Source organism: Aliarcobacter vitoriensis (genome assembly GCF_048320235.1).
GTDB lineage: Bacteria > Campylobacterota > Campylobacteria > Campylobacterales > Arcobacteraceae > Aliarcobacter > Aliarcobacter vitoriensis.
The window spans coordinates 922,746-980,416 of sequence record NZ_CP182882.1; the positions used below are offsets into that span (position 1 = coordinate 922,746).

General features: G+C 27.8%; 58 protein-coding genes (2 of these 58 cut by a window edge). 8 read left to right on the top strand and 50 right to left on the bottom strand.

All coding sequences use genetic code 11. The features are described 5' to 3' along the window. The 3 genes in view from gpmI to ACNSOS_RS04670 are tightly spaced (at most 2 nt apart) and all read left to right on the top strand, a layout consistent with a single transcriptional unit that may run on beyond the window. Positions 1 to 374, top strand: the 3' end of a protein-coding gene (gene gpmI, locus ACNSOS_RS04660; protein ID WP_418186121.1) for a 2,3-bisphosphoglycerate-independent phosphoglycerate mutase. Its footprint begins 1,099 nt before the window's first position; 374 of the gene's 1,473 nt are visible here — the last part of the coding sequence; the start codon falls outside the window, past its left edge; it ends in the stop codon at positions 372 to 374. Next, positions 374 to 1,063: an ATP-binding cassette domain-containing protein gene (locus tag ACNSOS_RS04665; protein WP_418186122.1), complete on the top strand. Its 690-nt coding sequence runs from the start codon at positions 374 to 376 to the stop codon at positions 1,061 to 1,063. Before gpmI ends, ACNSOS_RS04665 begins: the two co-directional genes overlap by 1 nt. Before the next feature lie 2 nt (positions 1,064 to 1,065). Then, positions 1,066 to 3,057 (top strand): penicillin-binding protein 1A, encoded by a 1,992-nt coding sequence (locus ACNSOS_RS04670; RefSeq protein ID WP_418186123.1) that lies wholly within the window; start codon positions 1,066 to 1,068, stop codon positions 3,055 to 3,057. Between the two features lie 152 nt (positions 3,058 to 3,209). Here ACNSOS_RS04670 and ACNSOS_RS04675 read toward each other — a convergent pair whose 3' ends face one another. Next, positions 3,210 to 5,117 (bottom strand): TonB-dependent receptor domain-containing protein, encoded by a 1,908-nt coding sequence (locus tag ACNSOS_RS04675; protein WP_418186309.1) that lies wholly within the window; start codon positions 5,115 to 5,117, stop codon positions 3,210 to 3,212. 494 nt (positions 5,118 to 5,611) lie between these two features. On the opposite strand from ACNSOS_RS04675, the gene ACNSOS_RS04680 reads away from it, so the two are divergent. Continuing rightward, on the top strand, positions 5,612 to 6,937 hold the full coding sequence (locus ACNSOS_RS04680) for a sulfite oxidase (protein ID WP_418186124.1): 1,326 nt from the start codon (positions 5,612 to 5,614) through the stop codon (positions 6,935 to 6,937). 11 nt (positions 6,938 to 6,948) lie between these two features. Further along, the gene (locus tag ACNSOS_RS04685) at positions 6,949 to 7,293 is read left to right on the top strand and encodes a cytochrome C (RefSeq protein ID WP_418186125.1); all 345 of its coding nucleotides are present in this window, start codon (positions 6,949 to 6,951) and stop codon (positions 7,291 to 7,293) included. Positions 7,294 to 7,306: 13 nt separating this feature from the next. On the opposite strand, the gene ACNSOS_RS04690 is transcribed toward ACNSOS_RS04685, so the two are convergent. The 32 genes from ACNSOS_RS04690 to ACNSOS_RS04845 form a co-directional block, all read right to left on the bottom strand. Continuing rightward, entirely contained in the window at positions 7,307 to 7,870 is a 564-nt protein-coding gene (locus tag ACNSOS_RS04690) for a flavin reductase family protein (protein WP_418186126.1), read from the bottom strand. A gap of 127 nt (positions 7,871 to 7,997) precedes the next feature. Next, positions 7,998 to 9,182, bottom strand: a complete 1,185-nt coding sequence (locus ACNSOS_RS04695; RefSeq protein WP_418186127.1) for an MFS transporter — start codon at positions 9,180 to 9,182, stop codon at positions 7,998 to 8,000. A gap of 37 nt (positions 9,183 to 9,219) precedes the next feature. After that, positions 9,220 to 11,331, bottom strand: a complete 2,112-nt coding sequence (gene flhA / locus ACNSOS_RS04700) for a flagellar biosynthesis protein FlhA (RefSeq protein ID WP_418186128.1) — start codon at positions 11,329 to 11,331, stop codon at positions 9,220 to 9,222. Between the two features lie 21 nt (positions 11,332 to 11,352). Continuing rightward, the gene (locus ACNSOS_RS04705) at positions 11,353 to 12,507 is read right to left on the bottom strand and encodes a flagellar hook-associated protein 3 (RefSeq protein WP_418186129.1); all 1,155 of its coding nucleotides are present in this window, start codon (positions 12,505 to 12,507) and stop codon (positions 11,353 to 11,355) included. Beyond that, the gene (fliI, locus tag ACNSOS_RS04710; RefSeq protein WP_418186130.1) at positions 12,504 to 13,808 is read right to left on the bottom strand and encodes a flagellar protein export ATPase FliI; all 1,305 of its coding nucleotides are present in this window, start codon (positions 13,806 to 13,808) and stop codon (positions 12,504 to 12,506) included. Before fliI ends, ACNSOS_RS04705 begins: the two co-directional genes overlap by 4 nt. Continuing rightward, the gene (locus ACNSOS_RS04715) at positions 13,805 to 15,805 is read right to left on the bottom strand and encodes a tetratricopeptide repeat protein (protein ID WP_418186131.1); all 2,001 of its coding nucleotides are present in this window, start codon (positions 15,803 to 15,805) and stop codon (positions 13,805 to 13,807) included. The genes fliI and ACNSOS_RS04715 overlap by 4 nt, the downstream gene beginning before the upstream one ends. Positions 15,806 to 15,808: 3 nt before the next feature. Then, complete coding sequence (gene flhB, locus ACNSOS_RS04720; protein WP_418186132.1) at positions 15,809 to 16,858, bottom strand: flagellar biosynthesis protein FlhB; 1,050 nt, start codon at positions 16,856 to 16,858, stop codon at positions 15,809 to 15,811. Positions 16,859 to 16,867: 9 nt separating this feature from the next. Next, a complete protein-coding gene (locus ACNSOS_RS04725; RefSeq protein WP_418186133.1) occupies positions 16,868 to 17,617 on the bottom strand; it encodes a flagellar biosynthetic protein FliR in 750 nt (249 codons plus the stop codon). After that, the gene (locus tag ACNSOS_RS04730; protein WP_418186134.1) at positions 17,617 to 19,557 is read right to left on the bottom strand and encodes a flagellar hook-length control protein FliK; all 1,941 of its coding nucleotides are present in this window, start codon (positions 19,555 to 19,557) and stop codon (positions 17,617 to 17,619) included. The genes ACNSOS_RS04725 and ACNSOS_RS04730 overlap by 1 nt, the downstream gene beginning before the upstream one ends. A gap of 7 nt (positions 19,558 to 19,564) precedes the next feature. Then, a complete protein-coding gene (flgC, locus tag ACNSOS_RS04735; RefSeq protein ID WP_113892947.1) occupies positions 19,565 to 20,032 on the bottom strand; it encodes a flagellar basal body rod protein FlgC in 468 nt (155 codons plus the stop codon). A 15-nt stretch (positions 20,033 to 20,047) separates the two neighbouring features. Next, positions 20,048 to 20,371 (bottom strand): flagellar hook-basal body complex protein FliE, encoded by a 324-nt coding sequence (fliE, locus tag ACNSOS_RS04740; RefSeq protein WP_113892945.1) that lies wholly within the window; start codon positions 20,369 to 20,371, stop codon positions 20,048 to 20,050. A gap of 13 nt (positions 20,372 to 20,384) precedes the next feature. Continuing rightward, complete coding sequence (locus tag ACNSOS_RS04745) at positions 20,385 to 20,756, bottom strand: hypothetical protein (RefSeq protein WP_418186135.1); 372 nt, start codon at positions 20,754 to 20,756, stop codon at positions 20,385 to 20,387. 18 nt (positions 20,757 to 20,774) lie between these two features. Next, the gene (locus ACNSOS_RS04750) at positions 20,775 to 21,593 is read right to left on the bottom strand and encodes a P-loop NTPase (RefSeq protein WP_418186136.1); all 819 of its coding nucleotides are present in this window, start codon (positions 21,591 to 21,593) and stop codon (positions 20,775 to 20,777) included. Then, positions 21,593 to 22,747, bottom strand: coding sequence for a flagellar biosynthesis protein FlhF (flhF, locus tag ACNSOS_RS04755; RefSeq protein ID WP_418186137.1), 1,155 nt, complete (start codon positions 22,745 to 22,747; stop codon positions 21,593 to 21,595). Before flhF ends, ACNSOS_RS04750 begins: the two co-directional genes overlap by 1 nt. Beyond that, positions 22,744 to 23,139: a hypothetical protein gene (locus ACNSOS_RS04760; RefSeq protein WP_113909578.1), complete on the bottom strand. Its 396-nt coding sequence runs from the start codon at positions 23,137 to 23,139 to the stop codon at positions 22,744 to 22,746. The genes flhF and ACNSOS_RS04760 overlap by 4 nt, the downstream gene beginning before the upstream one ends. Further along, positions 23,123 to 23,500 carry a hypothetical protein gene (locus ACNSOS_RS04765; RefSeq protein ID WP_418186138.1) on the bottom strand — a complete coding sequence of 126 codons (378 nt, stop codon included), beginning with the start codon at positions 23,498 to 23,500 and terminating at the stop codon, positions 23,123 to 23,125. Before ACNSOS_RS04765 ends, ACNSOS_RS04760 begins: the two co-directional genes overlap by 17 nt. Before the next feature lie 11 nt (positions 23,501 to 23,511). After that, entirely contained in the window at positions 23,512 to 23,820 is a 309-nt protein-coding gene (locus tag ACNSOS_RS04770) for a rod-binding protein (RefSeq protein WP_113909580.1), read from the bottom strand. Positions 23,821 to 23,822: 2 nt separating this feature from the next. Beyond that, entirely contained in the window at positions 23,823 to 24,695 is an 873-nt protein-coding gene (locus tag ACNSOS_RS04775; RefSeq protein ID WP_418186139.1) for a FliM/FliN family flagellar motor switch protein, read from the bottom strand. A 15-nt stretch (positions 24,696 to 24,710) separates the two neighbouring features. Next, positions 24,711 to 25,025, bottom strand: coding sequence for a flagellin (locus ACNSOS_RS04780; RefSeq protein WP_113892929.1), 315 nt, complete (start codon positions 25,023 to 25,025; stop codon positions 24,711 to 24,713). A 54-nt stretch (positions 25,026 to 25,079) separates the two neighbouring features. Beyond that, a complete protein-coding gene (locus tag ACNSOS_RS04785; protein ID WP_418186140.1) occupies positions 25,080 to 27,110 on the bottom strand; it encodes a tetratricopeptide repeat protein in 2,031 nt (676 codons plus the stop codon). Positions 27,111 to 27,117: 7 nt separating this feature from the next. Next, complete coding sequence (locus ACNSOS_RS04790) at positions 27,118 to 27,444, bottom strand: hypothetical protein (protein WP_113892925.1); 327 nt, start codon at positions 27,442 to 27,444, stop codon at positions 27,118 to 27,120. Between the two features lie 53 nt (positions 27,445 to 27,497). Further along, a complete protein-coding gene (locus ACNSOS_RS04795) occupies positions 27,498 to 29,720 on the bottom strand; it encodes a flagellar hook-basal body complex protein (RefSeq protein WP_418186141.1) in 2,223 nt (740 codons plus the stop codon). 87 nt (positions 29,721 to 29,807) lie between these two features. Then, positions 29,808 to 31,490: a flagellar hook-basal body complex protein gene (locus tag ACNSOS_RS04800; protein WP_418186142.1), complete on the bottom strand. Its 1,683-nt coding sequence runs from the start codon at positions 31,488 to 31,490 to the stop codon at positions 29,808 to 29,810. Positions 31,491 to 31,502: 12 nt separating this feature from the next. After that, positions 31,503 to 32,189: a flagellar hook assembly protein FlgD gene (locus tag ACNSOS_RS04805; protein ID WP_113892919.1), complete on the bottom strand. Its 687-nt coding sequence runs from the start codon at positions 32,187 to 32,189 to the stop codon at positions 31,503 to 31,505. 10 nt (positions 32,190 to 32,199) lie between these two features. Continuing rightward, positions 32,200 to 32,487: a FliM/FliN family flagellar motor switch protein gene (locus ACNSOS_RS04810; RefSeq protein ID WP_113892917.1), complete on the bottom strand. Its 288-nt coding sequence runs from the start codon at positions 32,485 to 32,487 to the stop codon at positions 32,200 to 32,202. Positions 32,488 to 32,536: 49 nt separating this feature from the next. Next, a complete protein-coding gene (locus tag ACNSOS_RS04815) occupies positions 32,537 to 33,280 on the bottom strand; it encodes a FliH/SctL family protein (protein WP_418186143.1) in 744 nt (247 codons plus the stop codon). Beyond that, positions 33,280 to 34,290 (bottom strand): flagellar motor switch protein FliG, encoded by a 1,011-nt coding sequence (gene fliG / locus ACNSOS_RS04820; RefSeq protein WP_113892914.1) that lies wholly within the window; start codon positions 34,288 to 34,290, stop codon positions 33,280 to 33,282. Before fliG ends, ACNSOS_RS04815 begins: the two co-directional genes overlap by 1 nt. 9 nt (positions 34,291 to 34,299) lie before the next feature. After that, positions 34,300 to 36,015, bottom strand: coding sequence for a flagellar basal-body MS-ring/collar protein FliF (fliF, locus tag ACNSOS_RS04825; protein WP_113909586.1), 1,716 nt, complete (start codon positions 36,013 to 36,015; stop codon positions 34,300 to 34,302). Positions 36,016 to 36,027: 12 nt separating this feature from the next. Next, positions 36,028 to 36,423, bottom strand: a complete 396-nt coding sequence (gene flgB, locus ACNSOS_RS04830; RefSeq protein WP_113909587.1) for a flagellar basal body rod protein FlgB — start codon at positions 36,421 to 36,423, stop codon at positions 36,028 to 36,030. Beyond that, positions 36,423 to 37,142, bottom strand: a complete 720-nt coding sequence (locus ACNSOS_RS04835; protein ID WP_113892908.1) for a flagellar hook-basal body protein — start codon at positions 37,140 to 37,142, stop codon at positions 36,423 to 36,425. Before ACNSOS_RS04835 ends, flgB begins: the two co-directional genes overlap by 1 nt. A gap of 11 nt (positions 37,143 to 37,153) precedes the next feature. Beyond that, complete coding sequence (locus tag ACNSOS_RS04840; RefSeq protein ID WP_418186144.1) at positions 37,154 to 38,026, bottom strand: hypothetical protein; 873 nt, start codon at positions 38,024 to 38,026, stop codon at positions 37,154 to 37,156. A gap of 14 nt (positions 38,027 to 38,040) precedes the next feature. Next, the gene (locus ACNSOS_RS04845; RefSeq protein WP_026803956.1) at positions 38,041 to 38,412 is read right to left on the bottom strand and encodes a response regulator; all 372 of its coding nucleotides are present in this window, start codon (positions 38,410 to 38,412) and stop codon (positions 38,041 to 38,043) included. A gap of 162 nt (positions 38,413 to 38,574) precedes the next feature. Between ACNSOS_RS04845 and flgG the strand changes: the two genes are divergently transcribed. The 3 genes from flgG to ACNSOS_RS04860 are packed head-to-tail and all read left to right on the top strand — an operon-like array spanning position 38,575 to position 40,594. Beyond that, positions 38,575 to 39,363 (top strand): flagellar basal-body rod protein FlgG, encoded by a 789-nt coding sequence (gene flgG / locus ACNSOS_RS04850; RefSeq protein ID WP_113909588.1) that lies wholly within the window; start codon positions 38,575 to 38,577, stop codon positions 39,361 to 39,363. A gap of 12 nt (positions 39,364 to 39,375) precedes the next feature. Further along, positions 39,376 to 39,762 carry a hypothetical protein gene (locus ACNSOS_RS04855; RefSeq protein WP_418186145.1) on the top strand — a complete coding sequence of 129 codons (387 nt, stop codon included), beginning with the start codon at positions 39,376 to 39,378 and terminating at the stop codon, positions 39,760 to 39,762. Continuing rightward, entirely contained in the window at positions 39,749 to 40,594 is an 846-nt protein-coding gene (locus ACNSOS_RS04860) for a hypothetical protein (protein ID WP_418186146.1), read from the top strand. The genes ACNSOS_RS04855 and ACNSOS_RS04860 overlap by 14 nt, the downstream gene beginning before the upstream one ends. 3 nt (positions 40,595 to 40,597) lie before the next feature. Here the strand turns inward: ACNSOS_RS04860 and rimM are convergent, their stop codons facing one another. From rimM to fusA, 17 genes are all read right to left on the bottom strand, one after another. Further along, positions 40,598 to 41,128: a ribosome maturation factor RimM gene (gene rimM, locus ACNSOS_RS04865; RefSeq protein ID WP_418186147.1), complete on the bottom strand. Its 531-nt coding sequence runs from the start codon at positions 41,126 to 41,128 to the stop codon at positions 40,598 to 40,600. 3 nt (positions 41,129 to 41,131) lie between these two features. Next, positions 41,132 to 41,371 (bottom strand): KH domain-containing protein, encoded by a 240-nt coding sequence (locus tag ACNSOS_RS04870; RefSeq protein WP_113892895.1) that lies wholly within the window; start codon positions 41,369 to 41,371, stop codon positions 41,132 to 41,134. Between the two features lie 15 nt (positions 41,372 to 41,386). Further along, positions 41,387 to 41,614 (bottom strand): 30S ribosomal protein S16, encoded by a 228-nt coding sequence (gene rpsP, locus ACNSOS_RS04875; RefSeq protein WP_004511333.1) that lies wholly within the window; start codon positions 41,612 to 41,614, stop codon positions 41,387 to 41,389. 77 nt (positions 41,615 to 41,691) lie between these two features. Then, positions 41,692 to 43,044: a signal recognition particle protein gene (gene ffh / locus ACNSOS_RS04880; RefSeq protein ID WP_418186148.1), complete on the bottom strand. Its 1,353-nt coding sequence runs from the start codon at positions 43,042 to 43,044 to the stop codon at positions 41,692 to 41,694. 151 nt (positions 43,045 to 43,195) lie between these two features. Then, on the bottom strand, positions 43,196 to 43,948 hold the full coding sequence (locus ACNSOS_RS04885) for a pseudouridine synthase family protein (RefSeq protein WP_418186149.1): 753 nt from the start codon (positions 43,946 to 43,948) through the stop codon (positions 43,196 to 43,198). Further along, the gene (gene waaA, locus ACNSOS_RS04890; RefSeq protein WP_418186150.1) at positions 43,939 to 45,087 is read right to left on the bottom strand and encodes a lipid IV(A) 3-deoxy-D-manno-octulosonic acid transferase; all 1,149 of its coding nucleotides are present in this window, start codon (positions 45,085 to 45,087) and stop codon (positions 43,939 to 43,941) included. Before waaA ends, ACNSOS_RS04885 begins: the two co-directional genes overlap by 10 nt. A gap of 1 nt (position 45,088) precedes the next feature. Then, entirely contained in the window at positions 45,089 to 45,817 is a 729-nt protein-coding gene (locus ACNSOS_RS04895; RefSeq protein ID WP_113892887.1) for a zinc ribbon domain-containing protein, read from the bottom strand. Then, entirely contained in the window at positions 45,810 to 46,565 is a 756-nt protein-coding gene (locus ACNSOS_RS04900) for a Nif3-like dinuclear metal center hexameric protein (protein WP_418186151.1), read from the bottom strand. The genes ACNSOS_RS04895 and ACNSOS_RS04900 overlap by 8 nt, the downstream gene beginning before the upstream one ends. Beyond that, on the bottom strand, positions 46,565 to 47,446 hold the full coding sequence (glyQ, locus tag ACNSOS_RS04905) for a glycine--tRNA ligase subunit alpha (protein ID WP_418186152.1): 882 nt from the start codon (positions 47,444 to 47,446) through the stop codon (positions 46,565 to 46,567). Before glyQ ends, ACNSOS_RS04900 begins: the two co-directional genes overlap by 1 nt. Further along, positions 47,447 to 47,677, bottom strand: a complete 231-nt coding sequence (locus ACNSOS_RS04910) for a glutaredoxin family protein (RefSeq protein WP_113909596.1) — start codon at positions 47,675 to 47,677, stop codon at positions 47,447 to 47,449. Continuing rightward, a complete protein-coding gene (gene purE, locus ACNSOS_RS04915; protein WP_113892879.1) occupies positions 47,677 to 48,171 on the bottom strand; it encodes a 5-(carboxyamino)imidazole ribonucleotide mutase in 495 nt (164 codons plus the stop codon). The genes ACNSOS_RS04910 and purE overlap by 1 nt, the downstream gene beginning before the upstream one ends. A 38-nt stretch (positions 48,172 to 48,209) precedes the next feature. After that, a complete protein-coding gene (locus ACNSOS_RS04920) occupies positions 48,210 to 49,466 on the bottom strand; it encodes a hypothetical protein (protein ID WP_418186153.1) in 1,257 nt (418 codons plus the stop codon). Positions 49,467 to 49,478: 12 nt separating this feature from the next. Then, complete coding sequence (locus ACNSOS_RS04925; RefSeq protein ID WP_418186154.1) at positions 49,479 to 50,768, bottom strand: peptidase U32 family protein; 1,290 nt, start codon at positions 50,766 to 50,768, stop codon at positions 49,479 to 49,481. Positions 50,769 to 50,876: 108 nt separating this feature from the next. Continuing rightward, a complete protein-coding gene (locus ACNSOS_RS04930; RefSeq protein WP_418186155.1) occupies positions 50,877 to 53,744 on the bottom strand; it encodes a cache domain-containing protein in 2,868 nt (955 codons plus the stop codon). Positions 53,745 to 53,809: 65 nt separating this feature from the next. Beyond that, complete coding sequence (locus ACNSOS_RS04935) at positions 53,810 to 55,339, bottom strand: AAA family ATPase (protein ID WP_418186156.1); 1,530 nt, start codon at positions 55,337 to 55,339, stop codon at positions 53,810 to 53,812. Between the two features lies 1 nt (position 55,340). Next, positions 55,341 to 56,207, bottom strand: coding sequence for an NAD(+)/NADH kinase (locus tag ACNSOS_RS04940; protein WP_418186157.1), 867 nt, complete (start codon positions 56,205 to 56,207; stop codon positions 55,341 to 55,343). 122 nt (positions 56,208 to 56,329) lie between these two features. Beyond that, positions 56,330 to 57,671 carry the 3' portion of an elongation factor G gene (gene fusA / locus ACNSOS_RS04945; protein ID WP_418186158.1) on the bottom strand. The gene runs 767 nt beyond the window's last position, so only the last 1,342 of its 2,109 coding nucleotides appear in the window; its start codon lies off the right edge, out of view — the gene reads right to left on this strand; it ends in the stop codon at positions 56,330 to 56,332.

Consider the following 57,671-nt stretch of genomic DNA (forward strand, 5'->3'; position numbering starts at 1 on the left):
GAACTGCTATGAAAAATCATACTGATTTTATAGTTGTAAATTTTGCAAATGGAGATATGGTAGGACATACAGGTGTTTTTGAAGCAGCAGTTAAAGCTGTTGAAGCAGTAGATAAAGAACTAGGTCTTATAGTAGATATCGCAAAAAAAGAAGATTATAACATCATCTTAACATCTGACCATGGAAATTGTGAAATGATGAAAGATGATGAAGGTAATATTTTAACAAATCATACAGTTGGAGATGTTTACTGTTTTGTTATGGCAAAAGATGTAACAAAAGTAAAAGAAGGTAGCTTAAATAATATCGCTCCAACAGTTTTAAAACTTATGAATTTAGAAATACCAAAAGAGATGGATGAACCACTAATCTAATGATAAACATAAAAAAACTAAAAATAAGTGCAAATGATAAAGAGTTAGTAGATATAAGTTTTAAAATATCTACTTCTACTGCACTTATTGGAGAGAGTGGAAGTGGAAAATCTTTGACTTTAAAAGCTTTACTAAATCTACTTCCAAACTCTTTAAAGTATCAAAATGAGATAGATTGTAGTTTTGAACTTAACTACAATACAATAGGATTTATCCCACAAAATCCTTTTACTTCACTTTCACAAATGACAAAAATCAAAAATCAAATTTTTTGTAGTGATGAAAAAAAAGAGGAAGTTTTTAAACTGTTAAATCTATCTTTGGATATATTAAATAAATATCCATCTCAAATTAGTGGTGGACAAATACAAAGAGTTGTTATTGCAATTGCACTTAGTCGTGATATAAAACTTCTTTTACTTGATGAACCAACAACTGCATTGGATTTAGAAAATAAAACAAATATTATAAATATTATTCAAGATTTACAAAAACAACTTGATTTAAAAATACTATTTGTAACTCACGATATTGAATCTATAAAAGATATTTGTAATGATATTGTGATTTTGAAAAAAGGTAAAATTATAGAGTTTGGAAAAACTATTGAAGTTTTAGAAAACCCAACAAATGACTATACAAAAGAGCTTATAAACTCAACTTTTAAAAACAAAGAATTTAGGAAATAAAGATGTTAAAATTTTTAACAAAAGCAATTTTTTTCATTTCAATTATTGTAGGGGCTGTTATTGTAGTCTTACTATATGATTTATATGAAGAGATAAAAGATGATATTGATAGTGTAGTAAACTACGAGCCAAAACAAAGTACACAATTTTTTGATAAAAATGGAAGACTATTAGCAAATACTTTCAAAGATGAAAATAGAGAGTATGTAAACTATGACGATATTCCTGCTCGTGTTATAGAAGGTCTTGTTGCAATAGAAGATACACAATTTTTTGAACACTTTGGTATAAATCCAGATGCAATAAGTAGAGCTGTTATAAAGAATATTCAATCTGGTGGATATAGCGAAGGGGCGAGTACTCTAACTCAACAATTAATCAAAGTTTTAGTTTTAACTAGAGAAAAAAAGCTTATGAGAAAAGTAAAAGAAGCTTTACTTGCTATAAGACTTGAAACTCTTTTAACAAAAGAAGAAATTTTAGAAAGATACTTAAACCATGTATATTTTGGTCATGGATATTATGGTATAAAAACTGCTGCAAAAGGGTATTTCAAAAAAGATTTATATGAACTTACTTTAAAAGAGATTGCTATTTTAGTTGGGCTTCCAAGAGCTCCTAGTTTTTATGACCCAACAAAAAATCTTCAAGTTTCATTAACAAGAGCAAATCAAGTAGTAACAAGAATGAATAGTTTAGGTTGGATAAGCAATGAACAATTTGAAGAATCAATCAATGAAATTCCGACAATTTATAATCAAACTTTAACTCAAAACATAGCTCCATGGGCTGTTGATTATGCAGTAAGCGAGTTGATAAATGATATTCCAGATATTTTGTATGGTGGATATAAAGTTTATTTAACAATAGACTTACAAACTCAAGAAATAGCACAAGAAGCTTTGAAAAAGTCTTATGATGAAGCTATGAAAAGAGATGAGAATATAAGAGCAAATTCAAAAAATCCTGACAATGATGCTTTTACAAAAGAGTTGAATGGAGCTATGATAACTTTGGAAAGTGGTACTGGTAAAATATTGGCTATGGTTGGTGGGATTGATTACTCTCAATCGGTATTTAATAGAGCATTTCAGTCAAAAAGACAAGCTGGAAGTGCTATCAAACCATTCTTATATCAAACTGCATTAAATGAAGGATACAATCCAGCTTCGCAACTATTTGATATCTCACGAACTTATACTTTTACAGTTGGTGGTGTTCAGAAAAAATGGCAACCGAAAAACTATGGTGGAAATTTTCAAGGAATTGTAAGTTTTAGAGATTCTTTAGTTCAATCAAGAAATTTATCAACTTTAAACTTAGTTACTGATGTTGGAATTGATATTACAACAAATGATTTACAAAGATATGGATTTAAAGATATTGTAAACAATCTTTCTATCACTCTTGGTTCTATGAGTGTATCTTTGGTTGAGTTTAGCCAAGCTTATACTATTTTTTCAAATAATGGAGTTAAAGTCAAACCATATATTGTAGAACAAATTTCAAATAAAGATGGAAAAAGTGTAACTTTTGAACCTATAAAAACTGAACTAAACTCTCCTGAACAATCATACTTAATAACTTCTATTTTAAAAGATGTAGTTACAAAAGGGACAGGAAGAAGAGCAGCAGTTGATGGAATAGAACTTGCAGGAAAAACTGGAACGACAAATGACAATATTGATGCTTGGTTTTGTGGCTACTCACCATCTATTCAGACCATAGTTTGGTATGGAAATGACAATAATAAACCTATGAGAAGAAGTGAAACTGGAAGTACACTAGCAGCTCCAGCATTTTCATATTTTTTCAAAAAATATCTTGAGCTTTATCCAGAAATACCAAGAACATTTACAAAACCTGAAAATGTATATCTAGGAAATTTTAATGGGAAAGATGAGTATTATACAGATTTATCTCCATTACCAGATATTGATTCACAAATCATAATAGAACAATCAAATTCAAATGAAGAGGTTTTAGAGTTTTAAATCTTTTTTAGTACTTAAATAAAGGTATGGTAGGTTTCTCCTAAAAAACCTACCATAAAAAAGGAAAGTTTCCGAAAATATATCGGAAATGAAAATAAAATGGCGTTTAATCTACTTCCCAAATGTCGCCAATACTTGGGAATGAATATTTTTTAGAATTTTACATTCATAGCAATATTATATCTTCTACCATCAAGGGTAATTCCATAATCTGCATTTGTAATTTGTTTATTTGCAACATTATAAACACCAGCTTTAAAACTTAAATCTTTTGTAGCTTTATATACAACTCCTAAATCTGATGTATGATATGCTGGAGTTTCAGGTTGTTGATCTGTACTATGATCAAAACTCAAATATTCTGCTGATTTACCTCTGTAATTAAATTGTCCCCATAGATTCCATTTTGAAGTTGGTTGATAATCTAAAGTAAGATTAAACATATGTTCTGGTGTTTTATTTAAAGTTTTTCCTGAAAGGTCTATTTCAGTTGACATACCTTTATTAAATACTCCATCTTTAACTTCAGATTTTGTAAATGTATAACTAGCTCCTGCTTGTAAGTTTTCTAAGATATCATAATTAGTTGCTAACTCTATACCTTTCATTGTAGCATCTGCAACATTTTCATATTTATTTACAAATCCATTTGTATTAGTTGCACCATATTGTTCGCAACCTGTATAACTACCATTAGAACCAGTAGGCTGACAAACTCTATTTGGCACAATTTTATTTTTATAATCTGTTTGGAATAAAACAACACTACTAGTTAATCCTAAATCTTTATCTTCATAGTGAAGCCCAGCCTCATAATTTACACTTTCTTCTGGATCTAAATTAGAATTTCCAAGCCATAGTCCCCTTCCATAACCTTGAGTCCAACCATCAGTAGCAGCTGAAATTGTAGGTTGAGAGTATCCAGTTGTAACTCCACCTTTTAATGTCCAATTATCAGTTAAGTGATAAACCCCATAAACTCTAGGAGATAAATTTCCACCATATTTTTCATCATCATTGTATCTAAGTCCAGTTGTAACTGCTAAATCATCAAGGATACCCCACTCTGCTTCAGCAAAAATAGCACCAAGCCATCTATCTATTTTTTTTAATTTTTGAGCTGGATCTTTAAACTCTTCTTCTTTATATTGTCCACCAAAAGTTAAAATATGCTCACCTAAAGCATAAGTTGATTGATGATTGAAAACATTATTTGTTTCAATCACATCAAGATTAGATGTTGAACCTTCTTTTTTTGTCTCTTCTGCTTGATAGTATGTACTCATTATAAGATTTCCATATCTTCCATCATGAGTAAGAGTGTATATATCTTTTATATAAGGGCTTGTATTTGCAACCGTTTCAGCAACACCTTCTGCTAATACTGTTTTTTTCTCTGAATACTTATACTCTGCACTAATATCATTTTCATCATTTGGTGTAAGTATAAGTTTTCCACCAACTCCTTTAGCCTCACTACCATTTACAACTGATGTTGCATCAGGGTTTGTAGCAGTTGGATTTGGTCTAACTCCACCACCATCTTTTTTAGTATGTGAAGCATTTAGTTGTAAAGCTAAAAGATTGTCTATTAAAGGTCCTTGAGTAAATACATTTGTAGCTAATTTATTATCACCTATTTTATTGCTTGAATCTGGAGTTAGATATTCAACATTAAAACTTCCAGTCCACTCTTTTGTGGCTTTTTTTGTGATGATATTTATAACTCCACCTAAAGCATTTCCACCATAAAGTGAAGAAGCTGGACCTCTAACTATCTCTATTTTTTCAATCATAGAAATTGGTGGTAACATATTATTTAAACCATTAGCTTGTCCCGCAGTTCCTGCAGCTCTTCCGAAATTCCTTCCATTTGTTAATGGTTTTCCATCTACTAAGTATAGTGTTTCTGTCACTGCCATACCACGAATAGAAATTCCTTCTGATTCAGTACTACTTCCATATTCGTTATTAACATATACTCCTGGTACATTTTTAATAGCATCAACAACACTAGTATATGATTTTTCATTTAATTTTTCAGCAGTTAAAACTGTGATTGAAGCTGAAGCATCTTTTAAAAGTTGCTCGTGTCCTGCAGCTGTTGTAACTTTAATTTCATCTAAAGTTGTAGTTTCATTAGCACTTAATAGGTTACCCCCCGAAAACTAATAAAGCAGTTGCTACTGTCTTAGCAATTCGTATATTCATACTTGTCCTTTTTGTTAAATTTTGGATTAAAATTTCGATAAATCTTTTAGGAAAATTTATCTTTATTTTCTACATTTTAAATAATCAATATAACAATTATCAAAAAAGTAAATGAAATATTAATCATTTAAACTTAAAATAATATAAAAGTAATAACAATTATTAAATAAATTTGTAAATTTATATCGTTATGTAAAATTTTATATAAAGTTTATGTTACATTTTTTATACATTTCTATTAATTAAAACTTAAAATATTAATATTTAATAGTTTTAAATTGTTTTTAATATAAGATTTACTTGTAAGAGTTCTTACACTTAACAATCATAAAAGGAGAGAGTTATGAGTGAAAAAACAAAAAAAACTGTTGGAATACATGAAGCTTATGCAAACGACCCTGTAAAAGCTGATTTGGAGATTTTTGGAAGAGAAGTTGAACCTACTACAAGAAGAGGATTTTTGAAAAAAAGTTCACTTTTAGCAATGGCTGCTGTTGTTGGTTCAAATATTCCATTTGCTAACAATATGCCTTCTGGATTAATCCCTGCACTCTTAGCAAATTCAGATAAACCATTTTCTGTTGAAGGTAAAGATGGTCTTATTTACTTAAATGATAGACCAATCAATGCTGAAACACCTGCACATTTGTTGAATGATGAATTTACACCAGATAAACACTTTTTTATAAGAAACAATGGTGTTCCACCTGAACTTAATAGCATAGATTTGAAAACTTGGACTTTAGAGATAACTGGAGAGAGTTGTCAAAATCCAAAAACATTTACTATTGATGAACTAAAGAAAAAATTTAAACATTACACTTATGCTATGACTTTAGAGTGTGGTGGAAATGGAAGACATGAGTTCAATCCTCCTACAAAAGGAAACCAATGGGAAGTTGGAGCTGTTGGTTGTGGAAGATGGACTGGTGTTAGACTTAAAGATGTTTTAAAAGATTGTGGTATTAAAGAAGATGCTGTTTACATAGGATATTATGGAAAAGATACACATTTGAGTGGTGATCCTACAAAAGTGGTAATAAGTCGTGGTGTACCTATAAGTAAAGCTTTAGAAGATGAAATATTAATTGCTTGGGCTTATGAAGGCGAAGATATACCTTATCACAATGGTTATCCATTAAGATTGGCTATTGGTGGTTGGCCAGCTTCTGTTTCTGGAAAATGGCTAAGCAAAATTGTAATAAGAAACAAAATCCATGATGGTGAAAAGATGATGGGGCAATCATATAGAATGCCTTGTGAACCAGTTGTTCCAGGTTCAAAAGTAGAAAATGATAATATGTGTATTATAGAATCTATGCCTGTAAAATCATTGATTACTTTTCCTAAATCAGGAATTAATCACAATATAAATGATAAATTAAAACTAAATGGTAAAGCTTGGGCTGGAGATTTAAAAGTTGATGAAATGTATGTTTCAATAGACTTTGGAATAACTTGGCAAAAAGCAAAAGTAAATAAACCACTAAACAAAACTGCTTGGCAAACTTGGGAAACAAGTGTAACATTCCCTAAAAAAGGATATTACGAAGTTTGGGCAAGAGCAACAGATAGCAAAGGTAATATGCAACCTATGATTTTACCAGGATGGAATCCGAATGGGTATTTAAATAATGCTTGTCATAGAATAGCTGTTCAAGTAGTATAAAAGGAGATTTTATGAAAACTTTTATAAAACTTACAATTCTAGCTTTCTTGATTTCACCTTTTTATCTTCAAGCAAAAGAGTTTGATAGTGAAACAGGCTTGATTATAGACAAAGGGTTTGAAACAGTAAAAGCAAATTGTACTGTTTGCCATAGTGCAAAGTTTATCACTTTACAAAAAGGTGATAGAGATATGTGGAAAGCTATGATAGTTTGGATGCAAAGAACTCAAGGTTTATGGGAATTTGAACCAGCTATTGAAGATGAGATATTAACTTATCTTGAAAAAAACTATCCACCAACTGAAACATCAAGAAGACCAAATTTAAAAGCAAAAGATCTTCCAAATATAAACTAGAGTTTTCTCTAGTTTATAAATCAACCATAGCTTTAAAAGTAACTCCAACTCTTCCAATACTCTCTATATTTGTATGATTTCTTTCATTGATTCTTCCATCTTCGATATATTGATAATTTATTTTTAAGATAACTGGTGTTGTATCTCCATCTACTTTATAAGTATCATAATACTCACAAAAAAGTGCTGTTTGAGTTGAAGTAATCATAGGTGGATAATCTTCTAACTCTTTTCTTACATCTATTTCAAATTTTTCTATTTCGCTTTCATCTTTTGACAGTTGCATAGCACATTTTTGAACTTGTTCAATATTGTCTTTATTTGGAAAACAAATTGTTGCTTTTTTTGTTTTTAAAATATTTGCCAAACTATCTTTTGGACTTCCATCATCTTTTTTACCAATGGCTACAATTACTAAAGCTGGACTTGTAGAAATTGGAATAAAATAAGAAAAAGGAGCAGCATTTAAAACTCCATTATCTTCAGTAACTATCCAAGCTATTGGTCTTGGAACTATACTTCCAGACATTATCTTGTATCTATTTAACTCATTTACATTTTCATAATCTAATATCATTTTTTATCCTTTTAAATGGTTCCCATTTAAAAGGAAACCTAATATTTATTAAATACTTTTTAACGAAACTTATAAAAAGTTTTTAAAAGTAGCAAAACTCTAAAGGGCTTTTAGAAAAAAGCCTTTCTCAAATTAGTTTCAAAATTTTTGTATAGTAATATGCAAAAAACAAAAAAGCAACTCCTAAACAAATAGTTATAACCGTAGTTGTAGTAATATGTGCCATAGTTCCTATAAACAAAGTTGTAGATACATTTGCTAACATAAAAACCATATCATTATACGATATTACTCTTCCAATGTATTTATTATCACAATGATTTTGTAGCATTGAATATGTATAAGACCATAAAAATGCTGTGCTAAATCCTACGAAAAACAATGATATCAAAGATATATAAAAATTATCTTGAGTTAATGCCCATAAAATAATAGTTATCCCTTGAAAAGTTAGCAAATAATGTAAATTTTCTTTTTTTATAATTTTATTTAAAATTAATGGACCTATCATAAGAGCAACTGCTCTAACAGCATTTGATAAACCAATAGCAAGTGGCACAGCAATGAGTTCTTTATACTGATTTTTTGCCAAAATCGTAATAAGTGCGTCATAAGAACTTAATCCTACACTTGCATGTAAAAATATCAAATGTAAAATAATTTTATTATTTTTAATATATAAAAATCCATCTTTCATCAACTCAAATATCTTTTGCGTAACTTGTTTATGTTCAATATTTAATTTTATTTGAATAAATACAATTAAAGCTAAAACAAAAATACAAACATCAATTATAATCGCAGTTTTTACACCATATAAATTTACTATAAATCCACTTGCCGCCATACCAACAGCATAAGTAAAAGACCAAATAATTGAATTTATTTCATTTGCTGTTTGAAGTTTCTTACCTTCTAAAAGCTTAGCTAAAAGTGACATTTCAGTAGAAAAATACATAGAAGCTGCACTCATTCTAATAAATATAAAAATCAATAAAATCCAGAGGTGACTTAAATCATTTATCGTTAAAAACATTATTGTCATAAGTAATTCAACACAAAGTAGTGAAATCATAAGAGGTTTTATTTTTACTCTATCAATTATTGCTCCACTTATTGGTGCAATTATAATTGCAGGTATAAAGTGCATAGCAGTTACTATTGCTATTGCTAATTCAGATGAACCTAATTCTACAATCATTGTATATATCGCAACAGTTGAGAACCAAGCTCCAAAAGATGAGATAAAATTAACTAAAGACAAATCTCTAATAATTTTATGCTCTTTTAAAAAGCTTATATAATATTTCAATTTTTTTCCTTAAAGAAATTAAAAAAGTGTTTTAATTTTAGAACTCTAAAGTTCCTTCAATAGCAAAGTTTGCTTTTGAATCTAGTTCTGCGTGAGATAAAACAGGTAAAGATAGTCCAAACTTTTCGTAAATTTCTGAAATTCTTTTTCTTAAAACTGGATCTACAACCATAGCAACTTTAGAGAAACCTTTTTTCTCAACATCATCTAAGAGTTGTTTTGTTTTTGTTACAAGGTTATTTATTTCAGCAATTGAAAGCATTAGCTGTGAAGCACCATGATGATCTTGAAGCTTACTTATAAACTGCTGTTCTAATTCAGGTTTTATTGTAACTATATGTAAAATACCATCTGTATCTTTGTATTTTTGAGTAATAAGCCTATAAAGTTTTGCTCGTACATGCTCTAATAATATCTCTGGAGCTTTTGTAAACTCTGCAATATCTGCAATTGCTTCAATAATTGTTAGCATATCAACTATTGGTATTTTTTCATGAAGTAAATCTTTGCAAACTTTCAATAAACTTCCATAAGATGCAACTTTCATAGCTTCTTCAACAACAATAGGGAAATCTTTTTTTATTCTATCAATAATATCAACTATATCTTGTCTAGTGATGATATCTTCTGCATGTCTTCTAATAATTTCTGATATATGTGTTGATATAATTGTTGGAGCATCAACAACTGTAAAACCTTTCATCAAAGCATCATCTTTTAAATCTTTCGATATCCAAATTGCATCAAGATTAAAAACTGGTTCCTTTACTTTTATTCCATCTAAAGTTTCATTTCCTAAGCCACCCATTGCAAGAAATTTATCAACTTCTATTCGTCCTTTTACAATAGGAATCCTTTTAAGATAAAATTGGTACTCATTTTGAGCTAAATTTGTATCATCTGAAATTCTTATTTGTGGTATTACAAAACCCAATTCACCAGCTATGTTTTTTCTAATAGCTTTAATTTTATCAAGAAGTTCAGAATTCCCTTGAACAAGTTGTAAAAGTCTAACTCCAAGTTTTAACTCTAAAACTTCAAGCTTCATAACAGTTTCTATACTTTGGCTTTCATCTGGAATAGCTGCTGCCCTTTTTTTCTCTTTCAAATCACTTGGCTTTTCAATTTTTTTGGCAACTTGTGGTTTAAAAAATCTGGTTACAATATTATCATCACCTTTTTCTATCATTATGATTATATATCCCATTGCTATTAATAAAAGCCCCATCATCATCAAAATACCAGTTGGGAAACCTGGAACTAAGGCAAAAAGCATCAATCCAATACCAACTAAAATTAGAGATTTAGTATCTTTAATAAGTTGATTTACGGCCCTTGAAGCAAATCTCTCTTCATCTGTATTTGATCTTGTAATAATAATTGCAGTTGCAGTAGATAAAATAAGTGCTGGAATTTGTGTAACAAGTCCATCACCAATAGTTAAAATTGTATATATATTTGCTGCTTCACTTGCATCTAAACCATGCTGAAAAATACCAACTAATAATCCACCAATAATATTTACAATAGTAATGATAATACCAGCAATTGCATCACCTTTAACAAACTTTGAAGACCCATCCATAGCACCATAAAAGTTTGCTTCTGTTATCAAAGCTTTTCTTCTTTCTTGTGCTTCTTTGTCATCTATGAATCCAGCATTTAAATCTGCATCAATAGCCATTTGTTTACCAGGCATAGAATCTAGTGTAAATCTAGCAGTAACTTCTGCAACCCTTGTAGCACCTTTTGTAACAACCATGAAGTTTATAAGTACAAGAATAATAAATATGATTACACCAATAACCATATTTCCACCAACAACAAATTCTCCAAATGCTGTAATAATACTACTTACAGCTTCTGGTCCATTATGTCCTTCAGCCAATATGGATCTAGTTGTAGCAATACTAAGAGCTAATCTAAAAATAACTAAGATTAAAAGAAGGGTTGGGAAAGTCGTTAAATCTGCTGGTTTTTGAATATATAACGATATTAAAAGAATTAAAAATGAAATAGCCAAAGATAGCGATATAAAAAAATCTATAGCAACTTGATTTAAAGGAACTATAATAATAGCAAGCATTGAAAGAAACAATGCTACTGCTATTAAATCCCTAGAAAAAAGATTTTTAAAACTAAACTTCATATATACAAAAAATAGTCAATTTTATCTCATAAAATTAACTAAAGATAATTCAAATGTTCTATTTACAGTAGAATAAACTGAAGCATAAGATAACTCCAATGCTTTTAATTTTATAGCAATATCAGCTTCATTTGCCTTACCTAACTCAGTTTTTAAAATACCTAATTGAGTATTTTTTGAGTTAAGTCTTTCCAAAGAGACTTGAAAAGTCTTATTCTTTGCTCCTAAATCTGAATGAGAAATAGTTAAAGAGTCATGAACTTTACTTATTTCATCAACAGCTTTTGAAATTCCAGCTCTTCTAAATTCATAGTTTGCTGCATCATCTGTTGGAGATACAGGATTTCCTAATTCATCGAGTCCTCTTAAACTTCTAACAGCTTCATCTAGCATATCAAAAACACTTCTTCTTGCTTCAAATTTAGTTCCATCAGCTGTTGGTAAACTAGCCTGATATTCCCCAGTTACTGGATCTTGGCTTACTGGTGTAATAACTTCAGTTGAACCGTCCCAATTTGTTTTTGTTAAAGTATCATTTGTAGGAGAGTTTAATTTCCACTCATTTCCATCTTGATCAACAATTCTATCACCTTCTTTAAAAGTTAAAGTTTCACCTTTTAAACCAGAATCTGTAGTATAATAAAAAGCATCAAGACCATTTACTCCTGCATCTCTATATGAACCATCATCAATAGCCACTTTTCTCAAGCTATCATTACCTTGGTATGTAACTTTTCCATTTGCATCCATAACGAATGGCTTAACAGAAGCATCACTTCCTGAAAAAACATATTGACCTTCAGTACTTGTATTTGCTAGATTAAAAATACTCTCTTTCATACCTGCAAGATTTTGTGCAATAGCTTCTAATCCTTCAATTCCAGTTGTTGATGTATTCGCTTTAATTAACTCTGATTTGATATATTCAACATTTTTCTTAGCATCATTTAAAGATGTATCTGACGTTTTATTTAAAACATCTACTCTATTTATTTGATCTCGAAGTCCATTATTTGTTTGTATCGAGTTATCAACATGAACAAGTCTGCTATATAAAACAGAATCATCACTTCCATATTGAAGTTTATCCCCACTAGCTAATTGGTTATTTAATTTAGTTTGAGTCTGGTCCAAAAGACCTATTCTATAAATTGTAGAATTTATACTTGATATCATAATAACACCTTTTTTAAGTTTATAACAATCTCATCAAAAGAGTAATTTTGTAAAGTTCCTTGAGTAAGGAACTCTCTTATTTTATCTTTTCTTGATATAGCATTGTCAAGTTCTGGATCCATACCTTTTTTGTATGCACCAACTCTAATTAAAACTTCATTCTCTTTTATTAGTGATAATACTCTTTTTAACTTTAAAAAGTCATTATAATGTTCTTGTGAGACTACCTTGTCTATAACTCTTGAAGCTGATTTTAGTAAATTTATTGGTGGATAAAATCCTTGTTCTGTTAAATCTCTTGTTAATACTATATGTCCATCTAAAATCGAACGACTTTGATCTGCTATTGGATCATTCATATCATCTCCATCAACTAAAACGGTAAAAAATGCTGTAATAGATCCTAATTTACTATTTCCAGCTCTCTCCATAAGTTGTGGTAAAAGTGCAAAAACAGATGGTGGATAACCACGACTAACAGGTGGCTCACCTGTACTTAAGCCTATTTCTCTTTGAGCCATAGCAAATCTTGTGACACTATCCATCATCAATAAAACATCATGTCCTTTGTCCCTAAAATATTCAGCTATTGCCATAGCAGTAAATGCTCCATATTTTCTCATCAAAGCAGATTCATCTGAAGTTGCAGTTACTATAACAGTATTTTCTAAATCATCATTTAAGTTATAATGTATAAATTCTGGTATTTCTCTTCCCCTTTCTCCTACCAATGCAATAACTTTAATAGTTGCTTCACAACCTTTTACAATCATTCCCATTAAAGTAGATTTTCCAACTCCACTTCCAGCAAAAATACCAACTTTTTGACCTTTTCCACAAGTTAGCATAGAATCTATCGCTTTTACACCTGTTGAAAACTTTTGATCAATTATTCCTCTATCAAGTGGTGACATACTCTCTTTATTGATAGCACAATTTGCATCTATATCTCTTATTTTACCTTTGTTATCTATTGGTTCTCCCAAAGCATTTACAACCCTTCCTAAAAGGCCATTTCCACACTTTATTGTGAGTCCATCTCTTTGTAAAAAAACTTTATCATTTATTCTAAAACCTTCAATAAATGAAAAAGGAACAATAATAAATGAATTGTCATTTAAAACTGTAACCATTCCTAAAACAGAATAAAGTCTTTGTTCTGATTCTATTCTTACAATATCTCCAACTGCAACTTCAAGTCCAGTAGCACTCAAAGTAATTGCTGAAATATTCGTCAATCTTCCAAAGGCAACATTAAGATTTGATGAATCTATTTGGTTTAAAATATCATCTATATTCATTGACCCAAACTCAAACACATTTTTTTGTAAAGATTATCTTCAATTTTTACATCTTTGCACTTTTGTAAATATTCATCTTTTTTTTCTTTATTATCCAAAGTATCATATAACATTACAATATCATAATATATTTTAACCTCATCCTCTACTTTTAAATTTCTTACATTTTGACTTGCTTCAACTAAATAATTTACCGCTTCTTCAAATTTTTGTTCATTTTTTGCTATTTTAGATAATTCACTCTCAACAAATGGAGAATAAACATTTATTTTAAAATCTTTTTGTTTATCATATAAATCTTTTAAAATTTTTGTAGCTTCTAGTTGATTATTCTCTTTTAACAAATATAAGTAAAAATCGTAATAAAAATCTACAATTACAGGTTCTTGAGTATTTGAATCTATTAAATTTTTATTTTGCAAAGTATTTGCAAAAAATTTATCAAATTTTATAGAATCATTTTTTATCTTTAAAACTTGATATTTATACAAAAACTCTTTTTCTAATATATCTTTGTCATTTGCTTTTTCTATTTTTGATGAAAAGTATAGAGCATCTTCTATTTCATCAACACTTAAAGCCATAGTTTCTAACATAAAATATATATCCAAATTCTGAACATCTTTAAAAATATTTTTTAGTTGTGTATAATTTTCAAGAGATGGTACTTCACTAATACATTTTATCAATCCATTTTTTATAGTATTATCATCTAATAAGTCTTTAAATATTTCATATTTAACATCTTTTAAAATAGTACTTAGTTTTGAACAATCATCATTTTCCAAATACTCTTTTATCAAACCAATATATGAAATATCTAAAAGTTCATCAATATTATTAAAACCAAATCTTTGTAAAATATCTTTTGGAATATCTCTATAAACTTTATCAATTTTAACTGTTTGTTCAAATTTCTTATCTATGTTGTTATTTATTAATTCTTGTAACAAAGCTTTATTCTGCATAGCTTCATTTTGATTATATTTGTCTGCTATAGTGTTAGGAGAAATTAATCTTTGTCTCATTTTTATTTCATCAAAATATATTTGTGAAGCTTCAAAATATTCACTTTTTGGGTAGCTATCTACAATATTTTTATAAAGTTTTTTTGCTAAATTCAAATATAAATCTGTTTTATCATAAAGCTTCATATAAATATTTGCCAATTTAAACTCTGCTTTTTCTAAAATATCTTGTTTTTTTGAAGTTTTGATTAAATCTTTTAATATATCAACAGCCAATAATGTCATATCAAGTTTCAAAAGTAAATCTACTCTTTGATTTGCTAATATAAAATCATTTGAAAAGAAAGATGGATTTGTTACTAAAAGTTGTTTCATTAACTCTTTTGCTTCATCTTTTTTACCTTCAAGTAAATATACATCAAAAAGTTCATTCCCAATTATTGAGGCTATATTTTTATCTTTTGTATTTCTTAAAATATCAAATAAAGTTTTAGATGCCTTTGGATAATCTTTTTGATACTTAAAAATCTTTCCAAGTGCAATTTTACCTTTTGCTTTTGCCTCTTCATCATCAAAAACATCTATCACAGTTTGAGCATAATATCTTGCATCTTCTACCCTATTTACACTAAGTTTTAAATCTATTAAAAGTAGATATGCCTTTAATAAATCTTCTTGGTTTATAACCGAAGAGTTTATAGCATTTTCAAGTTCATTTGATGTATCCAATAAAAGTTTTTTTGACTGATTTTTGAGAACCAATTCTGAATATAGTATTAAAATATCAGAGTTTAACAAAGATATTTTATTATTGTCTTTTAAATCAACTAATCTTTTAAAAGCTTCATTTATCTTTCCATCAAGTGCAATCTCTTTAATATTTTCTAACTCATTTAAAGTATTTATAATACTCTCTTTAGTTTTTGAAGATATTTGTTTTCCATTTGAATCAATAAAACTATAGTAAAACTCTTTATCTTTAGCATTTAGTAGTGTAAATAATATAAAAAAAATAGCTAAAAACTTCACTTATTACCTTTTTTTCTTCAATTCATAAATATAAGAGAAAATTTCTGCAATAGCTTTATAAAATTGACTTGGAACTTCTCTTTCTAATTCTATTTGATCATACAAAGCACGAGCAAGTGCTGGATTTTCTATGATTGTAATATTATTTTCCTTTGCAATATCTTTTATTTTCAATGCAAGGAAATCTATCCCTTTTGCTACTAAAACAGGAGCTTGATTTACACTATTATCATACTTTAAAGCAACAGCATAATGTGTAGGATTTGTAATAACAACATCAGCTTCAGGAACACTACTCATCATACGTTTTTGTGCCATTTGCATCTGAATTCTTCTAATTCTACCTTTTACTTGAGGATCTCCCTCCATATTTTTATATTCATCTTTAATCTCTTGTTTACTCATCTTTAAAGATTTCATATAATAATATCTTGTAAAATAAAAATCTATTATAGCAAAAATAATGATAATAAAAAGAATGGTAAAAATAAATACTATTGTTAAATCAAGCATAGCTTGTATTGTTGAGTTTATCTCTTTATTCATCATATATAAAAATTCTTTATATGTTATTGAAAAAAGTAAAAACATAACTCCTACAATAATTGACAATTTTAAAGTTAATTTTAAAGCTTCAAGTAATTTCTTTAAGCTAAAAACATTTTGTAAGCCTTTTATTGGGTCTAATTTTTGTAAATCAAATTTTAATGGTGTTGCTATAAATCCAAACTGCATCCAGTTACCAGCTAGCGATAAAACTAAAACTAAAATAAATAGTGGCGCCAATGCTATTAATAGTGTATTTACAATAGTAAAGGTAAGAGAATAGTATAAGGCATCATTTACTTCTTGCCCAATAAAACTATAAATATATAAAATAACCTTTTTTATCTCTAAAAATGTAAATCCAGAAAGAAATATCAAATAAACTGAACCCAATGTTAAAATTACAGCTCCTGCAACCTCCATTGATTTGGCAACATTTCCTTCTTGCCTAGCATCTTCAATCTTTTTGGATGTGGGTTCTTCTGTTTTTTCTTCATCATCAGCCATATAGAGTCCTTATTCAAACTTACTTATAAAATATTCTGTAAATGCCTCATTAAAAATCTCTAAGCCTAGTATTAAAAATATAAATATTAAAGCAAACTTTAACTGAAAAGTAATAATAAATGGAGAAAAAGCAGGCATAGATTTTGTACCATATCCATAATAAACATCTAAAATAAACCCTATAAAAAATAGTGGTAAAGCAAAAGTAAAAGCAAAAGCAAACATTCTATTTATCTCATCTATTGCTAATCTTATTCCATCAACAGTAAATATATCAAAAGTTCCAAGATGTATCATAGAAAAACTTTTTGCTAAAATAACCAAAGTCATCTCATACATTCCTGTTTGGAAAAATAAAATTATTGCTATCCAAAAAAGAAGCTTTGATATTAAACCTTCTTGAGAACCAGTTGCTGGATCGAACATCATAGCCATAGATAAAGCTGTCGAATACCCTATAAATTCACCTATTATTTTAACACTAGAAAATACAATATTTACTAGCATTGATGCAACTAAACCTAAAGTTATCTCTGATACTAAAGCTAGTATAAAATTACTCTCATTTATATAAGTTACACTACCAACAAAAGGAAATAGGAATATAGTAAGATAAAATGCAAAAGCAACTCTAATACTAACGCTTATTGCAGTATGACCAAAAATAGGCATAAATGCTATGAAAGAAAGAACTCTAGCAAGTAAAAGTAAAAATTGGAAAAGTACATCTTGATTTAAAAGTGAAAAAAAAGCTTCCATTACATATAGTCTGTAGTTTTCTCTTCTAAATCTCTATTTTCCTCTTTTAATTTTAGTATGGCTTGGGTATCTAAATCTTCTCTTGATTGTTGATTTTTACCATTTGAATTTGATGATGAATTTTGATGATTATTCTGAGATGAGCTAAAATCTAAGTTAAAATTAGAACTATCATTAAAAGTTTTAACTAAAGAATTTCTTAACATATTTTGATTATCCATCAATAACTCTAATGTTGCTAAACTAGAAATACTCATAGTAATATTTAATCCTGTGGTTTTATCTTGTTTCATTAAAACTGAAATTGAACCCAAATCAACTGGATTCAAAGTCATTCTAAATACAGTAACTGGTGGTTTATAGTTTTCATACATCTGTCTTGCAATATCTGACATCATAGAAGATAATTGCTGTTTTGCACCAATAATTCTTGATTCTATTGAGTTTACTAAAGTTGGCTGAATTTCAACGACTTTATCATCTTGTATAGTCAAAGTATTTTCAAGTAGTGCTTTTGATGCTTCGATAGAATTAGTTATAAGATTTCTTATATCCACACTTCTAACATCTTTTTCATTTAATATAGTATTTAAAATATTTTTTCTATCTTGTAGTTCTTTATCATTTATTTTTAATTTTTCTAAATCTTCTTTTACAATATCTTGCTCAACTTGAAGCCCACTAGCTTCCAAATCCAAAATATTTGCACTTTTTTGAATATCGTCTAATGAAGAAGCATTCTCTAAAATCTTTACTGCCTCATTTTTATTAAATAAAATCTGATTATTTAGTATATTTTTCTGGTCTGCTAAAAATATATTAGATGCTACATCTTTTGAAACTTTTACATCAATTGATTTATCAACATTTATATTTATATCTTTTAAATTACTCTCTTTTATCAATTGGTCCATCAAACTTAACTTTGGTTCAACATTTTTTTCATTAATTTGTATATTTTGAGATTCTTTTAAAATTTTTTCTATATTTTGTTCATTTACAATAGATTCATCTCTTAATTCTGTATTGATAACTTCTTTATTACTATTGGCTTGTATTAGCTGATCCATTAAACTCAATTTTGGTTCAATTATTTTTTGAGTATTGTTACTATCTTTTAAAAAATTTTCAGAATCTAAAATATCTAATGGAACATTAATCTCTTTCGTTTCGACTTCCAAAGATTCTATTTTAATACTATTTGTAGTTAAATTTGTTATTAAACTCTCTTTTTGAACTAACTCAATAATTTTATTATCTTGATTTTTAACTGATTTTTTATCTATAACTATTTCTTCTTTTAAGATATTTTTTGAATTATTTAGTTCATCAATTTTTTCATCTAAAGAGTTTAAAAAATTTGTATTATTTCCTTCTAAATCTGAAATATTTTTTAAATCTTTTGTATCTTCTAAAATATGTTCTGTTATGTCTAGTTTTTCTGCATTGTTACTTTTTACTTCCAAAATCAACCTATCTAATAATGAATTTTTATTACCTGTATTAGCAGTATTCGTCTCTTTTTTTATTTCCTGTTCAACTATTTTTTGTTCTTTTTTTGGTTCTAAAGATTTATTTTCACCATCTATATTATCATCAAATAAATAAGATTTTTGTTCTAAATTTTTTGTATCTAAATCTATATTCTCTATTTTATTTGTATCCATAACCATATTTTGTTCTATTTGAATAATTGATGTATTTTCAATATTTTGACCATTATTTTGTAAGGCTTGAGAATTTTGTGTTATAGGAGTTGAAGTTGTAATATTTTTTGTTTGAGAAACATCTTTATTTACTTCGATACTTTCAATGCTAGATTTCAATAAAGAATCAAATAAAGATGGTTTATCCTTTGGCAAATCTCCTGTAGTATTCAAAAGTATAGTATCAGAATTTGTACTATTTGTTTGAGTAAAAATATCTACTAAATTTGCCATTTTGAACCTAGTTTCCTGCTATAATGTCTAATGTTTTAGTATCTATCCCTCTGTGGGTATTAAATGCTGTAACATTAGCTTCATAAGATCTCATAGCTTCAATTAAATCAACCATTTCAACAACAGGATTAATATCTGGGTAAGCTACATAACCCTTCTCATTTGCATCAGGATGTGTTGGATCATATCTTAATACAGGTTTTGCATCAGTTTGTATTATTTTTTTTACACCAACTCCTCTTAAAGATAATTCTGATAAAGGAGAATTTGTTACCTCAATATCATTTGAATTTGTTCTCTTTTTTGAATTTGCCACTAAAACATCTTCAAAAACAACTTGTTGTTTTTTATATGGTCCACCCTCTGCTGTGTGAGTAGTTTTTGCATTTGCAATATTTGCACTTACGACATTTATTCTTGTTCTTTGAGCACTCATCCCTGAAGTTGCTACATTGTATCCATCAAAAAATCCCATAACAGCTCCTTACAACTAAATTTGCATTCTCATAATTTCTCTATAAGCATTTATAGCTTTATTTTTAACTTCTAGTCCAAGTTTTAAGCTAAGTTCAGCTTCTTCTATTCTTTGAACAGCTTCTTGTAGATTTGTAACTTTACCTGTTGCAATATCTGTCATTGCATTATAACCTTGTATTTGAGTCTCATTTACTTCATTCACAGCATTGTCAAGTAATTCTTTAAAAGATTTATTAGCATATTTACTGTCACTTAAATCTTCAGTTTGATTTACTACTTCACTGCTATCAATTGATTGTAAAGAATTTAAATAATTAATAGAACCTATAACATTCATAATATTTTACTCCTTATTCAGTAGCTTCTTTTTTTTCTGGATCTTGCACTTGAGCTATTTTGTCATTGTTATTTTCATTTATATCATTAATATCTTTTGTAACTAATTGATTAAGCAGAAGATCTATTTTATCTTCATTATATCTAAAATCAAAATCTTGTTTTTTCTGTTCTAAACTAAAATTATTTACTATAAAAGATAACATTAAATTACTCAAACCTTTTAGTGCAACAGTAACCAAAACTGCACCAAATAGCATTTGAAGAGGTGTAAATAACTCAGTATTAAAAATAAAGAATATTAAAGTTGCAAAAAAACCTATTGCTATATAAACTTTAAAAATTCCTGTATTGATTAGATTTTGAGAAAATCTTTCTACTACCACTTATAAAAACTCCAAATTTTAGATATTTTTCAATAAATTATCAACAACGTTATTCAATCTAACAGCAACCTCATCAAAAGGAAACTCATTTACAAATATTTTTCTTGTCCTAGCAATAGAAGATATTTTTTCACTACTAGGAACACTTCCTATATATTTTATCATAAAATCATCTTTAAGTCTATTTTTTTTACCTAAATTTATTAAAGAGTTTGAAATTGCTATTCCAATATTATCACTTTTTGTATGATTAAAACATAGCATTAAACCATTTTTTTCTATTGATAACATCTTTATTAAAGAGTAAACATCAGTTAAAGCACTTGGATCTGTTGAAGTTATTGCTAAAATATTTGTTGAAACTTTCAAAAATTCTTTAACATAATCATTTAAACCCGCTCCTGTATCAACAATCAAAATATCATAAATATTTAAAGCCAAAATATCTAAAACTAGTCTTGAAAATATAAAACTATTACTATTTGAACTATATTGATATCCACTTTTCCCAGCAATCAATGAAATATTTCTATATCTTGTATCTACAATAATTTCTTTAAGATTTTTTTGACCATTAATATAATCAAATAATGTATATTGTGGTCTAATATCAAATAAAACTTGCATATTTGCTAAACCAATATCTGCATCAAGAACTAAAACTTTTAGGTTCTTTTGAGATAAAATATGTGCAATATTTGCTGTAAAAGTAGATTTTCCAACACCACCTTTTCCAGATGTTATTGTAAGAAGTTTTGTTTTTGAATTTGGTAATTGTTCATTTTTAGATGTAATATTAAATAGCTTTTTAGCTTGAGATAATTTTGCATCAAGCATTATAAAATCCTACTACACTCATTATTCATAAAACAATCAATTAAAAAAGTTGCATCAGCAGGTATTAAATCATCAGGAACATTTTGTCCAATAGAAAAATAGGTGATTGATTTTTTAGTTTTATGTGAAAAAGATATTATATTCCCAAAACTTCGGGTCTCATCTAATTTTGTAAAAATTAAATTGTCAATATCCAAAATAGAGTAATTTTTATAAACTTCCATTAAATCACTATGTTTAACATTTGAAGGAAGAACTAAAGTTTTTTCAATAGGTAATTCATCAACATGTTTTCTATATTCATTTATAAGTTCAATTTTATCAATATCATATTGGCTAGAACCAGCTGTATCAATAAAAATATAGTTACAATCTTTTAGTCTTAAAAGTGCTTCTGTTAAATCCTCAGGTTTTTTTACAATTTCTAAAGGCAATCTCATAATATTAGTATATGCTTGAAGTTGTTCTATTGCTCCAACTCTAAAAGAATCAAGGGTTATAACTCCAACTTTATAATTTTGTTCCATTTTGTAAGCAAATCGTGCTGCTAATTTTGAAATAGTTGTAGTTTTCCCAACTCCTGTTGGTCCTACCATCATAATAATTTTTCTTTGTTGATTTCTTAAAGGAACTTCATGTTTTATTGGTATTACTCTTCTTAAAACAAGTTTAAAAAAATCATTAACTTTATTTTGATTTGTTTTGAGAGAAACTGGTAACTCTTTAATTGTTTTTTTCATGATAGTATAAGTCATCTCAGCATCAAACTCATTTTTCTCAAATATATTATAAATAGTAACAAATTCAATAGGTATAGTTAAATCAAAAAGTTGACTTTTGGGATTCCAAATAGATTTTTGAACTTGCTCTAAAAGAGTCTGCATTCTTAAAATCTCTTCTTTAAAATCATACACTTGAGCTTTTATAGGTTCAGCCTCAATAGATGCTTTTGCTATTGCTGTTTTTGTAAATTCCATATTTTTTTGTAGTTCTTCATCTTCAACTGCAACTACTATCTCATACATATCTTTATTGTAACCATTTACATTTACAACTTTTTTTGTAGATATTACAATAGCATCTTCTCCACACTCTATTTGGGCTTTTCTTAAAGCTTCTGTTGGAGTTTCTCCAATAAAAGAGAGTCTATTCATTTTGATCTTCCATCTTTATATATTTGCTCAATTGTTCCATCAAGATTTCTAAATCTAATAAACTCACTATTTTCATAGATTATTTTCCCTTTTTTTACTATCTTAAGACCACCAAAATTAAATATAACTTCATTATTCTCCACAAGTTTTACATCTTTTTGACAAACTATCACATTTTTGTTTATGTGGTGAGTTGTTATAAATTCATTGCTTTCTATCTCTTCTAAAGATATAGGCTGACAAAGTCTACTAACACTTTCAACTTGTTTAAGTATTAATTTAGTTTTATCAACTTTTTCTTCAAATTTCAAAGGTACAGTAGTTACCAAAACAGGTATTGCAAAAAGGTAAGTATTTAATAACAAAAATAGAAAACTAAGCCTTAATGTCAAAAAACTGCCCTCCACCATAAGAACTTATATCTTCAAGTAACTCTTTATACATCTCTTTTATTGGAAGAACTATGTTTGCTAATTTTTTATTTAATTCATATAAATCTTTTAAATTCTCTTCAAGAGCATCAACTTTTTCTCGATATATATTCACATCAACATTTTGTTGAATCAATTTCGACAATTCACTATTTAAATCACTTTTTTTCTGCATTATATTGTTTATTATAGAGTGTTTTCTTTCATTTCTCTGCAAAAGTTCTTCATGTCTTGAAGATTTTATATCTTCTATATCCAAGTTTATTGCATTTTTTAGCTCATCTATAAAAGTTTGCATATCATCTACAATTTTATCAACCATAATTCTTCCTACTATTTGTTATTGTTTTCAGATAAAAATTTGTATAACATATCACTAATTCCAAAAGTTCCACTAGAACTATCTGCAATAGATTGTAGATACATACCTTTTATGATATCACTTCCTGTTCCTTCTCCAGCAATACTAGTAGTTTTTAAAGATGTTTCCAAAATTTGTTGCAGAAAAAATGCTTCAAAATTATTACTAACTTCCCTTAACTTTTCATCTTCCATTTTAGATACACTATCATTAGTTACATTATCAAACTTATTTGTTTGTAAAATATCTTTATTGTATAAATTACTACTGTTAATTTCCATTTTTACAATCCTATTTTATCAATTTTCAAATCTTCATTTACTATTCTTTTGATTTTTAAACCAAATTTACCTTCAACTATAACAGCTTCACCTTCACCTATTTTTACACCATTGATAAGTAATTCTAAAGGTTCATTAACCATTTGTTCGAGTTCAATAATTTCTCCAACATCCCATCTTAAAATATCTTTTAATAAAACAATTTTTGTTCCTAGTCTTACACTTAACTTTAATCTAACATTATACAAAAGCTCTAAATTTTTAGATGGAGTTGAAATACTAACACCACTATTAGATACTACAGGCGTTTGAGGAGAAGGTGGTGGTGCTGTAACAACTTGAGGTTTTATATCTTCTTCAACTCCAGTTATACTAGAAAAAAATGGTAAAAACAACTTATCAAAATATATTACTAAAGGTGCTTCATCTTCATCTAAAAGTGATTTAAAAATAAAACTCTCTTTTTTGTTATCAAGCACATTCTTATCAACTTTTTTTGAACTCTTAATTTCTGATTTCATACCAACTACATCAGGAAAACCTTGAGCATTTGCTGCAGTACAAAAACTACCACATATATTTGAAACAATCTCATTTACAGCATCTATTGTTTCATCATCAATATTCTCTTTTACTAAATCACCCATTCCACCAAGTATCAAATACTCAAATTTTATAGAACTTTTATTTGGTATATAAAATGTAATTCCAGTCGAAATACCTTTTAATTCAAACTTTGCGTCACACTCAATAAAAGATGAATCTATATCATCTTCATATTTTTTTGTTTCAGCTATTTTAGCTTTTTTACCTAATAATTGTTCTAAAGTATTTGCCAATTCATTCTTAAATATAGTTGATAAATCAGATGCCAATTACGTACCTTTTAATTAAATTTTATTGTTTCTTTCAAACTCTTCTAGTAAATATGCTTTTACCTTCATCATATCTTCTGTTGGATACTTATATTCAGCTTCTCCTCTAGTCACTTTTACGAAAAAATCTCTTGATTTTTTGTTATATCCAAACTGAACATTATCTAAAATAACCTCATTTAGTTCAGTCATAGGATCTTTTGAAGCATTCTTTTTATACTCTTCTTCTTGAATAGTTTTCATTTTCTCTTCAACTGTACTTACTTGCTTTGCTTTTATATCATAGTTTTCTTTCGAATTATCTATTTGAGCAACTCTACCTATTTCCATAATAGACTCCTTTGTAAGAATTTAAACTATTATAACAAAAAAATTTAAATACTACTATAAAAAAAGCATTAGTTCATCAAACCTAATAATTCTAAAATCAATATATGGATTATTGTACCTATTTTCTAAAAACTGTTTAGCACTACTTATATTCATATTTTGAATCAACTGTATTGCAGTCAAAAAATCAGTATCTGTATCTTTATAAAAAGCTTTAATAAGTGATATTTGAATCGATGCATCTTCTGGACGCTTACTTTCTAAAAATGAAGCAACAGTAAGATACATAGTAAATCTATTTTCATATGAAAATTCTTCTTTTAATCTTTTTAATGTTTCTATTGATATTTGAGATTTTCCTAAATATAAATCACTATAGGCTGTTGTTAAAAGATATAAAGGATTATTATTTCCATCTATTTTAAAATCTGCTCTTGTAAAAATCCCTAAAGCTTTTAAAATATCTATATAATATTTTGAAGTAATCAATGAACTATCTATAAAATTATTATTATATTTTAAAGGTATATTATCTTGTAATCTTGCAAAATAAGTATAATCATCTTCCTCTTTTTGTTGTTGAACAAGTCTTAAAAGATATATAAAACTATCCTTTTCATACTCTTCAAGTAGTGGATGATTTGCTAAAGGTTTATTATCATACATACTTTTTAAAAAATCTATAGCTTTATAAAAAACTGTTCCTTGATATAAAGTTGAAGATTCTATAACATTGTAACTACTATTTATAAATAATTTATATATCTCTTTTGCAAAATAACTATATAAACCGCCTCCATCTCTTATTGATTTATCAATAGAAGCTTTTTGTTTTTCATCTATATTTATATTTAAAGAATTCGCCGTTATAAAAAGCATAATAGCATAAAGTCTATTTCCAGGACTTAGCTTGTATGCTTTTTCAAAGTTTATGTGGGCATTTGAATAATCATTTATTTGAGCATAAGCTAAAGCCAAGTTATAATATATATATGCTTTTGAATCACTATTTGTAAGTTTTTTTAATTCATTTACTCTTAAAATAGGGTCTTGTTTTACTAAATTAACAAATTTTGTATTATAATCAACCATACTCTCAAGATTTTCTACACTACTATCTTGTCCATATATAAAACCTTTTACAGAATCATATATTATCTCCTTTGAATCAGAAAAGACAAATGGTGCAAAATAGTAAATAAAATCTAGTTTTCTATTTTCATCAAACTTCAAAACAGATTTTAAATAATCTTTAGTAGAATATAAATCTTTATTAAAAAATATCTCAAATGGCATTTGAGTATTTACCTTGAAACCTTTTCTTTCATTAATCAAATCCAAGATCTCTTGTGTATCTTCGAACCTATTTTGTTTTAAACTAGCATAAGTAGATATCCACAAGATTTTATCTAACAAATCTCTATCTTTTTCTTCTTCTCTTAATTTTTTTAAAATTACAGAAGCTCTTGCAAAATTATTTAGTTTTATATATATCATAGCTTTTTTCAAATCAAGAGAATAACTCATAGCATTTAAAGCTGCAAGTGCATTTTCATAATCTTTTATATATAAATACCTATTTGCTAACTCTTTTAATATTGCATCTTTTATACCAGTTATTAATTCACTATATTCACTTAATTTATTACTATTTTGGAAAATTGTTACTAAATCTAACATATATTTATCATCTTTTGTTATATCAAACAAATAATAACAAGATGATATAAAAGAGTATGGTTGATTTATAAGATTTGTTTTTTTTGAATAAATTTTATTAAAAGTAGAAATAGCTTCATCTATTTTATTTTGTTTATAATAAATTATTCCTATATTAAGTAAAGATGGTACTTCAAAAAATTGTGAAGTTTTTTGAAATAGTTTTAGAGCATCTTCATATTCATTTTTCTTAAAAAGCAAAACAGCTTTGTTAAAATCAACTTGAATTTCCAAATTTTCATTTGAATTTTCAAGTTTTTGTAATTCAAAAATTACTTGTGGTTGAGACTCTATTATATTGTTTGCATATAAAATAACATTTGTAAGAAAAAAAATTATCGCTATTTTATATACAAACTTTTTCAAAATATTCCTAAATAATTGCATTAACTTGAGCAAACAATTCTTCATTTCGTTTTTGTAAGTCATTTATTTTATTTTTTAAAGTAATATTTTCCAATCTTAAAGCTTGTAAGTCATCTCTTGCAACTTGAAGATTTTCTTGATTATTTTTTAAACTATTAGTACCTATTTTTACTTGTTTTTCATATCTTTGAATGAGTGCTTCAAGTTTTAAAACCTCTTCATCTATAATCTCTTTTTCTTCTTTTATCTTCTTATACATAACTTTATAAGCATTTGTACTTGATATAAAGTATAGTAATAAAATAGCCAATACTGTTGATATTATAAAATCCAAAATTTTTCCTATGTTGAAATAGAGTAAGAAAGAATCTCACTCTACTTAGAATATTATCTTTTTAAGTTGATAAGAGTACTTAATAACTCATCTGAAGTTGTAATAGACTTTGCATTTGCTTCAAAAGCTCTTTGAAATACCATTAAGTTTACTAAGCTTTCACTTAAATCTGCTTTACTTAACTCTAAAGCTTGCCCTTTTACTCCATCAGTATTATTGTTATTTATACTATATATTGCACTTCCAGATTCTTGAGTTTTTTGGAAGTTATTTCCCCCAACTGCTTCAAGTCCTCTGTTATTTGTAAATCTTGCAATTGATAATTGACCTACAGCATACTCAACTCCACCCTCTTTTATCGTGATAAGTCCTGTACTATCTACACTAAATTCACCAAATTTATTATCAGAGATATTTAGAGCATCTAATCTTAATTGAAGACTACTTTGATTTGCTGATTGATCAACTCTTGTAACTATTTCCATAAATTCAGCACCTGCACCTTTTCTACCAGAATAATCTTGATTCACTTCAATTAAAGTTGGAGTTGTTACAGGTGGAACAGATGCACTATCAGTATATGTAAGTTTCGCATCAAACTCTACATCGAAATTGTTATCATTTGTTTCCAAAACTAAATTTCCATTAACAATTTTTGCAACTAAATAATCTCCTATTTGTGCTCCAGAAGCTGTTCTTGAATTATTTATCGCATCTACAATATCGTTTAAATCATTTCCTGTTAATGTAGATGGTGGAACGGCATTACTTGGTATTGTAATAGCTTGAGGTGGCGTTCCTCCATCATTTGGCACAGGGATAATCATATCTAAATCTTTATCATATATAGTCATACTAAATTCATATTGTCTAGTAGCACTTCCTAATGCTCCATATAAATCTTGTGTTGTATAAACACTTTGTTGTTTACCTGATACTAATCTTGCCAAAGCATCTTGAGCTGAATCAATAGCTGCTTTTCCAGAACCTTGAACAGCTTCTGCTGTTGTTTGAAAGCTACCTTTTATAGTTGATCCAGTATTTCCAGTTGATGTTTCAGAAACTTCTGTTATTTTAAACTCTTGTCCTGGAACTAAACTTTTTATTTGGATAACTCCCCTTAACATATCAGCAAGACTTGTACTTTCATCATACAATCCATCAGCATTCAATATATCACTTTGTGGGTCTAATCTATCTTTAGCCATATAAGCCACCATTCCACCTCTTGAAGAATTAGATATCTCATCAGCCATAGCTTTATATGTGTTTATTCTACCTGCTAGTCTATCGTATTTTGCAATCTCAGCATCTTTTGCAGCTCTTTCTGCTTCTGTTGCTGTTGGCATAAGTTCAATATTTGCAGGATCCACCAAATCATATAGAGTTCTTTCATCTGTTGGCATCAAAGGATCTGTTCCATCTGGTAATCCATCCCAAAGTTCAGCTCTCCAATCAGGAGTTGTTTTTGTTACCTGATAGTTTATGTTATAATTAGTTCCATTTATAACTACTAAAAGTTTATCTCCTTCTTTACCTAAAACTGAATCTGGAGGAACTCCTGTTTTAAAGTTTATTTGAGAAACTTGAGTAGTAGAACCAGCAGAAGGTTGGTTTGGGTCATCTTTATATTTTTGCAACATCTCTTCATAGTGTTTTTGTGCTAATTCTATATCTTTTAGTTTAGAAGCTTTTGTTTTATATCCAGCCCCAGTAAAAATTGATTGAGCATCTGATTGTGCTGTTTCGTTGTAGTTTGTAGCTTTTGCCGCTATTGTTTCTATATAATCAGGGTGTCTAATTATACGACTTCCCATAGCTTGTGTAAAATCATCTGTAAACCTATTTACATTATGATTTGTACTTTTTACATCATTTTTAGTGTCAATTGAACTCATCGCCCAACCTTGTACTTCAAAACCATCAGGATTTTGTAAAGTACCACTCTCTCCCATTCTAAAATTTCCAGCTCTTGTATAAAAAGTTTCGGCTGTACCTAAAGTATTTTTATTTACAACAGTAAAAAATCCATCACCTTGAAGTGCTACATCGTAAGGAACCCCTGTTTGTTTAAAACTTCCTGTTACGAAAATTTTTTCTGCATCTTGTACAAATGATCCTTTACCAATACTGTTTTGGTAAACTTGATCTGCAAAAGAAACTCTTCCTGCTTTATATCCAACTGTATTAACATTTGCTATGTTATTTGACTCATTGTCTAAAGCTGTTTGATGTGAAGCTAATCCTGATATTCCAGTCCATAATGCACCTATCATATCGTATCCTTTTTATTAAGGTAAATGAACATAAATGTTCATACTTTTATACAAAATTTTGTACAAAAGTATGAGCAAAAGCTCATACTATTTTATCAATCCTATTGCTGTTTGTAAAAATTCATCTGAAGTTGTAATAGATTTTGAATTTGCTTCAAATGCTTTTTGATAAACCATAATTTGTGTAAGTGTTGTACCATAATCAACATTTGCTCTTTCGAGTGATTTTCCTTTTATTGTATTCATAGTATCAGCATTAAAAGGATTTCCAGACAAATCAGTTTGAGAATACAAATTTCCACCAGCAGGATTTAAACCTTGTTCATTTCTAAAAGAAGCTGTACTTAATCTTCCCACTAAAAATTTGTTATCTCCACTTTTTACGAAAATAAATCCATCATCTGATATTTCAACATCAGCTACATCTTTATCAGCAAGTCCTAAAACATCTAATCTTACATTTAAATCTGTCATACCAATAGTATTCAAATCAGCATAATCTAAAACATTAGTTATTTCTAAATATTTTGCATCTGCTTTTTCAACAGCTTGTTTTAAAGCTTCTTTGGCACTATCAATCATAGCCATTCCAGAGCCTTTAATAGCTTCTTGTATATTCGTAGAATTTATTTTTTCATTATTTAACTCTACTTCACTTATTTTAAACTCTTTTCCTTGAATTAAACTCTCTATTTCAAGTGTTCCACTTTTTGCACTAGAAGAATATCCAGCATATGCTGAAATTTTATCCGATAAATCTTGCATAGCTTTTACTAAGCTTTTTGCACTTGAATATGCATTTATAGAATTATCTCTTAAAGCTTGTCTATCAGCTTTTGCTTGTATTTCTTCTGGAGTTGTTATAGGCATATTATCTATATCATCTTGTGTCGGAATTGATGATGGATCTATCAAACCATATTTTTCTCTTCCACTATCATCTAAAAAGTTATATAGTTTTTCCATCTCATCTTGATTGATATTTCCATCATGATCAAACTCTACACTAAAAGTTTTATTTCCCACTGTAATAGATAATTTATTATCTTCAGATGTAAGTGATGATATTTTTGAAGAAAAATCAACCTGAGATTTTTGAGCTTGAGAAGATATTTCAGGAACATTTGGAGTAAGTTGATACTCTTTTAACTTATTGATATAATCTTCTCTTAAAGCATCAACATCATTTATTTTAGATTGAGATGATTTATAGTTATCACCTTTTTGTGCAATATCATCATTTTTTGCAGAAGATGTATAATCAGTTGTTTTTGCATTGATATTAAATATTCTACCCAAACTGTTACTTATATTTGTAGAAACTATATTTCTTGCAAATTCATCAGTAAACATAGTATCAGTAGGATTCGTAGAACTTGTTAATCTACTTTGTGGAACTAATCCTTGCATTTTATAATCATCTTGATTTACTAAAAATCCATCTTTTGCTTGTACCAAATTTCCAGCTCTAGTATAAAAAATCTCATCGGGATTTTCTCTACTTCTTACTACCATAAATCCTTTACCTTCGAGTGCAACATCTATTCCTACACCAGTTCCAACAATTTGTCCTTGTTGAAACTGTTTTGAAACACTTTGGCTTCCTACACCATGTCCCATTCCACCATTTGTATATAATAAATCAGCAAAAGTTATTTGGTCTTTCTTATGTCCAACTGTACTAGAATTTGCCAGATTATTTGACTCAACAGCTATTCCTCTATCTTGTTGGTAGATACCAGACATTCCTTTCCACATTGCACCTATCATAATAAATCCTTATTATGCAATTTTTGTAATCGAAGAAAATGGGAATTTAATATCTTCATCAGCATATTGTGGATATGTAGTTCCTGTAAATAAGTAACTATGATCTTTTATCTCTTTTCCATCTTCATCTTTTATTATCATTTTTCCATCTTGAACTTTTGGTTTTCCAATACTTTCTAAAACTACTGTTTTACCAGTTTTCTCACCTTTATCATCAAGAATATTTCCATTTGAATCATAGGCAACAGCTTTATATTTTGCATCATCACCTTCACCTTCTTTTATAGCTATTTCATAAATAGAATATTTGTATTCTCTTCCAACAACTATAACTTCTCCATCTTGCATCTCAATAGAAGTTACTGCAAATTGCTTAGATGTTCCATCATCATAAGTTGAACCATTTTCAACCTTATGTCCAATAACTCCTGTTGCTGTTGATAAAGAAGATTGGTTAAAAGCCGTTTGTATAGATTGTAAAGCTTTTATCATTTCTTGATTTGCATTCAATGTACTCATTTGCATTTGAGTAGAAAGCATTTTTGCTGAATCCATAGGCTTTGTTGGATCTTGCAACTTAAGTTCTTCAATCATAAGCTTTAAGAAATCATTTGTTGTTAACTGATCATTACTTACACTTTGAGTGTACTGATTACCATAAGTATCTGTGCTACTACTTACTGTTAAACTATCTGCCATTTTAAACTCCTTATATCATATTTTCATCAAAGAAATACCTAACAACATTATCAGAGTCCATAGCATCTTGTACTCTAACTGCTAGTTTTTCATCAATTACGATTATATCTCCAGTTCCTATAATCCTAGAATTTACATAAATTTCACCACCAGAACCTGCTGGTTTATGCAAAGAGATTATATCCCCTTCTGTTAATTTCAAAAATTCACCAACAGATATACTTGTACTACCAAGCATAACATCAACTACAATTTCTGTATCAACTAATAAATCATAAACTCTTTCACTAATTTCCATATTTAATACTTTTTAATATTATTTAGTATATTGTAACATAAAATCTATATTATATTACTAAATCTAAAGATTCAAGCATTGAAGATACTTTTGTTTCAATACTTCCATCATAATTTCCTAAATCACTAGCAATTACAACTCCACCAGCCACAACATTTGCATCTTCAAAAAGTTCAATAAATGGTTCTAATTCTAAATCTTTTTTTAAAATATGATAATCTTTTGGATTAAGATGAATTTTAACTTTTGAAGCATTTTTAAGCTTTAACAATAGTTGCTGTATGGTTTGTTTAGCTATTTTTGTAGAATTCTCACCAACTTCAATATTTATAATTTTTTGTGCAATAGAAATTGATGTTTTTAAAAGTTTACTCTCCAGTTGAAAAGTTGCTTGTTCAAAAAAAGTTGCATATTGCTTTAAATCTTTTATAGCCTTAACAACTTGTTCATCCAAATCTTTACCTTTTGTTATAGCATCTTGCTCTATCATTGTAACTTTTTGTGATACTTGTTCTATTTTTTGGGTAAGCTTTTCAAACTCTAAAAATATCGGCTCTATTTTTTCTAAAACTTGAGTATTATCTACAATATTAACAGGCTCATTTTTAACATCTTTTTCCTCTGAAAAATTTTGTATATTATCTTCAGTTTCATCGATTTTTAGCTCGACAAAATGCTGTGCTTCGTCTTTATGTAATTTTGAGTTACGTTTACTAAAACTAGATAATTCAAATTTTTGTATATCACCCTCGCCTTTTACAACTTTTGCACTTGAATATACATTTTCAGCCATTAATTATTCTCTCTTTCTATAACTCCATCATCCATTAACTTTTGTGCAATAGCAAGCATTCTTCTTTGAGCAGCTTCAATATCCTTAATCTTAACTTTTGTAAGCATTTCACTCTCTTCAAAAAATCTCTCTTTTACCCTTTGAGACATTGCACTTGTAACCTTTTCAATTTGCTCATCTGTTGCATTTTTCATAGCAACAGCAACATCTGCTGATTCAACACCCTGAATGATTTTCATAATATACTCAGTATCTAAATTTAATAAATCTTCAAATACAAACATATTATCTTTAATTCTTGCAGCTAATGCCGTATCTATACCATTTATATTTTTTAAAATATCGATAGCTTTTGGTCCCATTTTGTTCAGCATATCAGCAACAACTTTAACTCCACCAACATCAACAATAGAAGATAATAAAGACTCTAATTTTCTCTCTAAAACAGCTGAAATTGTTCTTACAACATCAGGAGAAACATCTTTTATAGTAGCTATTTGAATACTAACTTTTACTCTTATTTCTTCATCTAATTCCATTAAAACATCAGCTGATTTTGATGGATCCATATGTGCTAAAATAACAGCTATAGTATGAGGAGATTCATCTTTTATAAAATCACTTAATTGTTTTGGATTAACTCCATCTAAGTATGAGAAAGCTTGATTTGCCAATTTCATTCTTGAAAGTTTCTCTAAAACTTCATCAGCAGCTTCTTGCCCTATAGATTTATATAAAATTTCTTTAGCAAAATCATATCCCCCTGAACTAATAAATCCTTTAGTTCTTGTGTACAAGTGAAATTCTTCTAATATTGCTAAAGATACATCTTTATTTATCGATTGAATTTGAGTAATAGCCGTTGAAATTTGTTCAACATACTGTTTATCAAGATATTGAAATATTTTAACAGTAGAATCTTCACCTATTAATACAAAAAATCTTGCGACTTTTTCTATCATAGACATACCTTTTAATATATCAATATCGCTATAAGCATCTGTTGCCATCAATCAACCTTATTTAAAATTAACATTGCCTTCACTTAAAAGCAACTCTATCATTCTAGCAATATCAGCTGGATTACTATTTATCTCTCTATCTAATTCTTCTATAAAGACTTCATATTTAGCAGCTGATTCTTCATCTAATCCATCAATATTATTTAAAATTTGACTTTTAACTTTTGACTTTAATCTTCCCTGAGCAGTATTTTGGTCTAATTCATCATCAAGACCAGCTAACATATCTTTTACTAAATCCTCATCATCAACAAATATTTCTTGTTTTTTACCTTCCCCTAGTATAACCATATCACTACTTGCAATAAATTTTTTATAAAAAATAAAAAGAAGTAATCCAACGATTAGGTATTGAATATAATCTTTATACTCTTCAAGTATAGATTTAACACTCATCGCTCCTAAATAACTACTATTTGAGCTTATTACATTACCATTTTCATCAAGCAATTCACCATTCTCATTATAATTTTTAATGCCAACAAACTTAAAATCTCTAACGGTAATTGTATCTCCTCTTGCTTTATCGTAACCTATTGCATCAGAAGCTAGAGATTCTAAAGAAGCTAAAAAACCTGCTCTATCAGGATGATCTTGTAAAACACTTGAATCAAATGTAACAGAAGCCGTAATCCTTCTAATATTTGTAAAATTTCCATCTCTTTGAGATATCAACTTTCTTGATATTTCATAGTTAGTAACTGTATTTGAACTTTCACTATTTTGTGATAATTTATTATTATCAACTGCCATTTGTGGAGGTTGTATATTATTATCCACTCCTGCTACTCCACCAACATCTACAGGTAATCCTTGTGCATTGCTAGTATTTTCTATAACTTGTTGAGATCTTATACTTCCTTCTGGACTATAAATCTCTTCTTCTATATCTTTTCTAACAAAATCTAAAGTTACATTTACTTTAGCAACAACCCTTCCCACACCAACAACAGGTTCCAATAAACTTATAATTTTTTGTTCATAATCTTCTTCAACTTTATCCTTAAATTTTGTTTGGATAGTTGATTTTTGAGTATTCATCTCATCAGCTGATACTTCTAAAAGATTTCCATCTTGATCTATTAATTGTATATTTTCAGTTTTCAAATCAGGGACAGCTGATGAAATAAAGTTTTTTATACCATCAACTTGTTTTTGAGTTAGAAAAATACCTTGTTTTAAAGTAATAACAGCAGATGCTGTTGTATCACTTCTTTTTTCAGTAAAGATTGTTTCTTTTGGAATAGCAATTTTTACACTAGCTTTCAAAACTCCAGACAATGATTCTAGTGTTTTGCTAAGCTCTCCTTCTAATGCTCTTAAATACTTAACTTTATTTTCAAAATTTGTTGTACCTAAAGATGATTTTTCAAATATCTCCCAACCAACATGTTTATTTGTAGAAGCTTCACTAGTAACAAGTTTTATTTTAGCAATATTTATAAACTCTTTTGAAGTTTTTAGTGTAAGATTATTTCCACTTCCTGTTACTACAAATTGTATTCCAGCATTTTCAAGTTCTTCTGTTGCTCTCATAACATCAGCTTGTGTAAGATTTGAAGCAATTGTATAACTCAATTTTTTATCTTCAGCTTTAACACTACTATATATCAAGAAGCCAGCTATTAAAAGTACTAATACTGCAAACCCACCTACAATTGCAATTCTTTGTGCTTTATTTAGATTATTTATAAACTTCAAAAGTTGTTCCATCTAAACCCTTAATTAACTTTTGCCAGAAGCATCAATAACAGACCTGAACAATCTTGAATCTCTTTTTATTGAAGATTGTATAGCATCAAAAATAATTTTATTTTTTGATTGCTCACTCATTTGACTATCTAAATTTACATTATTTCCATCATTTTGCTCAACTAAATTTGGAACTTGAACCAATCTTGGATTACTCAATCCTTTATAGTCAATATTATACATATGATTTGATGTTGTTCTTTTTAAATTTAAAATATTTTGTTCTTTTAACTCTTCATCAAATATTAAATCTTTTGTTTTATATTTTGGTGTATTTACATTTGCAATATTACTAGATATTACTTTTTGTCTCTCGCCTCTAAAATTTAACTGTTCAAAAAGTTTATTCGATACTTCGCTTGCTTGCATTATCTAGTATTACCTCCGATTTTTTCTATCAATCCTGCATTTAACTCATCTATAGTTTTAATAGCTTTTTGAGATTGTTCAAATCTTCTATGCGCATCTATTAACTCAACCATTGTACTAACTCTATTTACATTAGACTGTTCAACAGATCCTCTTAAAATTCTATTATCATTAATTTCGAAGTTTACAATTTCTTCTTCATTAATTGCTTTATATGTATTATCTCCAACTTTTTCAAGATTTGTAAAAGGTGTTTGAACAACTCCAATTTGTAACTCAAAACCTTCTTCAACTTCTATAGCTCCATTATCAGCATTTAAAACATTATTTCCATTTCCATCAACCAAAAATCCATCAAGATTTTTGAAAGCACCATCTCTAGTGTATACAATATCCCCATTTTGATTTTGTATTTTAAAAAAAGTTTCATTGTCATTTAATGCAAAATCTAATTCATTACCTGTCATCAACACAGGTCCCATTTGTGGATTTATATATCTCGTATCAATTTTAGGAATAGTATTTGTAACAACAGATTCAACCAATGGAGTTTTATATTCATTTTGCATTCTTTGTAAGTACCAATTAAATGACGTTTCAGCTGTTCCTTCTTGTTTAAATCCTAGAGTATCAACATTTGCAAGATTATTACTTATTTGATCTAATCTATTGATTTGATTAATCATAGATGCAGCTAATGGATAAACTCCTTGATTCATACTAATCTCCTTTAATTACTAAATTCTGCTATTAATTTATCTAAATCATCTCCAACCAAATCCTCTGTATCTCTATCACCATGAATATGTCTAGCCATAGGTATTTCTTTTGGATTGTCCTCTTCGAAAAGATTATTTAAGTAAATAGACAACTTTCTAATAACAGACATAACCCTTTCAATTTTTTGTCTATTTATATCATTGAATTGCATCAATTCCATACCTTGAAAAATATGCATATCTTCATCGTCCAACATAGAACGTAACCCTTTTAAAGAGTTTTCAAATTCTTTTACTTTTCCTAATTGTTGTTGAAATACATTTATATTTGGGAATTTACTAGCTAATGAATTGAGAAGTTTTTCTTGAGAAAGACTAAACTCTTCATACTCTTTTATCTTTTTTCTTAAGTCACCATTATTGTCTAAAGTCAAACTTAATACATCAAATATTTGAGATACTTTCTCTTCAGAGTCATTTGCAACTTGGCTTAACTGGCTAACAACTTTTGTATCATTTTCTGCAGGAAAAGGGAAAACACCTTCATTTATTTTTGAAGATGACCACTCTTTAACAATTTCATCTTTTACTTTATCATCTTCTACTTCATTACTCTTAATTTTAGTAACTTCTTGTACTTGCTCATCAATAGATTTTTCATCAATATCATTTAAAAGGGTTTCTATCTCATTTATCTTTTTTTCACTTGATACAGGAATACTTTCATTATCTTGATTTTCAACTTGAGATAATAGTTCTTCTATCTCTTTTGTATTTATTTTCTCATCGTTTTTTGGTTCTTCTTTAGAAACATCTGTACTATCATCAGCTGGAATATCTAAACCATTCATTAAGGCTTCGATATCTTCTTGACTCATACTCATAATAACCCCTTAATTTATTTTTTCAGAACACCATCTAATTTTTCTTTTAAAACTTCTGCATTAAAAGGCTTAACTATATAGTTATTAACTCCTGCTTTTAAAGCAGTAATTACTTCACTTTTTCCACCCTCAGTTGTAATCATAATGATTGGAGTTTTTTGATGTGTTCCTTCACTTCTTACTTTTTTAACAAGTTCTAAACCATTCATATTTGGCATATTCCAGTCTGTCAAAATCACATCATAATGCCCTTCAGTCAACAACTTCCAAGCTTTTAATCCATCTTCAGCTTCATCAAAACTCTCTTTATTAAATCCTAATTGCATAACTACATTCCCGATAATTCTTCTCATTGTTGAGCTATCATCAACTATTAGAATTCTCATATTTCCCTCTTTATGTTTAAATTATTTCAATAAAATATGCATTATATTAAATTTGTTTTAAATATTTACTTAAAATTATTTTTGCAAATTTTGGAGACTTTTATCAAAGTTTAATTCTTATTAAAATATAATTAAATACAATTGATAATCAAGGAGAATTCTATGATTAGAGGACTTTATACAGCAGCAACTGGTATGAATGCAATGCAACATCAAATTGATGTTACTTCAAACAATATTGCCAATGTTAATACAACTGGATTTAAACAAGATAGAGCTGAATTCCAAGATTTAATTTATGAATCTTTAAATTATACAGCAGGACAGACAACTCAAGATACAATGAACCCTACAGGAATTGATGCTGGACTAGGAGTAAGACTCGCAAACATTCAGAAAAATTTTACAGAAGGTGACTTAAAAACAACTGGAAATGATCTTGATATTGCTATTGTAGGAAAAGGTTTTTTCCAAATTACGCTCCCAAGTGGTGAAATAGCTTACTCAAGAAATGGTAACTTTAAATTAAATGATGAAGGAACTATAGTAAATGGAAATGGATATCCACTTGAACCCGAAATTGTAATTCCACAAGAATATAAAGATTTAAGTATTGGAAATGATGGTTTCTTATCAGCAAAAAATCCTCAAACTGGTGATACAATAGAGTTAGGACAAATTGTTCTAGCAGATTTCATTAATCCAGCTGGATTAACTCCCCTGGGTGACTCTTTGTTTATGCAAAGTGAAGCAAGTGGTGCTGTTGTTGAAGGTAACCCTTTGACAGCACAATTTGGTGGATTAAGACAAAGAATGATAGAAAGTTCAAACGTAAAACTTGTAAATGAAATGGTTGATTTAATTACAGCACAAAGAGCATACGAAGCAAATTCAAAAGCAATTACGACTGCTGATAATATGCTTGATGTAGTAAATAGGTTGAAAAATTAATTCTAATTTATTATGAATTTTGATGAACTAAGAAAAAAACGCGAAAGCAATTTTGCAAAACATAAACAAAAGAAGAAAGCTTATTATTTAAAAAGTAAACTCAAAAAAGAGATAGACTATGAAGATGATCTAAAAGAAGAGAATTTTTTTGCAAAAATTAAGGAAATTGCAAAAAACCAAAAAATACATATGGATAGTCGTCAAGAATCTATTAAATCAAAGATAAATGCTTATAAAGAACTCAAAAAAGAGTATTATGAGCAAAATAGAGAAAAAAGACTAGAATATGATAGAGAATACAGAGAAAAGAAAAAAGAAGAATTAAGAGAATATAGGCAAAAATATTATGAAAAAATTAAAGAGAAGAGATTAAAAGAACAACAAGATGGAAACAACTAATACAACTCCTGAAAATAGTCCCGAGAATGTAGATACTGAAAACAATGAGCAAATAAAAAAAAGTAAATCAGCTCTTATAAAGAAAATTTTAATCATATCTATAGCTGTTTTATCTTTATTCTTAATTATTTTAGTTGTTATTCTTTTATTTAAAGACTCTGATGATAAAAAAACTGTTGAAAATATTACAAATACAAATGAAAATATTCCTATAGAAACAATTGCAACTCCTGAGCAAAAGGACTTTAAATTTGATTTTAACAATTTAGAACCTGAAAAGTTAAATGAACAATTAGCACTTTTGACAAATAAAAATATGGAGATTCAAAAAATTGAAGAATTAAACAAAATTGAAGAACCTGTAAAAAATGAAACTTCTATAATCAATAAAGATGATGAAGAAAAAAAAGATGAAGCTATTGTAAATAATAAAGAACAAACGAACGAACTTACTCAAGATATAAAAGAAAAACATAAACAACAAAATGAACTTATGGTAAAAAAAGAAGAAAAAGAGGAAAATAAATCTGCTATTATAAATGATAGTCAAAAAGAAGTATCAGTTATCGAAAAGTCGGATTTTGTAAAACTAATAAATATAGCAAAAATTAAAGGCAATTTAAATAAAAAATACTTAGACAAAGCTGTAAATGTTAATACTAATATTTTATTATGTAGAGACAATGAAAATAACATAGAACTATACTATGGACCTTTTTTAGATGATAATATAAGAGATGAACTACTTACAAAGCTATTAACCGAGGGATTTAAAGAAGCTTATTCGTTAGAGATGTTAGAAGAAGAATTTAATAAGAGATGTAAATACTAGAAATTAAGAATTTTCTAATATTTCAAATGAATTTTTAACAAAAATCTTTTTTTGTTCAATATCTATTTTTTCAATGAAACTATCAAAAATATGAGGTATTAAAAATGTTTTTGGTAAATTTTTATTTATAAGTTCAATATCAGTAGAAACTTCTAAATAATCATTTAAAGGAAATCTGTGCATATCTTTTACTATTCCCAATTTCAAATCATTTTCAAAAATTTCACAAGAGATTAAATCAAACCAGAAATGTTCATTTTCTTTTAATTTACAAGATTCTTTTGTATTTTCAACAGATGTAAAAAGTTCACTATTCGTAAGTTTCTTTGCATTATCCATATCCAAATAACCTTCAAACCTAATAAGCTCTCTACTTGGGTTATACTCTAAAACTTTTAATAAAACTTTTCTATTTGTTGTAAAAACTGCACCTTTTTTAAACTGTTCAGGAAAATCAGAGTCAATAAAAAGTCTTAAATGACCTTGTAAGCCAACTGCTTTCCCTAATTTTGCAACATAAATACTATTATTCATATATTACTTTGTAACTACTTGTATTTTATAAGATATTCCATCTTTTGCCTTACAACCATTTGCAATAGTTTTTAAAGCATTTATCATATTACCATTTTTACCAATAAGTTTTCCAATATCAACACTATTAACATTTATTGTAATCTCGGCAAAATGTTCATCTATTTGTTCTTTAGAAACAACGACATCTTCTGGAACAGCTACAACTAATTTTGCATAATTTTCTATGAAATTTGTAATCATGTTATTTCAATATAATTATTTAGAAGCTAATTTTTTAACTTTTTCAGATGGTTTTGCACCAACACTTAACCAATAGTTATATCTTTCTTCATCAATTTTAAGAACTTTTGGTTCAACAACTGGATTAAAGTAACCAATTGATTCAATCCATCCTGAATCTCTTCTTTTTCTTGAATCAGTTACAACTATTCTATAAAATGGTTTTTTGTTTCTTCCCATTCTTGTTAATCTAATTACTGTCATTTTATTTCCTTTTTTAAATTTATAGTATTGAATTCTGAACTCAAAACAAGTTCACAACTCAATACTATTTAATATTTTTATCTTGGAATTTTAGGCATTCCATTTGCTCCAACTTGAGAGAGCATATTTTGTAAACCTTTCATTCCACCTTTACTTGATAACTGTTTTGCCATTTTTGAAGCATTTTTAAATTGTTTCAATATTTTATTTACTTGAACTTCACTAAGTCCTGAACCTAAAGAAATTCTTTTTTTTCTGCTTGGATTTAAAAGATCAGGATTTTCCCTCTCTTTTGGAGTCATTGAAGAAATAAGTGCTTTTATTCTTATAATCTCTTTTGAATTTTCAAAATCCATTTCTTTTAATGCTGGAGCCATAGAAGAAAGCCCAGGTATCATTCCTATAATTGATTTTAAACTTCCAAGTTTACTCATCATTTGAAGTTGCTCCAAAAAGTCATTAAAGTTAAACTCACCTTTTTTTATTTTTTTAGTAACTTCTTTTGCTTTTTTTTCATCAATAATTGCTGATGTTTTTTCAGCAAGTCCAGCAATATCACCAAGCCCTAAAAGTCTTGATACAATTCTATCTGGAATAAATACTTCCAAATCTGGCATTTTTTCACCAATACCAATGAACCTTAAAGGAACTTCAACTTGAGAAGCAATACTGAGTGCTACTCCACCCTTTGTATCTCCATCGTATTTTGATAAAATAACTCCATCTATTCCTATTTTTTCTTTAAATGCTGTTGCAGTTTTAGTTGCATCATGTCCTGTTAAAGAGTCTGCTACATAAAAAATCTCATTTGGATTTATGGCATCTTTAATATCTTTTAACTGTTCCATTAGCTCTTCATCTATTGCCAATCGTCCAGCTGTATCTATCAAAAGTACATCATAATGCTCTTTTATAGCTTTTTCTTTTGCTGCAAGAGCAATTTTTATAGGATTTTTTTCGCCCTCATCAAAATATATATCAACTTCAATAGAAGCTGCTATTTGTTTTAGCTGTTCAACTGCTGCAAGTCTTTGTAAATCACAAGCGGCAACTAAAACTTTTTTCTTTCTTGTTTTTAAATAATTTGCTAATTTACCAGTCGTTGTTGTTTTTCCACTTCCTTGAAGTCCAGTCATCAAAACAACAGTTGGAGGAGTTGAAGAAAATACAAAACCTTGATTTCCATTTGCAGTTAAAGTTTTTGTAAGTTCATCTTTTAGAATTTTTATAAAATTATCTTGTCCAATTCCTATATTTTTTGTACCAATTTCAATTGCAGTCAATAGTTCTTTTGTAGTTTTATGATGAACATCAGCTTTTAAAAATGCTTTTTTTAATTCAGATATCGCACGACTTAGTGATGCAACATCATCTTGATGTCTTATTTTATTTACTACGCCACGTATTGAACCTGTTATTGAATCAAACAAAATATATCTCCATAAATTTTTATTTTGGGATTCTATTAAAATTTTACTTTAATATAGATTAATTGATTTAAGATTTTTAAGTATTTTTTTAGTTTGTAGTTTTTACAAAATCCCTTCATTATGGGATTTATGTATTTTATAATCTTAAGAATTAATTAAAATCATACACTTTGAACTCTTTTGGTTCTCGTGCTTCAAAAGTATAGTCAAAAATCTTTGTAATTTTTGAGTGAAGTAAAACTCTATTTACATTTGATGCCGTTCTTCCGTATATTGCATCACCAATAATCGGTAATCCAACAGAACTTAAATGTACTCTAATTTGATGAGTTCTTCCACTTTCAATTACTAATTTTATTTTTGATTTATTTCCTTCAACAAGCATTGGATAAACAGTTGTTTTTGCACTTTTTCCATGTTTATCAATTTTAGATTTTGCCATTCCTCTATCTTTCGTTGTCAAAATTGGTTTATCAATTTCTATTTCTTCTACAACTTTTCCTTCAACAATAGCAACATACTCTTTATAAACTCTATTTTGGGCAAACTCTTTAATAGCTTTTTTTTGGAATTCTTCATTTTTTGCAAACATCATAACACCACTTGTTTCTTTATCAAGCCTATTTAAAAGTATAGCATTATCAAATGTTTTTGCTATTTCATCTGCTGTTATGAAAGCTGGTTTATCAACAACCAAAATATTTTCATCTTCAAAAATAACTTTAGTTTTTGCCACTTCTTTTACACTAAATTTTGTATCAGTTTTTATTTCACCACGTGCTATTAAAACTTTTTTATCACCAACTTTAACTAAACCTCTATCAATTAACTCTTTAGCTTTTGAATTTGAAATTTTTTCTTGTTGTGCTAAAAGCTTATAAGCTTTATCATACATTACAGCCATTTATCTATCTCCTTAATTATTGGATCAAAAGATCCAGCTTTAGTAAGCTCTGATTTTTTTAAAGTTTTTAAATTCTCTAAATAATTTCCTATTTCACTATTTTCAACTAAATAGTAATTTTTTATACAATCAAAAAGTGATTTTTGATTAAAAATATTCTTTCCACTTATTATTATATTTCCAAAATATGCCGGTTCTATTGGATTATGTCCACCAATTCTTTCAAATGCCCCACCTAAAATAGTAACATCACTTATCGCATAAATGTCATTTAAAATACCCATTTTATCAACTAAAACAATATCACTTGTAAAATCTTCTTTAGTACTAAATCTATGATATGTTAAATCTTTATCTTTTATAAAATTTTTAATCAAAAAATCAACTTTTTTAAATCTTTCTGGATGTCTTGGAACAATGACTAATCTACCAAAATCTTTTTTATATGAATTTAATATTAATTCTTCTTCATTTTCATGTGTACTTCCAGCAGTTATTAAAACTTCTTTCGGCTTTGATAAATCAATATTTTTTTGTGGAAGTTGAGCTAATTTTATATTTCCAATAACTTCAATATTTTTTGCACCTAACTCTTCAAGCCTTTTTTTATCAATATCACTTTGTGCAAAAACTTTATCAATATTATTAAATATTTTCTTATAAAAAAAACTAAATCTTTTATATGATTTATATGATTTATCAGAAATTCTGGCATTTATTAAAATCGTTTTAGCACTTTTTCTTTTTGCAACTAAAAAAAGCATATACCAAAGCTCAGCTTCCATAACAACTAAAACTTTTTGTTTTGTAATCCAAAATGGTAAAAAAATCTCAAAAGGAAGATACCTTACACTATCTAAGATATTCTTAGCCTCTGAAAATCCTGTATTTGTAATCACTGTTACATTTGACTGATCTTTATATTTTTCAATAAGTGGCTTAATAGCTCTTACTTCTCCCATAGAACAAGAGTGAAACCAAACACCAGATTTATCAAATTTTGGATTATTTCTTAAAAAAAATTTTGCGGGAATTGCTTGTTTGTACTTATTGATTTTTGTTTTATAAAGTAAAAATGGAATAAACAGTATATAAACAACTATTAAAATAAAATTGTAAAATATACTAAAGAGGCTCAAATTAAGCCTCTTGTGAAATAGTTTCTTCTTCACCTTTATAAAGGATTCTTCCACAATGAAGACAGTTTACAATCTCTTCACCTTTTATAACCTCTGCATAAGTTTTGTCATTTATTTTCATAAAGCACCCATAACAAGCCTGTTTTTTTACAGGAACAACTGCTGTATCTTTAGCCCATCTTTTAATTTTTTCATAGAAAGTTAGAATTTTTTTATCAAATTGTCCTAAAAGTTCATTTCTTTGTGCATAAACAACATTTCTTTCTTCATTTATAGATTCAATTTCTTGATCAACTGCAACTTTAATCTCTTTAATATCTTCTTCTTCAACTTTTAATTTCTCTTGAAGTTCTTTTAAAGTATCTTCTTTTGCCACAGTTAATTTATCAAGTCTTTCTATCTCTTCATTTGCAAAAGAAACCTGCTCTTTTGCTATATCTTCTTCAAGTTGTAGAGCTTTTAACTCTTTTTCATTTGTTACATCTTTATTCTTTTTTGCAATACTATCTAACTTTGTTTTTAATTCTGCAAGATGAATATTGTTTTTAGTTCTTTTAGATTTTAACTCATCTATTTCTAAATAAATAGAGTTTATAGAACTTTTTAATGCTTCTGCTGTTTCTACAAAAACTGCTAATTTTGACTTTTGATTTTCAATCTTTGGATCAAATTGACTAATACTTGTATCATATTTTGATAAAGTTATTAAATCCTGTAAATACTTATTCAATGTTTTCTCCTTCTATAAAAAACTCAAATGGATTTTTTGAAGCTGTTATTATAGCTTTTAATTTATTTTTTTTCAAATATTCATCTAAAAGATATTCCAATAGTAGATTAAAACTATTTTCACTCTCATAGTGTCGAATATCAATTAACGACAAATCTCTTGCTTTTGCTTCCATTGCATCGTGATATTTTATATCACCTGTTATAAAACAATCTGCTTTCACTTCATCTATTAAACTCATAGCTGAACCTGTACAAATAGCTATGTTTTTTATATAATCTTTTGTTTTTACAAACTTTATATTTTTTAAATTTAACTTTTTATTTAGGTGTTTTAAAAGATTTTCAAAACTCATATTTACTTCACAATTTGCAATAAATTCATTTTGATTTACTATTTTAAATTCCAAAATATCTTCAACTACAAATCTATTTAAGTGTGTTTTATCTATATTTGTATGCATTGATATTAAAGATATATTTTTTTTTATAAGCTCTTTTAAAATCTTTGTACTATATGTGTCATAATTTATTCTTCTTAAGCCGCTAAAAATTAGTGGATGATGAGTAATTACTAAAGAGTTTGGTTTTAAAGATTGAACTAAAGTTAAATCTAAATCCATACTAATATATAAATTTTCAAATTCATCTTCTAAATTTCCTACAAGAAGTCCAGAATTATCCCATTTTTCTTGCAATTCAAAAGGAGAAATTGAGTTTAAAAATGTATATATCTCTCTTATTTTCACTATCTTCCAACTCTTTTTAATCTATCTTGTTCTTGCTCTTTATACATAACTGCACAAGCTTGTGCAAGTTCTCTAACTTTTAAAATATAGTTTTGTCTTTCAGTTACACTTATAGCTTTTCTTGCATCTAAAGTATTAAACGTATGACTTGCTAACATACATTGGTCATAAGCTGGTAGTGGTAAATTAGCTTCTAAACAAGCTTTACACTCATTAAAAGCATCTTCAAAATGTTTAAATAAAATAGAAGTGTTTGCTACTTCAAAATTATACTTAGAAAACTGATATTCTGCTTCTTTATGAACATCTGCATAAGTAGTTTTCCCATGTTTATTTTCATTCCAAACTATATCAAAAACACTGTCCACTCCTTGTAAATACATAGCTAGTCTTTCTGTTCCATAAGTTATTTCAACAGCAACTGGCTCACAAGCTAATCCACCAACCTGTTGAAAATATGTAAACTGAGTAACTTCCATACCATCAAGCCAAACTTCCCAACCAAGCCCCCATGCACCTAAAGTTGGAGATTCCCAATTGTCTTCAACAAATCTGATATCATGTCTACTCAAATCTAATCCTAAAAATTCTAAAGATTTTAAGTATAAATCTTGAATATTATCTGGACTTGGTTTTATCAAAACTTGAAATTGATAATATGCTCCCAATCTATTTGGATTTTCTCCATATCTCCCATCTGTTGGTCTTCTTGAAGGGGCTACATAGGCTGTACTCCAAGGAGTGCTATCCAAACTTCTTAAAAGTGTTGCGGGGTGAAATGTTCCAGCTCCAGCAGGAATATCATAAGGTTGTACAATATTACACCCTTCCTTTGCCCAAAATTCTTGTAGTTTTAATAGCATCTGTGAAAATGTAACCATCTATTTAATTCCTAACTCTTTATTTATTTTTTCTTTGTCAAATCCACAAATCCAAGTATTTCCTATTAAAATAATAGGGGCACCAGAACATCTTTTTTGACAATCTTTTAAAGCATCTTTATTTTTTGTTAAATCTATTTGATTAAATTTTAGTTTTTTACTTTTTAAGTAGGTAATCGTATCTTTGCACCATTTACAATTTGGTAAAGTAAATAGTGCAATAGGTTTCATTACAATAATACTTCTATATCTTTTGAATCACTTTCAACAGCTTTAGCTTTAACCATTCTATCTTCTTTTAATTTAACAGCTAAATCTTTATCACTAATTGCTAAAATTTGCATAGCCAAATAAGCAGCATTAATAGCTCCAGCTTTCCCCAATGCAACAGTAGCAACAGGCATTCCTGCTGGCATTTGAACAGTTGAAAGCATAGCATCCATACCATCCATTGCTCCACCTTTCATAGGAACACCAATAATTGGTTTTGTTGTTGTCGCTGCTAATGCTCCAGCAAGGTGTGCAGCCATTCCAGCAGCTGCGATAAAGGCTACTGCACCTTTTTCTTCAGCATCTTTTACATATTCTTTTGTTCTTTCAGGACTTCTATGAGCTGAAGATATAATTAACTCATATTTTACATTAAACTGTTCAAAAGTATCAGCACAGTTTTTCATAATTTCATAATCAGATTTACTACCCATTATAATTGATACAAATTTCATTTTTCACCTTTTTATTTTTTAAAAATTCCAAGATTATATCAAAAAGTTTCTAATAAATTTATAATCTTATCTACTTTAAGCTTTTTCCATTCATCAAATTTATTTATTGTTAATAAATCATTTTCATATATAAATTTTGATAAATTTTTTGAACTATTTTTTACAAAAATAGGTTTAACATATTTATAATATTTTAAAATAGTTTCATACTCTTCACTAGTAATTATACAAACTGTAGGTATCATAAATGTATCACTTATGTGCAATGCTGATGTATTTGCAGTAATTATTTTATCCATTGAAGATACTATAAAAATAAAATCTTCTATTGTTTTAGAAAAATTAGATAAATCAAGAAGATTATCATTTTTTATTTTTGGATCAACATTTAAAGTTGTAACAATAGTATAATCGTCTAATTTTTCAATTAAAGATTTTAAAATATCTATAGCAAAAGTTTGTGGAATTGATTTATTTATAGTAGCACTATATGGATGATATAAAAGAAGTTTTCCTCTCTTTTTCGCTTCAAGTAACTTATTACTTAATCCTTTTGTTAATTCAAAATTATCTATTTTTAGTGTTGAAAATTTCTCTAAATCTGAAACTTTTTTATAATCAATTCCAAATTTCAATAACCAGCTATCAACAATATTTAAATTTAATATTTTACTAATATCAACACTATTATCAACATAATAGTCATATTCGCAAATCTTTTTACTATCAATACTCAATGGCAAAATTTCATTTATATATTCTTGAGTAGAATAAATATCTTTATCTCTTTTATAATAACTATTATTTGAAGCTTTTATATATATATCTAATTTTATATTTGAATAGATTTCATTTAATTTATTATAAAATATTCTCAAAGCTGCCATAGAAGATATCATATCACTTATACTATTTCCTAAACTTCCAATCACTGCAATACGAATACTATTTTTATGAAAGCTCTTTAGTTGATGAAATAAATTTTGCTCTTTTATGTCAAAAAAATCTATATTATCAAACTTTGTTCTATTTTCAAATTCTTGAATATTTAAAATTCCCAATTCAACTGGAAATCTTGGGTTTTCTTTAACTGAATTTTCATTTATAGTTTTTGCAATATATTTATTTTTATCAACTTTTGCCAAAATATCTTTAAAATCTAAAAAATCATCATATGTTGTAATATAAACTGTTTCATTCTCAACTCCAACTGGAGCTTTAAATCTATTATACTTTATAACTGTTCCATCTGTTATTTTTATATTTATATTATTTGTAACTCTAAAAAAAATCATATTGTAAAATATTTATTCCACTATTTCATCAATATTTTCAACTCTAAACATAGTTAAATATGGTAATTTTGAAGGAAGTTTTATCTTATTTACATTTCCACTATGAACAGATTCTAATTCTTTATTTGTTTCTGTTAAAATCTTTTTAAAATTAATATAATATAAACCATCATCTTTTTTAAAAATCTTTCCTATCTCATTTTCACATTCAACTAATTCTTCATTTTTTGGAGTAAATATCTCTATGTCTTCATTTGGATAAACTTTATACTTACATAAAAAATGTTCTTCATCTTCAGTTACAAGTCCAGTAACTTCAAACGAACCTTTACTTAAAGCATATAAGTGATTTTGTGAATCTGTTTTTTCAAAAGGACGATGAATCAAATATGCATCAGTAAATCCTCTATTTTTTGTTGTATGAAGCTCTTTTTGATATTTCTCTGGTTCAAATTTTCCAGCATCATAATCATCAATTGCTTCTCTATATGCTTTTGCTGTAACTGCTGCATAATAAGGTGATTTTGTTCTTCCTTCAATCTTTAAACTATCAACTGCACCACTATCTAATATCTCTTTTATATGTGAAGCTAAATTCATATCTTTTGAATTAAAAATGTATGTTCCAACACCTGGTTCTTCTTGAAGTCTAAATAAAGTATTATGATCTTCATTTGCAGCATATAAAGTATATTGAAATCTACAGTCATTTGCACAACTTCCTCTATTTGGTACTCTTCCCATTTGAACAGCACTAACTAAACATCTTCCACTATAAGCAAAACACATAGAACCATGTACAAAAATCTCTATTTCCATATCAGGTAAGTGTTTTTTTATTTCCATTACATCTTTTAATGATATCTCTCTTGCAACAACTATTCTTTTTACACCCATATCCCAAAAAACTTGTGCATCAAGATAATTTAAAACATTTGCTTGAGTTGATAAATGAATATCAATTTGAGGAGCAATTTCTCTACACAATCGAACAACTCCTGGTGCTGCAACAATAAAAGCATCTGGTTTAAGGGCAGCCATTGTAGCAATATGTTTTTTTAATAATTCTATTTGTGAATTAAAAGGAAAACCATTAATTGTGGCATATACTTTTTTTCCTCTTTCATGAGCATAATCTATTCCTTCTTTAAAAGTTTCAAACGTAAACTCTTTTCCTGCTCTTATTCTTAAACTAAAGTGACTAACTCCTGCGTAAACTGCATCTGCACCATATTTAATAGCTATTTTTAATTTTTCTAAATTTCCAGCAGGTGATAGTAACTCTACTTTTTTATTACTCATAAATTTCCTTTGATTACATACATTATATTATTTAATTAAGCCGAGATTATATCTATTTTTTGATAAATATTTGTATTAAAGTTTTATTAAAAATGAGATAAAGAGCCTTTAGAAGCTCTCCCACTCATCATCAGTATTGCTAGAGATAAACTTCTTTTGAGATTCTTTATTACTAACTTTTTGTTCTATTGGAGAAGTATTTTCAAATTTAACATCTTGTTTTATTTCATTTGAAGCTTTAACAATATTGTCTTTTTTTAGTTGATCTAAACATTTAAACACCTCAAACATTGAACTATCTACTTGTTGTGATAAATTTTGTAAGATATCTCTATCAGAAATATCTTTACAATCTTGATTTATATACTCTTGAACACTATTATGAACACTTTCATGGTACTCTTTTAGTTTCTTCCAATTTTGTGCTTTTGTAAAACTAATACCTTGTTTTTCTTGTTCTATTATCCATCTTCCTAAATCGCAATCTGTTGGTTTTGTTATACTCCAAGCAGTTTTTGTTTGTCCAATTTTATTAAAATTTACAAGTTTAAATCTTATATGATCATTTTTTAATTTTGAAACTTTAAATACCAAATCGATATCTTCTATCTCTTTTGCATCTATTTGTTTAAATTTAGCCCTATCAGCTATTGTTAGAAGATTATTAGATAAATTTGCAGCTTCTAAAGCTAATGAACTAATAATATTTGACGAGTTAGCATTTACTTGAGTTACACTATCTAAAACATTTATCGTATCATTGATTTGTAAAATTCCAATCTCTTCTTCTTTACTACCTTTTGAAACATCTTCAATTAATACAATAGTGTCATTAATATTTTTATTTAATATTGTATAACCTTCTTTCATTCGATTTGCAATATCTTTACCTTCATTTGCCTTTGCTGTTGCTTTTTCTACAATATTCTTAATCTCTCTTGCTGCCTCAGCACTTCTATTTGCAAGATTTCTTACTTCTTGTGCAACAACTGCAAATCCTTTACCAGCCTCTCCAGCAGTTGCAGCTTCTACTGCCGCATTTAGTGAAAGAATATTTGTTTGAAATGCAATTTGATCAATAACTTCAATAGCTTCATTAATAGAACTTACTTCGTTATTTATCTGATCCATCGCTTGATTTGTTTTTGAAGCAAGTGTTTCTCCATCTTTTGAAGATTTTTGAAGTTCAAGAGCTAAAATAGACATTTGAGAAGTTTTTTGAACACTTTGCTTAATAATAGCTGTTATCTCTTCAACCGCAGCTGCAGTTTGCTCTAAAGAAGAAGCTTGTTCATTTGCAGAAGTTGATAATTTTTTAGCACTATCAGATAAAACACCTGTATCACTATTTAATTTTTTACCAGTTGCTACAATCATTGACAAAAATTCAGAAACAGTTGAACCAATTAGTTGTGTACTTGCAACTAGTGATGACATTACACCATTTACTTTTGATATGTCCATTTTTGAATCAATCGCAGCAAAATTTGAATTTCCATACTCTATTAGAACGTTGTTTAAACTTACTAAATTATCATTTGTTCTTTCAATCATTTGATTAATAGAATCTCTTAATCTTTGAATTTGTGGATTTGAAGATGTTTTTTCAATTTTATATACATAAAAACCTTGCGAAATTTTGTCTATCACTTCATCAACATTTTCAATAACTTTCCCATCTTCTATATAAGCTTCTTTTAGCTTAGAGATGTAAGCATTAAAACTATCTACTACTTTTCCTATTTCATCATTAGATTTTTTGTTAATTCTATCAGTTTCACCTTTTCCACTATTAATATCATTAATTGCCATATCCAGTTCATCTAAAGGTCTAATAATGGCTTGATTTACAAAATAGTTATAAATTAAAACTGCAACTAGCATTATAATAATTGCAAAACCTAAAATACTAAAAATTATACTATTTATTTTATCATTAGTATTCTCTTCCATCAAAGCAACTTCTGCTTCAATATCATCAACATAAGCCCCTGTTCCAATAATCCAATCCCAAGGTTCGAACTTTTGAACATAAGAAAATTTTGCTTTCGGATCATTTGGTAAATTTGGTTTATCCCAATAATATTTTACCAATCCACCTTCTTTTTTAGAATTTGTAACTTTTGACATTTCAATAAACAATTTTGTACCATAAGGGTCTGAATAAGTGCTTAAATCTGTTCCATTTAATTTTGAGTTAATAGGATGCATAATCATTTTGGGAAATGAATCATTTATCCAAAAATATTCATTATTTGCATATCTCATTTCTGAAATAGTTTTTAAAGCTTCCATTTGAATTCTTGCTGTTGCATTTTCAACATATTCACCCGTTCCAATAACCCAATTATATGGTTTAAATAATTTTACAAAAGATACTTTTAATTGAGGAGTATCAAATCCTGGTTTTGGCCAAACATAATCAATAAACCCCTCTTTATCACTTTTTGCAATTTGTGCAAACTCTTTAAAAATTTGCTTCCCTTTTGGATCTTTGTAGTCATACATATTTTTATTATTTAGTGATGGATTTATAGGATGTACTACAACGACTGCATCAAAGTCATTTATCCAAAAATATCCTGTAGCTGAATATCTTGTAGCATTTACAATACTTTTTAACCTATCTTGTAATGCTTCATTTGATAAAGTATTTTTATATTTTTCATACTCTGCTTCTAAAATAGAAAATAAAAATTCTGTTTGTTTTTGTAGTTCACTTTCTAATTCAAGTTTAACTTTTTCTATAGAAGTTCTTTCATAATATGCTTCAACTGTTTTCATAGCCAAAGATACATAGTTCTTCAGTTCTTGTTCTTTTTTTAGGTAAGCTTCTTCTTTATATTTAGTGATACCTTCATCTGAAAAACTTTTAATAGAATAAATTGAATCTATAGCAACGGCAATTGATATAAACATAATTGTTACTACAGATAAAATCAATATTTTTAATTTTATAGACAAATTTCTTAGCATTCTTCTCTCTCCAAAATAGAATGTTTCAATTGTACCATTTAAAATATAAATATTATATCTATTTATTATTTTATCAAATTTTTTGCAAACTCCATAGCTTCAACAGTTACATTTTCTCCACTTATCATTCTTGCTATCTCTTCTATTTTTTCATTATCATTTAAAAGTTTTACTTTTGAAATACCATCTTTTTTATCAACTAAAAAATGTTGATTTGCACTTGCAGTTAATTGAATTTGATGAGAAATTGCAAATATTTGATAGTTTGAACTTAATTTTATTAAAACTTTTGATATAGCATCACTTTCTTTTCCACTTAAATTTGCATCAATTTCATCTAAAAATAAAATTCCATTTTCTCCTATATCAAACTCTACAATTGCACTTAAAAGTGCCAATCTCAATCTATTATATTCTCCTGAACTAATAGTTTGTAAAGATACTCCATTTAACTGAAAAATAACTTCATCAATTCCATATTGATCTAATTCTTTATTATTTAAAACTATTTTTGCACTACTCAAATACAAAAATTTTAAATATTCATTTACTTTTTCTTCAAGAATTCTTAAACTATCTTTTCTAATTTGAGATATATCTTTTGCTAAGTTTATTACACTATCTTCCAATTTTATATATCTTTTCTCTAAATCTTCTTTTTCAAAACTTATATTATTGTATCCTTCAAGTTCTTTAATTTTTTGATTTTTATACTCCAAGCACTCTTCTATAGAACCAAATCTTTTTATTAAAGCTGATATTTTTTCAATTCTTGTTAATGTATCTTCAATATCAATATCCTCTAATTCACTTAAAGTATCTGTTGATTTTTCTATAATATTATTTAGTTCATTTATAGTTTCATCAAAAAAAGATGAATCAACTTCCATAAGTTCAAGCAACTCATTTACACTGTTTGTGTATTCAAAAATATTACTAGCTTTTTTTACTACTTGTTCTATTTTTCCTTTTTTTGCTAAAGATTTCTTCAATCCATTCAACTCTTCATATTCATTGTTTTTTGGATTTATCTCTTCAATTTTTTGAATTTCAAATTTGGCAAATTCTTTTAAATCTTCAAGATTTTTCTCATCTTCTCTTATTTTATTCACTCTTTTTTTAATATCAATTAATTCTTTGTAGCTAGTATCAAAACTATCTTTTATTTTTTTAAATCCATTGATATTTTTAGAAGAAAATCTATCTAAGAAATCAAGTAAGGTTTCACTTTTAAAATCACTTGTATCTCTTAAACTTAAATATTTAATCAAAGAGTTTGATACATTTTGAAGAGATTTTTTCGATATTGATTGATTATTCAAAAAATATCTAGTTTTGTCTTTTTTTATACTTTTTATTACAATATCTTCTTCAAAATTTATATCATATTCTTCATTTTTTATTCGTGAATTATTTAAATTTACTTCTCCAATATCACTTTTTACTTCATTTAAAGCAAATAAAGATAGTAACTCTTGCATCAAAATAGATTTTCCAGCTCCAGAAGGTCCTGTGAAAATATTTAATCCACAATTAAACTCTAAATCAATCTCCTGAAAAGATAAACAATTTTTAATATAAACTCTAGTTATCAACTTAATTCCCCCATCTTAATTTTTCACTTAAAACTTTAAAGAAATCTCTACTACTTTTATGCAACATTTTTGCTTTTTTTGTAGAAATTTTTATCTTTAAGCTTCCATTTTCTTTTAAATCATAAAATTCTTGTCCATCTACTATTATCACCGCTTCACTATTATTTGGAACATTAAATTCTATTTCAAAATCAGCTGGGACAACTATTGGTCTTTGAGTTAATGAGTGAGGAGCTATTGGTGTAATTATAAAAGCTTCTGTTAAAGGATAAACAATTGGTCCTCCAGCAGATAGATTATAAGCTGTTGAACCACTTGGTGTTGATACTATTAAACCATCTCCAAAATACGTATTAAATTCATTATTATCAATTTTTGCTCTAACTTTCAACATAGTAGATAAATCTTTTCTTGATAATACAACATCATTAAAAGAAATAAATTTTTTTCCTTTTATAGAACCCTCAATTATCATTCTAGAATTGATTTTATAATCATTTAGAAGTAAATCATCAATAAATTTTGGAAGTTCTTCCATACTTAAATCTGTTAAAAATCCTAAAGTTCCTAAGTTTATTCCTAAAACAGGTAAATCATACTTAAAAGCTCTTCGTACAACTCCTAAAAGTGTTCCATCTCCACCAACACTTACTAAAAAATCGACACTATTACATAAACTATCAAAACTTATCCCCTCTTTTCCTATCATTGAAGCTGAACTGTCTTCTAAAATTACAGCTATATTTTTTTGTAAAAATAGCACTTCTATTTTTTCATACACATCTTTTAATTCAGGACTTTCAGGTCTTAAGACAATTCCAATTTTCTCAATTTTTTCTAATTTTTTGTAATTCTTTTCTAATCTCAATTTTATAACCTAAATTAATTTTATATAAACAATTTGCAATTGTAGTAAATTACTCATATAAAACCAATAAAAAAAGGGATATGCAAAAGCACACCCCTTTTTTGTAAAAAGAAATTTAAAAATTATCCATTTCTTTTTTTCATAATTTCTTCAGAAACATTTCTTGGAACTTCTTGGTAAGAATCAAATAACATAGAATATGTTGCTCTACCTTGTGACATAGATCTTAAATCTGTTGAATATCCAAATAATTCAGATAATGGAATCATAGCAGTAACAAGTTTGATACCCGCTCTGTCATCCATAGAATTAACTTGTCCTCTTCTTTTGTTACAATCTCCAATAACATCTCCCATATATTCTTCAGGAGTTTCTATTTCTACTTTCATCATTGGTTCAAGTAATACAGCACCTGCTGCTGCACTTCTACAACCTTGTTTGAATCCCATTGAAGCTGCAAGTTTAAATGCCATTTCAGAAGAATCCACTTCGTGGTAACTTCCATCATAAAGTGTAACTTCAATATCAACCATTGGATATCCAGCTAAAATTCCACCTTGCATTGCTTCATTACAACCTTTTTCAACAGCTGGAATATACTCTTTTGGTACAACTCCACCTTTAATTTCATTGTTGAATTTAAATGTTGGTTCACTTCCTGAAGCCATTGGTTTAATTTCTAAATAAACATGTCCATATTGACCTTTACCACCAGATTGTTTTGCATATTTATACTCTTGTTTAACAGAATTTCTGATAGTTTCTCTATATGCAACTTGAGGTGCTCCAACTTCAGCTTCTACTTTGAACTCTCTTTTCATTCTATCTACAAGAATTTCAAGGTGTAATTCACCCATTCCTGAAATAATAGTTTGACCTGATTCTTCATCAGTATTTACTCTAAATGATGGATCTTCTTCTGCAAGTTTTCCTAAAGCAATACCCATTTTTTCTTGGTCAGCTTTTGTTTTAGGCTCAACTGCAACAGAAATAACTGGTTCTGGGAAATCCATTCTTTCTAAGATAACTGGATCTTTTTCACTTGCAAGTGTATCTCCAGTAATTGTATCTTTAAGACCAACAACTGCACCAATTTCTCCAGCATAAAGTTCTTTAATCTCTTCTCTTGAGTTTGCGTGCATTTTAAGTAATCTTCCGATTCTCTCTTTTTTCATTTTTGTTGAATTTAATACATAAGTTCCAGATTCTAAAACCCCTCTATAAATTCTTGTAAATGTTAATTGTCCAACAAATGGGTCAGTCATAATTTTAAATGCAAGAGCAGCTACTTCACCTTTATCAGTTGAAGGAACTATTACAGCTTCACCATCTTGTGTTTCACCTTTGATATCAGCAACTTCAGTTGGAGATGGTAAATACATAGCAACTGCATCAAGTAAAGGTTGAACACCTTTATTTTTAAATGAAGTTCCACATACCATTGGCGTAATTTCCATTGTTAAA

Coding starts and splice junctions, on each gene's coding strand:
- ACNSOS_RS04665 (WP_418186122.1), top strand. CDS start 374: ATGATAAACATAAAAAAACTAAAAATAAGTGCAAATGATAAAGAGTTA.
- ACNSOS_RS04670 (WP_418186123.1), top strand. CDS start 1,066: ATGTTAAAATTTTTAACAAAAGCAATTTTTTTCATTTCAATTATTGTA.
- ACNSOS_RS04680 (WP_418186124.1), top strand. CDS start 5,612: ATGAGTGAAAAAACAAAAAAAACTGTTGGAATACATGAAGCTTATGCA.
- ACNSOS_RS04685 (WP_418186125.1), top strand. CDS start 6,949: ATGAAAACTTTTATAAAACTTACAATTCTAGCTTTCTTGATTTCACCT.
- ACNSOS_RS04690 (WP_418186126.1), bottom strand. CDS start 7,870: ATGATATTAGATTATGAAAATGTAAATGAGTTAAATAGATACAAGATA.
- flhA (WP_418186128.1), bottom strand. CDS start 11,331: ATGAAGTTTAGTTTTAAAAATCTTTTTTCTAGGGATTTAATAGCAGTA.
- ACNSOS_RS04705 (WP_418186129.1), bottom strand. CDS start 12,507: ATGATATCAAGTATAAATTCTACAATTTATAGAATAGGTCTTTTGGAC.
- fliI (WP_418186130.1), bottom strand. CDS start 13,808: ATGAATATAGATGATATTTTAAACCAAATAGATTCATCAAATCTTAAT.
- flhB (WP_418186132.1), bottom strand. CDS start 16,858: ATGGCTGATGATGAAGAAAAAACAGAAGAACCCACATCCAAAAAGATT.
- ACNSOS_RS04725 (WP_418186133.1), bottom strand. CDS start 17,617: ATGGAAGCTTTTTTTTCACTTTTAAATCAAGATGTACTTTTCCAATTT.
- ACNSOS_RS04730 (WP_418186134.1), bottom strand. CDS start 19,557: ATGGCAAATTTAGTAGATATTTTTACTCAAACAAATAGTACAAATTCT.
- flgC (WP_113892947.1), bottom strand. CDS start 20,032: ATGGGATTTTTTGATGGATACAATGTAGCAACTTCAGGGATGAGTGCT.
- fliE (WP_113892945.1), bottom strand. CDS start 20,371: ATGAATGTTATAGGTTCTATTAATTATTTAAATTCTTTACAATCAATT.
- ACNSOS_RS04750 (WP_418186136.1), bottom strand. CDS start 21,593: ATGCTTGATGCAAAATTATCTCAAGCTAAAAAGCTATTTAATATTACA.
- flhF (WP_418186137.1), bottom strand. CDS start 22,747: ATGAATAGACTCTCTTTTATTGGAGAAACTCCAACAGAAGCTTTAAGA.
- ACNSOS_RS04765 (WP_418186138.1), bottom strand. CDS start 23,500: ATGGTTGATAAAATTGTAGATGATATGCAAACTTTTATAGATGAGCTA.
- ACNSOS_RS04770 (WP_113909580.1), bottom strand. CDS start 23,820: ATGGAAATTAACAGTAGTAATTTATACAATAAAGATATTTTACAAACA.
- ACNSOS_RS04780 (WP_113892929.1), bottom strand. CDS start 25,025: ATGGAAATAGGTAGAGTTGCTCAAATAGATAATTCGAAAGAAAACTAT.
- ACNSOS_RS04795 (WP_418186141.1), bottom strand. CDS start 29,720: ATGATAGGTGCATTATGGACTGGAATATCAGGATTAGCTTCACATCAA.
- ACNSOS_RS04800 (WP_418186142.1), bottom strand. CDS start 31,490: ATGATAGGTGCAATGTGGAAAGGAATGTCTGGTATCTACCAACAAGAT.
- ACNSOS_RS04805 (WP_113892919.1), bottom strand. CDS start 32,189: ATGGCAGATAGTTTAACAGTAAGTAGTAGCACAGATACTTATGGTAAT.
- ACNSOS_RS04810 (WP_113892917.1), bottom strand. CDS start 32,487: ATGGAAATTAGTGAAAGAGTTTATGATTTATTAGTTGATACAGAAATT.
- ACNSOS_RS04815 (WP_418186143.1), bottom strand. CDS start 33,280: ATGGCTGAAAATGTATATTCAAGTGCAAAAGTTGTAAAAGGCGAGGGT.
- fliG (WP_113892914.1), bottom strand. CDS start 34,290: ATGGCAACAGATGCTTATAGCGATATTGATATATTAAAAGGTATGTCT.
- fliF (WP_113909586.1), bottom strand. CDS start 36,015: ATGGAACAACTTTTGAAGTTTATAAATAATCTAAATAAAGCACAAAGA.
- flgB (WP_113909587.1), bottom strand. CDS start 36,423: ATGCAAGCAAGCGAAGTATCGAATAAACTTTTTGAACAGTTAAATTTT.
- ACNSOS_RS04835 (WP_113892908.1), bottom strand. CDS start 37,142: ATGAATCAAGGAGTTTATCCATTAGCTGCATCTATGATTAATCAAATC.
- ACNSOS_RS04840 (WP_418186144.1), bottom strand. CDS start 38,026: ATGAGTATGAGTCAAGAAGATATCGAAGCCTTAATGAATGGTTTAGAT.
- ACNSOS_RS04845 (WP_026803956.1), bottom strand. CDS start 38,412: ATGAGAATTCTAATAGTTGATGATAGCTCAACAATGAGAAGAATTATC.
- flgG (WP_113909588.1), top strand. CDS start 38,575: ATGATTAGAGGACTTTATACAGCAGCAACTGGTATGAATGCAATGCAA.
- ACNSOS_RS04855 (WP_418186145.1), top strand. CDS start 39,376: ATGAATTTTGATGAACTAAGAAAAAAACGCGAAAGCAATTTTGCAAAA.
- ACNSOS_RS04860 (WP_418186146.1), top strand. CDS start 39,749: ATGGAAACAACTAATACAACTCCTGAAAATAGTCCCGAGAATGTAGAT.
- rimM (WP_418186147.1), bottom strand. CDS start 41,128: ATGAATAATAGTATTTATGTTGCAAAATTAGGGAAAGCAGTTGGCTTA.
- ACNSOS_RS04870 (WP_113892895.1), bottom strand. CDS start 41,371: ATGATTACAAATTTCATAGAAAATTATGCAAAATTAGTTGTAGCTGTT.
- rpsP (WP_004511333.1), bottom strand. CDS start 41,614: ATGACAGTAATTAGATTAACAAGAATGGGAAGAAACAAAAAACCATTT.
- ACNSOS_RS04885 (WP_418186149.1), bottom strand. CDS start 43,948: ATGGCTGTAATGTATGATAAAGCTTATAAGCTTTTAGCACAACAAGAA.
- glyQ (WP_418186152.1), bottom strand. CDS start 47,446: ATGGTTACATTTTCACAGATGCTATTAAAACTACAAGAATTTTGGGCA.
- ACNSOS_RS04910 (WP_113909596.1), bottom strand. CDS start 47,677: ATGAAACCTATTGCACTATTTACTTTACCAAATTGTAAATGGTGCAAA.
- purE (WP_113892879.1), bottom strand. CDS start 48,171: ATGAAATTTGTATCAATTATAATGGGTAGTAAATCTGATTATGAAATT.
- ACNSOS_RS04920 (WP_418186153.1), bottom strand. CDS start 49,466: ATGATTTTTTTTAGAGTTACAAATAATATAAATATAAAAATAACAGAT.
- ACNSOS_RS04925 (WP_418186154.1), bottom strand. CDS start 50,768: ATGAGTAATAAAAAAGTAGAGTTACTATCACCTGCTGGAAATTTAGAA.
- ACNSOS_RS04930 (WP_418186155.1), bottom strand. CDS start 53,744: ATGCTAAGAAATTTGTCTATAAAATTAAAAATATTGATTTTATCTGTA.